At 38.1% G+C, this 57,671-nt stretch carries 45 protein-coding genes (1 of these 45 running past the window's edge); 17 read left to right on the forward strand and 28 right to left on the reverse strand.

All coding sequences use genetic code 11. The features are described from left to right. The first annotated feature begins 205 nt into the window (after positions 1-205). Positions 206-475, forward strand: coding sequence for a cupin domain-containing protein (locus ND2E_RS0121720; protein ID WP_081962077.1), 270 nt, complete (start codon positions 206-208; stop codon positions 473-475). 777 nt (positions 476-1,252) lie between these two features. Beyond that, a complete protein-coding gene (locus ND2E_RS05885; RefSeq protein ID WP_033094885.1) occupies positions 1,253-2,494 on the forward strand; it encodes a tyrosine-type recombinase/integrase in 1,242 nt (413 codons plus the stop codon). Between the two features lie 471 nt (positions 2,495-2,965). Here the strand turns inward: ND2E_RS05885 and ND2E_RS05880 are convergent, their stop codons facing one another. Both ND2E_RS05880 and ND2E_RS05875 read right to left on the reverse strand, forming a co-directional pair. Beyond that, complete coding sequence (locus ND2E_RS05880) at positions 2,966-3,565, reverse strand: PEP-CTERM sorting domain-containing protein (protein ID WP_033094886.1); 600 nt, start codon at positions 3,563-3,565, stop codon at positions 2,966-2,968. Positions 3,566-3,599: 34 nt separating this feature from the next. Continuing rightward, complete coding sequence (locus tag ND2E_RS05875) at positions 3,600-7,541, reverse strand: ExeM/NucH family extracellular endonuclease (RefSeq protein ID WP_033094887.1); 3,942 nt, start codon at positions 7,539-7,541, stop codon at positions 3,600-3,602. 488 nt (positions 7,542-8,029) lie between these two features. Between ND2E_RS05875 and ND2E_RS05870 the strand changes: the two genes are divergently transcribed. From ND2E_RS05870 to ND2E_RS05860, 3 genes are read left to right on the forward strand one after another with little or no spacing between them, the layout of a single operon-like run. Continuing rightward, positions 8,030-8,683 carry an ABC transporter ATP-binding protein gene (locus tag ND2E_RS05870; protein ID WP_033094888.1) on the forward strand — a complete coding sequence of 218 codons (654 nt, stop codon included), beginning with the start codon at positions 8,030-8,032 and terminating at the stop codon, positions 8,681-8,683. Beyond that, on the forward strand, positions 8,667-11,069 hold the full coding sequence (locus ND2E_RS05865) for an ABC transporter permease (RefSeq protein WP_033094889.1): 2,403 nt from the start codon (positions 8,667-8,669) through the stop codon (positions 11,067-11,069). The genes ND2E_RS05870 and ND2E_RS05865 overlap by 17 nt, the downstream gene beginning before the upstream one ends. Before the next feature lie 7 nt (positions 11,070-11,076). Then, complete coding sequence (locus ND2E_RS05860; protein ID WP_052056783.1) at positions 11,077-12,210, forward strand: lipocalin-like domain-containing protein; 1,134 nt, start codon at positions 11,077-11,079, stop codon at positions 12,208-12,210. Positions 12,211-12,325: 115 nt separating this feature from the next. Here the strand turns inward: ND2E_RS05860 and ND2E_RS05855 are convergent, their stop codons facing one another. Continuing rightward, positions 12,326-13,072 (reverse strand): hypothetical protein, encoded by a 747-nt coding sequence (locus ND2E_RS05855; protein ID WP_150113776.1) that lies wholly within the window; start codon positions 13,070-13,072, stop codon positions 12,326-12,328. Positions 13,073-13,636: 564 nt separating this feature from the next. On the opposite strand from ND2E_RS05855, the gene ppa reads away from it, so the two are divergent. Together ppa and ND2E_RS05845 are read left to right on the forward strand one after the other, a co-directional pair. Beyond that, the gene (gene ppa, locus ND2E_RS05850; RefSeq protein ID WP_033094891.1) at positions 13,637-14,167 is read left to right on the forward strand and encodes an inorganic diphosphatase; all 531 of its coding nucleotides are present in this window, start codon (positions 13,637-13,639) and stop codon (positions 14,165-14,167) included. A 19-nt stretch (positions 14,168-14,186) separates the two neighbouring features. Next, positions 14,187-14,558 carry a thiol-disulfide oxidoreductase DCC family protein gene (locus ND2E_RS05845; protein ID WP_033094892.1) on the forward strand — a complete coding sequence of 124 codons (372 nt, stop codon included), beginning with the start codon at positions 14,187-14,189 and terminating at the stop codon, positions 14,556-14,558. Positions 14,559-14,561: 3 nt separating this feature from the next. Here ND2E_RS05845 and ND2E_RS05840 read toward each other — a convergent pair whose 3' ends face one another. From ND2E_RS05840 to ND2E_RS05830, 3 genes are all read right to left on the reverse strand, one after another. Beyond that, positions 14,562-15,899 carry an MFS transporter gene (locus ND2E_RS05840; RefSeq protein ID WP_033094893.1) on the reverse strand — a complete coding sequence of 446 codons (1,338 nt, stop codon included), beginning with the start codon at positions 15,897-15,899 and terminating at the stop codon, positions 14,562-14,564. Further along, positions 15,892-16,383 carry a hypothetical protein gene (locus ND2E_RS05835; protein WP_033094894.1) on the reverse strand — a complete coding sequence of 164 codons (492 nt, stop codon included), beginning with the start codon at positions 16,381-16,383 and terminating at the stop codon, positions 15,892-15,894. Before ND2E_RS05835 ends, ND2E_RS05840 begins: the two co-directional genes overlap by 8 nt. A 103-nt stretch (positions 16,384-16,486) precedes the next feature. After that, complete coding sequence (locus ND2E_RS05830) at positions 16,487-16,858, reverse strand: DoxX family protein (protein WP_033094895.1); 372 nt, start codon at positions 16,856-16,858, stop codon at positions 16,487-16,489. Between the two features lie 478 nt (positions 16,859-17,336). On the opposite strand from ND2E_RS05830, the gene ND2E_RS05825 reads away from it, so the two are divergent. Next, positions 17,337-18,707 (forward strand): tryptophanase, encoded by a 1,371-nt coding sequence (locus ND2E_RS05825; protein WP_033094896.1) that lies wholly within the window; start codon positions 17,337-17,339, stop codon positions 18,705-18,707. Positions 18,708-18,866: 159 nt separating this feature from the next. Here the strand turns inward: ND2E_RS05825 and ND2E_RS05820 are convergent, their stop codons facing one another. Next, on the reverse strand, positions 18,867-19,310 hold the full coding sequence (locus tag ND2E_RS05820; RefSeq protein WP_033094897.1) for a CBS domain-containing protein: 444 nt from the start codon (positions 19,308-19,310) through the stop codon (positions 18,867-18,869). Positions 19,311-19,648: 338 nt separating this feature from the next. On the opposite strand from ND2E_RS05820, the gene ND2E_RS22470 reads away from it, so the two are divergent. Together ND2E_RS22470 and ND2E_RS05815 are read left to right on the forward strand one after the other, a co-directional pair. After that, positions 19,649-20,446, forward strand: coding sequence for a CHAP domain-containing protein (locus ND2E_RS22470; RefSeq protein ID WP_052056786.1), 798 nt, complete (start codon positions 19,649-19,651; stop codon positions 20,444-20,446). Positions 20,447-20,494: 48 nt separating this feature from the next. Further along, positions 20,495-21,592 (forward strand): phospholipase effector Tle1 domain-containing protein, encoded by a 1,098-nt coding sequence (locus ND2E_RS05815; protein ID WP_052056788.1) that lies wholly within the window; start codon positions 20,495-20,497, stop codon positions 21,590-21,592. Between the two features lie 130 nt (positions 21,593-21,722). Here the strand turns inward: ND2E_RS05815 and ND2E_RS05810 are convergent, their stop codons facing one another. Genes ND2E_RS05810 through ND2E_RS23560 form a run of 4 tightly spaced genes read right to left on the reverse strand, consistent with a single transcriptional unit; the run spans position 21,723 to position 24,419 of the window. After that, entirely contained in the window at positions 21,723-22,826 is a 1,104-nt protein-coding gene (locus ND2E_RS05810; protein ID WP_033094898.1) for a tetratricopeptide repeat protein, read from the reverse strand. Then, complete coding sequence (locus tag ND2E_RS05805; RefSeq protein WP_150113777.1) at positions 22,823-23,494, reverse strand: hypothetical protein; 672 nt, start codon at positions 23,492-23,494, stop codon at positions 22,823-22,825. The genes ND2E_RS05810 and ND2E_RS05805 overlap by 4 nt, the downstream gene beginning before the upstream one ends. After that, positions 23,479-24,009, reverse strand: a complete 531-nt coding sequence (locus ND2E_RS05800) for a hypothetical protein (protein WP_033094900.1) — start codon at positions 24,007-24,009, stop codon at positions 23,479-23,481. Before ND2E_RS05800 ends, ND2E_RS05805 begins: the two co-directional genes overlap by 16 nt. Next, complete coding sequence (locus ND2E_RS23560; protein WP_150113778.1) at positions 24,009-24,419, reverse strand: peptidoglycan-binding domain-containing protein; 411 nt, start codon at positions 24,417-24,419, stop codon at positions 24,009-24,011. The genes ND2E_RS05800 and ND2E_RS23560 overlap by 1 nt, the downstream gene beginning before the upstream one ends. 445 nt (positions 24,420-24,864) lie before the next feature. Between ND2E_RS23560 and ND2E_RS05790 the strand changes: the two genes are divergently transcribed. The 4 genes from ND2E_RS05790 to ND2E_RS05780 all read left to right on the forward strand — a co-directional run bounded on the left by ND2E_RS05790 (position 24,865) and on the right by ND2E_RS05780 (position 29,390). Continuing rightward, positions 24,865-25,713: a peptidyl-prolyl cis-trans isomerase gene (locus tag ND2E_RS05790; protein ID WP_033094902.1), complete on the forward strand. Its 849-nt coding sequence runs from the start codon at positions 24,865-24,867 to the stop codon at positions 25,711-25,713. Continuing rightward, the gene (locus tag ND2E_RS22205) at positions 25,703-26,617 is read left to right on the forward strand and encodes a HupE/UreJ family protein (RefSeq protein ID WP_052056791.1); all 915 of its coding nucleotides are present in this window, start codon (positions 25,703-25,705) and stop codon (positions 26,615-26,617) included. The genes ND2E_RS05790 and ND2E_RS22205 overlap by 11 nt, the downstream gene beginning before the upstream one ends. A gap of 101 nt (positions 26,618-26,718) precedes the next feature. Next, on the forward strand, positions 26,719-28,101 hold the full coding sequence (locus ND2E_RS22475; RefSeq protein ID WP_052056793.1) for a DUF3604 domain-containing protein: 1,383 nt from the start codon (positions 26,719-26,721) through the stop codon (positions 28,099-28,101). A 17-nt stretch (positions 28,102-28,118) separates the two neighbouring features. Continuing rightward, positions 28,119-29,390 (forward strand): alanine racemase, encoded by a 1,272-nt coding sequence (locus tag ND2E_RS05780; RefSeq protein ID WP_033094903.1) that lies wholly within the window; start codon positions 28,119-28,121, stop codon positions 29,388-29,390. Positions 29,391-29,736: 346 nt separating this feature from the next. Here ND2E_RS05780 and ND2E_RS05775 read toward each other — a convergent pair whose 3' ends face one another. The 9 genes from ND2E_RS05775 to ND2E_RS05735 form a co-directional block, all read right to left on the reverse strand. Continuing rightward, a complete protein-coding gene (locus ND2E_RS05775) occupies positions 29,737-31,926 on the reverse strand; it encodes a family 16 glycosylhydrolase (protein ID WP_052056795.1) in 2,190 nt (729 codons plus the stop codon). 11 nt (positions 31,927-31,937) lie between these two features. Next, positions 31,938-32,771 carry a glycosyltransferase family 32 protein gene (locus ND2E_RS05770; RefSeq protein WP_052056797.1) on the reverse strand — a complete coding sequence of 278 codons (834 nt, stop codon included), beginning with the start codon at positions 32,769-32,771 and terminating at the stop codon, positions 31,938-31,940. A 149-nt stretch (positions 32,772-32,920) separates the two neighbouring features. Next, the gene (locus ND2E_RS05765; RefSeq protein WP_033094904.1) at positions 32,921-33,952 is read right to left on the reverse strand and encodes a helicase UvrD; all 1,032 of its coding nucleotides are present in this window, start codon (positions 33,950-33,952) and stop codon (positions 32,921-32,923) included. Further along, positions 33,937-35,502 carry an ATP-dependent nuclease gene (locus ND2E_RS05760; RefSeq protein WP_033094905.1) on the reverse strand — a complete coding sequence of 522 codons (1,566 nt, stop codon included), beginning with the start codon at positions 35,500-35,502 and terminating at the stop codon, positions 33,937-33,939. The genes ND2E_RS05765 and ND2E_RS05760 overlap by 16 nt, the downstream gene beginning before the upstream one ends. 104 nt (positions 35,503-35,606) lie before the next feature. Beyond that, entirely contained in the window at positions 35,607-36,560 is a 954-nt protein-coding gene (locus ND2E_RS05755) for a tyrosine-type recombinase/integrase (protein ID WP_033094906.1), read from the reverse strand. Continuing rightward, positions 36,541-37,029: a hypothetical protein gene (locus ND2E_RS05750; protein ID WP_150113779.1), complete on the reverse strand. Its 489-nt coding sequence runs from the start codon at positions 37,027-37,029 to the stop codon at positions 36,541-36,543. Before ND2E_RS05750 ends, ND2E_RS05755 begins: the two co-directional genes overlap by 20 nt. Further along, positions 37,016-37,777 carry an IS21-like element helper ATPase IstB gene (istB, locus tag ND2E_RS05745; RefSeq protein ID WP_033094908.1) on the reverse strand — a complete coding sequence of 254 codons (762 nt, stop codon included), beginning with the start codon at positions 37,775-37,777 and terminating at the stop codon, positions 37,016-37,018. The genes ND2E_RS05750 and istB overlap by 14 nt, the downstream gene beginning before the upstream one ends. Continuing rightward, positions 37,770-39,314: an IS21 family transposase gene (gene istA, locus ND2E_RS05740; RefSeq protein WP_033094909.1), complete on the reverse strand. Its 1,545-nt coding sequence runs from the start codon at positions 39,312-39,314 to the stop codon at positions 37,770-37,772. The genes istB and istA overlap by 8 nt, the downstream gene beginning before the upstream one ends. A 175-nt stretch (positions 39,315-39,489) precedes the next feature. Then, the gene (locus ND2E_RS05735; RefSeq protein WP_052056801.1) at positions 39,490-39,774 is read right to left on the reverse strand and encodes a hypothetical protein; all 285 of its coding nucleotides are present in this window, start codon (positions 39,772-39,774) and stop codon (positions 39,490-39,492) included. 334 nt (positions 39,775-40,108) lie between these two features. On the opposite strand from ND2E_RS05735, the gene ND2E_RS0121735 reads away from it, so the two are divergent. Then, entirely contained in the window at positions 40,109-40,924 is an 816-nt protein-coding gene (locus ND2E_RS0121735) for a hypothetical protein (RefSeq protein ID WP_150113780.1), read from the forward strand. A gap of 135 nt (positions 40,925-41,059) precedes the next feature. On the opposite strand, the gene ND2E_RS05730 is transcribed toward ND2E_RS0121735, so the two are convergent. The 8 genes from ND2E_RS05730 to ND2E_RS05695 form a co-directional block, all read right to left on the reverse strand. Next, positions 41,060-41,398, reverse strand: coding sequence for a HipA N-terminal domain-containing protein (locus ND2E_RS05730; protein WP_033094911.1), 339 nt, complete (start codon positions 41,396-41,398; stop codon positions 41,060-41,062). 1,072 nt (positions 41,399-42,470) lie between these two features. Next, entirely contained in the window at positions 42,471-48,098 is a 5,628-nt protein-coding gene (locus tag ND2E_RS05725) for a calcium-binding protein (RefSeq protein ID WP_033094912.1), read from the reverse strand. Then, positions 48,085-49,656 (reverse strand): hypothetical protein, encoded by a 1,572-nt coding sequence (locus ND2E_RS23505; protein ID WP_033094913.1) that lies wholly within the window; start codon positions 49,654-49,656, stop codon positions 48,085-48,087. Before ND2E_RS23505 ends, ND2E_RS05725 begins: the two co-directional genes overlap by 14 nt. A 22-nt stretch (positions 49,657-49,678) precedes the next feature. Continuing rightward, entirely contained in the window at positions 49,679-50,254 is a 576-nt protein-coding gene (locus ND2E_RS05715; protein ID WP_033094914.1) for a hypothetical protein, read from the reverse strand. 89 nt (positions 50,255-50,343) lie between these two features. Beyond that, entirely contained in the window at positions 50,344-51,783 is a 1,440-nt protein-coding gene (locus ND2E_RS05710; RefSeq protein ID WP_052056802.1) for an HlyD family type I secretion periplasmic adaptor subunit, read from the reverse strand. Next, positions 51,773-54,079 (reverse strand): type I secretion system permease/ATPase, encoded by a 2,307-nt coding sequence (locus tag ND2E_RS05705; RefSeq protein WP_081962078.1) that lies wholly within the window; start codon positions 54,077-54,079, stop codon positions 51,773-51,775. Before ND2E_RS05705 ends, ND2E_RS05710 begins: the two co-directional genes overlap by 11 nt. Positions 54,080-54,251: 172 nt before the next feature. Beyond that, a complete protein-coding gene (locus tag ND2E_RS23625) occupies positions 54,252-55,097 on the reverse strand; it encodes an acyltransferase family protein (protein ID WP_395858444.1) in 846 nt (281 codons plus the stop codon). A gap of 43 nt (positions 55,098-55,140) precedes the next feature. Next, entirely contained in the window at positions 55,141-56,046 is a 906-nt protein-coding gene (locus ND2E_RS05695) for a LysR family transcriptional regulator (protein ID WP_033094916.1), read from the reverse strand. A gap of 98 nt (positions 56,047-56,144) precedes the next feature. On the opposite strand from ND2E_RS05695, the gene ND2E_RS05690 reads away from it, so the two are divergent. Together ND2E_RS05690 and ND2E_RS05685 are read left to right on the forward strand one after the other, a co-directional pair. After that, positions 56,145-56,753 carry a short chain dehydrogenase gene (locus tag ND2E_RS05690; protein WP_033094917.1) on the forward strand — a complete coding sequence of 203 codons (609 nt, stop codon included), beginning with the start codon at positions 56,145-56,147 and terminating at the stop codon, positions 56,751-56,753. A 46-nt stretch (positions 56,754-56,799) separates the two neighbouring features. Continuing rightward, positions 56,800-57,671, forward strand: partial view of an MBL fold metallo-hydrolase gene (locus ND2E_RS05685; protein WP_052056804.1) — the 5' portion only. Its footprint extends 34 nt past the window's final position; 872 of the gene's 906 nt are visible here — the first part of the coding sequence; it begins with the start codon at positions 56,800-56,802; the stop codon falls past the right edge of the window.

Below are 57,671 nucleotides of genomic sequence, written 5' to 3' on the forward strand. Positions count from 1 at the left end.
ATGCGAAAAAAACTAAATTCCTTGACTGATGCCGATCACTCAAGTTAGATTTTACTGAGGTCTACTGGCAGACAAAAAAGTGATCGGCTTGAATGGTATTGAGCGATCGGCATCATAGTATTACGCAATTAGAAACTTTCTTACTACTGAAACAATCATCGATGAAAATAGTCATGGAGGACATGGTACAATCGAAATTCAAAAAATGTATCGACGTGCAGATTTTCAAGGTGCATGGGATTTTGCTTTACGAGTAAAAATGCCGCCAAACTCATCTATGGGATTACATGAGCATGGAGAAGATGAAGAAATGTATATAATTCTAAATGGTGAAGGTCTGATGACTATTGGAGGCGAGAATAAACGAGTACGTAAAGGAGACATGATCCTAAATAAACCCCATGGTACTCACGGTTTATTAAATGATAGCGACCAAGAGCTTGAGCTATTAATTATACAGGCAAGCCTCAAATAACAGATTCATATTTAGTCATGTGCAAACGAGCAAACTTAGATAGGGCGTTTAAATCAAAATTAGGCATAGATATCAGTAATGTTAATTACGGTGATTCACATCAGAAGACAAGTAAACCTAATGATTTACTTGCGTTTTTATTAAAGTAAAGAGTAGCGGTACCAGAAAGTATGACTATACTATTGCAACTCATGTACGTTGGCATTCGAGTATATTAAAAAGTTTCAACGTTTGGGATAATCATATTATGTAGGTATTGGTGGATAATTACTGAGGAGAAATGACAATTCAAAGGTTTTGAAAATATGGCTATGTATTTAGTAACAGTAAAATGGCATGAAACAAAATCTATTAAACTTGTTTTTTGAAACAAGATTATTTGGTAATCAAAGCTCAGTGTGCAAACCAACAATACATGAATGGTCTCATTCAATTTAGTAATTAAAAACAAAGTTTAAATAGACTAATAATTTATATTAATGACGTAACGCTACGTAAAATCTGTGAGGAAATATACACAAAAATATATTTCATGCTCGTAGCGTCACATGAATATGGATAAAGCCCGATAAAATTATTTGGGTGTGTTCACGAGTGAAAACTGGATCAATCCAGATAATAAGTTGGTTTAACATTTTTCAGAATCTGAATAACGACAGGGACAACCACCCTTTAATAAAACATACTCGCTATGTCCGATACTCTTCAGTATTGGACATAGTGCATATAATGATTTAAACTGACTTCATCTGCCTTATCTGCTTGGTTTTACAAATAATGTTATTAACTAAACCCGTTCCTTTATATCCACCATACATAGATTTATGTGATTTCGATTTTGATGACTATCCTGAGTTAGATAAAATATTCTCAACTAATGAAACCTGGTGGCTTGAACAATTTAACTGGGGAAAGATTTTCCTAACCTATATTGGTAGAAATAAATCTGCACATACTTATGAACGATTTAGAAACGACGTTGAACGTTTTCTTTTATGGTCATTCATCATAAAGCAAAAACCTATCGACCAATTACGTAAATCAGATTTACTAGAATACGCTGACTTTTGTTGGCAGCCACCAGTTGACTGGATCGGCACATCTAATCAAGAACGTTTTAAAATAACCAATGGTTATTCTGCAGCTAATGAACTTTGGTTTCCATACAAGATTCAAGCGCCTAAAAGTTTAAAATCTCAATACGTTGTTGATAAGAAAAAATATCGTCCATCACAGCAAACACTTTCATCAATGTTTACCGCTATTATTGTTTTCTATAATTACCTGATGGCTGAAGATTTTTGTATTGGTAATCCTGCCCAAATTGCTAAAAAAGATTGTCGGCACTTTATCATTGATTCACAAGTTAAAGAAATCAAACGTTTAACTGCTAGCCAATGGCAATTCGTTTTAGATACTGCTGTTGAAATGGCTGATGAAAATCCACTATTTGAACGCAACCTATTTGTTATTGCCTCATTAAAAACCTTATTCCTTAGGATTTCAGAATTATCTGAACGACCCAATTGGTCGCCAACTATGGGACATTTTTGGCAGGATGATGATGAAAACTGGTGGCTAAAAATATTTGGAAAAAGCCGTAAATTACGCGACATTACTGTACCGATCGACTTTTTACCTTTTTTAGAACGCTATCGTGCATCTCGTGGTTTATTAGGTTTACCATCAAGCAATGAAAATTCAATTCTAGTTGAAAAAGTACGTGGTCAAGGTGGTATGACATCGAGGCATTTACGCCGTATTGTGCAAAGTGTTTTCGATCAGGCACATGATAATATGCGCAGATTGGAAGGTGAAAATAAAGCGCTCAAATTGAAAGAAGCTTCTGCCCATTGGCTTAGGCATACAGGTGCTAGTATGGAAATTGAACGTGGGCGCCCTCTTAAAGATATTTCTGAAGATCTCGGTCACGCCAGTATGGCAACCACAGATACTGTTTATGTTCAGAGTGAAAACAAGAAACGTGCAGAAAGTGGTAAACGCAGAAAAGTAGATTAGCAAACCACGATTAATACAGAGATACCAGGTGAAATTGCTTTTCAATTTTATTGTTAACATTACTTATAAAACAGTATGCTATGTAATTTATTACCTGTAATCACTAACAAACCTTAATAGAATTTACGTAGCGTCAGGTTGTTTTTTAGTCTTGTATCGCTTTAACCCTTTATAATAAAGGATTGTAGCTACAATCAGCTTAATTTAAACCTTTCGTTTTTATGGCTTAAATAAGGCTGTTTTGAGTAAATAAGCAACGATTACGACAAAATTTATGCAATAAAAATGGTGATCAGCGCCCTGCTATTGTTTTTATATTTACCCGTTATTAGCTATATTTAATTAATTGTATTGATGAGTTTTTGAATTAACACTTATTAAAAAGCCCTAACATTACCGTTAGGGCTTGCACGAATAAGTTAATCTGATAGTAATTTAATTTTTATACGAGTGTAGATTAACCTTAAATACTTAGTTTAATTTTCTTTGTCGAGTTAATACGGCTATTGCAATCAACATTAATAGTATTGTCATTGGCTCAGGTACATCGACAGGAACTGCTGAATTTACGATAAAAGAAGCATTTGTGCTGCTAACGTCGACGAAAGAACTACCAAAGTCATCACCAAAAATGACGTTAGTTAAGTCCAACATACTTGTTCCAGCGTTAGTAACGTCAAAGTTTACACTTGCTAAAACAAATTGGCTTAATCCATCTTGAACAGGCAAAAGCTCATCCCACCAAGCATAACTAACTTCTGATAAGGTCACACTGTCAGTCATAAAATCAAAAACACTTTGATCACTACCGCCAAAACCAACATTCAGCTTATTGCCAAAACTACTAGAGTCGTAATCGATTACTGAGTTGTCCCACGAGAGCGTAAAGTCAAATGTTGCTAATAACTTTTGAAAACCCAATACATCTTCTTCAATATCGCTGATAATAAAATCTGCAGTGAGTACGTCACCTACTTGATAACTTTCTTGGTTTAATTCAACTGACAGTAATGTCGCATGACTATTGATTGAAACTAAAAGCATGGTGACTAACATTATTATTTTTTTCATGATTATTCCTTTTAAAACCTTTTGGGTAAATTAATTATTCTGTCGCACAACGTGAACGAGTACATAAAGACATTAATGCTCTAACATCTAGGCTGTTAACAACACTATCGTTATTAAAGTCGTGTTGTATATCACCTGTTTCACCACGACGAATCATCATTGAAAGCTGGTTAACATCATTTCGGTCAATATCTGCATCACCATCAAAATCACCTACAAGCTCAACTTCACTCTGTAGATTCAGTACAACAATGACGGGATCATGATCTGATGCACGATACGCATCTTCAGCAAAGTACGTTGTTAATTGTTCTGATGATTTATACTCTATGTTGTAATCTAATATGCGTGGCTCATCGGCATTGATATGCCAAACGGTTGCATCAACAACTTGGCTCGCTAAGTTATTACTAGCAAGTGCATGATCTAAGTAACCAATTTCACCACCAAAACTATATGAATAACCAGCGCTGCCTTGATAATCAGCAATTAAGTTATGATAATCATTGTGAGTAATTGCATTAATCGGATCTTCTTTACCGTAAGCATTCAAGTCACCAATAATTAAAAAATCAGCATCGCTAGAGCCCGTTGGATTTGTGTTTAACCAAGCGGTTAAACCATTTGCCGCTTGGGTTCTCAGCTCATTCCAACACCCTTGACCGTCTCCTTGATCAAGGTTATTGCCAGAGGCACTGCCACAACTGCCTTTCGATTTGAAGTGATTTACTGCAATGGTTAGCTCTTCATTTGTTGCAATTTCTTTAAAGGTTTGCACTAACGGCTGACGGTTGCCAAAATCAAAAGGGCTTTGATTTGTCGTAACCGCATTGCCTACAAGTGAGACGGTAGCTGGCTTGTATATTATGCCTACTGTGATTGCGTCGCTTCCAACACCTGCTTGCTCCAAGCTGACATATGCATATGTTCCCTCACCTATTTGGGCATTTAACTGGCTAACAAGATCTGCAATTGCTGAACTATTGTCAAAACCATCGTTTTCTAACTCCATCAGACCAACAATATCTGCATTGATTTCTTTAAGCGCAGAGACAATTTTACTGCTTTGGCGGGTAAATTCTTCTAACGTATCTGCGCCTCGCGCAGTCGGAAAACCTTGACCTGCACCATCACCATTGAAGTAATTCAGAACATTAAAACTTGCTACTTTTAACGAGCCACTTTCATCGAGTTCAGCTTGTGTTGTTCTCGTATTTGTTGAACTAAAGAGTGGTGTCGTTGTTGGCAATACGCGGTACTGATTGAAACTATAATCAATTACACCAGTTAAACCTGTAACAGAATCGCCTAAACGTAAGGTATTTTCATGGCTCAACCCTGGTGCCGGAAATGGCACATTATCAGGATTTTGCGCATTATTCATATCATCTAATGTTATTCTGTTTCGGCTATTTTTATTCGCTAAATCAATCGCTTGTTCACTACCTGCGTTATAGATGTTGGTAGGTAAAATCAAACGACCATTCGATAAGGTCAACTGGCCGTAGCGTGCTAAATTATAGGTATCACTGACTTTCAAGCTATCATTAAATCTCACTGACATGCCTTCAATAGTTTCCCAATAATCAGTTGTAGAAACAGGTAAAGATACCATGGTAGTTTCAATTTGTTCGCCAACACCACAATCAACAAAGTCTGTTGTTGCTGTCAACTGAGTACGACCATAACTCTCTTTTACTGTGCCGTTTATTCTCACTTTATTGCCCACTGTCGGGAAATTAGCAATGTCGTTAAAATAAACAAAAATTGCTTCCGAGGTTAGCAAATCAGTATCGGTGTGCTCTGCTTCTTCTTGGACAAAGTAGCCTTTTAAGCTTGGCACTGTTGCTGTAACCGTACCTTCAATAACTTTGATTTCTCCAACAAAAGGTGAATCATTGTTGCTACCTTGAAGAGTATTGATTGCATCAGCCTCCTCATCACACATGCCAATGACAGGATTTTCTCCTGTACCAGGATCAGTCGGCGATGTATCAGCTAAATGAGCGCCTAAATTCTCAAAGGTATCTTTAGGGTTTGATTGCCATTGGTCGGCTTTAACAAATTCATCTGTTCTATCTGTATCACCTGATGTAACTGATGCTAAGCGCACTAATGAGGTATCTTTACCCCAATTTTGTCTCACGCCATAGGTACCAATATTATCAATTATCGTATCGCCATGAACTAGCTCGACATAATCATCACCATTGAAGTTAACAGCGCTAACAAAATGGTCAATATAAGGGACTAATGCACTGTCATCGGCAATTTGAGCTGAGCCTAATACCACCACATCTTTTGCCAGTATTTCACCTGTTAGTGTGTAAGTGCCCGTCGGCGATGTACTTCCATTTGAGTAAAGCTTGAATTGATAATCTGCCAACGAAATAGCACTATTGGTTGGGTTATAGATCTCTATCGCTTTGTTAAAGCTTGAGCCTTCAACATATTCAGAGAAAAATAGATCATCACCTAGTGCTGGGGGATCTACAGGGTCTACTGGATCAATGGGGTCAACCGGATCTACGTCTGAACAAGATGCGCTATAGAGTGTTGAAATCCACTCTGGGTGGTCAATAAATGGGTTACGGTTTCCTTGAAATTCATAAATTTTATTATTTCTATGTTGCTCAAATTCATCAACAGGATCAGCTTCACTCCATGCTAATAAGGTACACAACTTACCTAATTTAGCTTCTCCGCCTGAGGTTAAGTTATCAACTACTTGAAGGTCTGGTGTTACCGAGTCCAAACCGGCATAACGGGTATCCATGTATAAAACGATACGAGCGACATCACCTTTTACCGCATCTCTTGGTTCAAATGAATTACCGTCTACCCGATTTTCAGGGGACTCTGGTAAAGGTGCATCACTATTATCAAAATCTAAGTTACCTCTTGAAGAGTTAACGGATATATCCGTTGGCCTTAGGTGGTGTATGTCTGAATAAGCCATGGCACTTGAGCTTGGGAACCCGTGGCTTTTCGCCCAAACATGCTCACGATTCCAGTTATCAGGGTTGGTAGATTGTGAGCCACTGCCGTTTGACGTTTTCGCTTTGGAAATACCACGATAAAATAAAATGACATTATCAGGATTTAACGGGTCTTCATCGGTGACGGTTAATGCCGTCCATGCTTCTGAATAGGTTAATTGTTTATGATTAGCTGAAATGACCTCATTGATATTCGTTCGAATAACGTCAGTACTTTGCGCTGACTCAATTGCGTTAAATACAGCCGCATAATAAGTAGTATCATCAAATTCTGCAGCATTTTCTATTGGGCTTAAATCGGGGCAATTATAACATGCATCAATAATTGGGCCTTGGCTGTTATCGCCTCCGCCATCTTCAACACCCGCTGTTACCAACACATTATCCAAACTAATATATTCAGACCCTGAGTTGTTTGCCATTGATACTTTGATTTGCAGCGAGCTTCCTTGTGCAATGCTTTGAGTAATAGTGGCCGAAGTAAAGTCATCATTCATGGTATGACTGCTGTTGCCTTTACCTTGCCAGTTTTCGACTCTAACAAAAGGTGCGTTATCTACCGAATACCACAAGTCAAAGAAGTCAGCTGATTCAAGCGTGCCACTTTCTTCAGCTAACACTGAGATAGTAATATTCGTTTTACCTTCAATATTTATTGATTCTGACAACCAGTCTACATAACCATCAACATCTCTTGCTTCAATTTTACTATTATTAACTTTAAACCAATCACTGTTTGCGGTTAATTGTGCATTACTCACATCAATAGACCAGCGATTGATCCCAGTCATATCAATTGTTTCAAAAACAGCCCCTTTATTACTTAATGCGGGGTTATTAAAATCTTCAGACCATAGTGTTTCAGCACTCAAAGCACTGTGGCTAACAAAACTAGACGCAACACACAGTGCAATCGAGCTTAATTTTAGTTTGTTTTGGCCAAAAAATAGACTTGGCACTACCTTACGAGTATTCATTTCATTTCTCCAAATTAATAATGAATTTGCGTTAAAAAAGTACTTCTATTGGTTAAAACTTCAACTTGATTCTGAACGATGAATGTTACAGTTTTGTTATTTAACGGTAAGATTGTTGTTATTCTTGACCAAATAGTCAACCAATAAGTGTTTATTAAATAAACATTATTAAGAAAACAATCTTAATGGTTAGTAATAGCAAGGGGTGGCGCTTGATTTTTTTTGTCCCGCGGTAATAAAACGATTTTAATCGTTGAGTTAGTTTCTTCGTTTAGCTGATTTAGTGAGTGTTTGGATAGAGATTGTTCTATACAATGGTTTTATTCGGTGCGCTGTTACAATCGAACATGAGTGAGTGGAACTAATCTATAGAATAATTGCTTAATACTCGTACTTAACATCAGTATTGTTTAACGGAAAACTCTGTATTCTTAATAGTTTTACAAAGTTTGTTGCGCTAAAATACTATAGGCTAACAAGGAGTTACCGTGATAGAAGTAAAAGATTTGTCTTTCAGTCGTAATGATGGTGATAACAAACAAAGCATTTTAAATAAGCTTAATTTGTTTGTGCCTGCTTGCCAACAGCTTGCATTACTTGGTGATAGTGGCTCTGGTAAAACTACCTTTTTACATATTCTTGCAGGTCTACTTCAAGCTGATAGCGGCTCAGTCAGTGTTAATAACCAAGAGTTATCGCTTCTTAATGAGCAAGATCTCGCACTTTATCGTCGTAAAATTGGGCTGATTTTTCAGCACTATCAATTACTTGATTGCCTAAGTGTGAAACAAAATATTTTATTTCAACATAAACTTAACTTCCCAACAGAAGTGGCGAGTGAATTTGACGCTCTAATTGAGGAATTAGGGCTACAAAACAAGCTTAATGCCTTGCCTCATCAGCTTTCTGGTGGTGAACAACAACGCGTTGGCATTGCACGAGCCTTGCTTAATAAGCCTCGAATTATATTTGCTGATGAGCCAACGGGCAATTTAGATCAACAGCGTTCTCACCAAGTGGTTAAGCTTCTTACCCAGTTATGCCGTGAAAGAGAAATCAATCTCGTAATGGTGACTCATAGTCATCAATTAACTGATTACTTTGATCATGTGAACGTGCTAAGAGATGGCCGTTTTGACTAACGAAATCAAAGTTATTTTAACCACTCATCTCGCATTTTATCGCCGACATCCTTGGTTAATGGCATTGTTTATTCTAGGGTTCAGCCTAGGAAGTGCTCTATTAACGGCTATTTCTGGGCTTAATCAAGAGGCTAAAACACGTTATCAGCACTCTTCTGCATTAATCAATAATCCTGTCTCACATTTAATTAAACCACTCACAGGAACACAGTATATTGATGGTAAGTTATGGATAGAGTTACGACAGCATGGTGTGTTACATGCACAACCCGTTTTACGCGGTAGATTAAAAACTGAGGAAGGCAAATCATTAGCAATTCAAGGTGTTGACACTCTGCTATGGTTGAATAATACGCAATACAAACAAGCCAATGAAAACGATAATGATAAACCCAAGCACTTTTCTTTGTCTGCTGTGTTAGTTGACTCGCAATTTTCCGAACGAGTTTACAAAAAATCGGGTAAGCAAACCCAATTTGTCCTGCATAACCGTCAACATCAACCAAAGATAAGTTTAATGGATGGCATTGGTTTGTGGGCTATTACCGATATTGCCCATGCGGACTACTTGTTAGATGCTAAGGGACAGCTCAGTTTTATCGAGTTATCCCATGTTACTCAAGCGCAATTAGAGTTGATAAAGCAATTGATTGCTGAGAAAGCACAGCTTGTTGACGCGCAACAACAGTCGTTTGATGTCTTGTCACAAGCGTTCTTCTTTAATCTTACTGCACTGGCCATGCTTGGCTATATTGTCGCGGCCTTTTTGAGTTTCAACGCGATAAAACTCAGCCTGTCGGCACGAAAGAAATTGCTTAGACAAATGCAGTTATTGGGCTGCACTAAACGAAATATTCAACTTAGCCTGAGTATTGAACTGGTTATCGTCAGCCTTTGTACTGCGCTGCTAGGAACCTTAGGCGGTTACTTCATTGCTAATGGCCTGGTGCTTGATGTAAATCGCACCTTGATTGGTTTGTACCAACTCGATAAAGCGCTTGTTATTCATTGGCAATGGTCAAATGTTTTATTAGGTTTTTCGCTCAATATAGCTGCCTTAGCTGTAATACTTTTGACGCAAGCTAAAGAAGTGGCTAATAAAGGTAAAATTATGTTTTACGCCTTATTGTCGTGTACCTCAATAGGCTTAATTTGGCTTCTTAATTATGCGACGAATGAATACCAGGCATTATTACTGTGTTTTACCTTGCTTATGTTGTTTATATTGCTTGTGCCTAAAGCACTATCAGGTTTGGTGTCAGTACCTTTTACTTTGAACAATCCGTTAACTCAGTGGTTACATGGCGATTCTCGATTTCACCTAAAAGATTTGCATATTGCCATTATTGCTATTTTAGTTGCCCTTGGCAGTGCTATAGGCATGCAAATTATGGTTAAAAGCTTTAGTACCACATTAAATGCTCACCTAGAAAAACAATTGAGTGCGGATATTTATTTGCGCGCAGATAAGTTTGATCACACGTTAAGGCAAACACTGAAACATTTGCCTGAAGTTAAACAACTCAGTATCTATTTGAAAAGTGAAGGCAAGGTAAACAAAGTACCGGCAAAGCTTTCAAGTTTTGGCGATAGCTTTGATCATTATCAACAAATATCGCTTACCTCAGGTTTACCCATCAGTTCAGACAATTTTTTTGATAAGGGCTGCTTGGCAAATGAACAAAGTAAAATTAAATTTGGTTTTTCTTTAGGTGACCTAGCAGTATTTACGCAAAATTCAACGGCGTTTACTTGTCGTATAACGGGCTTTTTTTATGATTATGGAAATCCAAGTATTTCATTGCTGACGCTAGAAAGTCGACAAAGCGCAGTAATGTTGAATACGGAATATGTCGGGTATTCAATCCAGCTCAAAACTAGCGCAAGCGTCGAAGTATTTAGTGAACGATTAATAAACGAGTTTAATCAAGACAGTACACATATTTTACCTAACAAACGATTTAAGCTAATAGCCAATGCCTTATTTGATGATACCTTTGTTGTTACCAAAGCGCTTAATGGTTTTATTCTCGCCATTGCCTTATTAAGTCTGTGTACAAGTTTGTTAAGTTTAAGCGTTAATCAATTAAAGCAGTTAATTATATTGCGCAATTTAGGGGTGACACAGCAGCAATTATTAACCATGAAGCTGTTACAAACTGGAAGTATTGTATTGTTTACCGCCTTATTTGCTATTCCGCTGGGTTTTGCCTTAGGCTTTGCCTTATTAAAGTTTGTTATGCCTATCGCTTTTGGCTGGACCATTCATTTTAGTTTAGATTTAACCAGTTTACTTTTAATGTGCTTAACACTGGTCGGTGTCTCCGTGTTTTGTGCTTATTTACCGATACGTAAGCTCACAAATTTAGAAGCAAAGGAGCTATGATCTCGTGATGAAGCAACAAAAAGTGCAAAGGTTAATAGTCAGCCGATTCGTTTTAATGTGTTTAGCTTTTGTACTCGCTGCTTGTCAGCCTGTGGAACAAAAACAGACATCATCTACCTTGCAAATAGCCAATGGTGAGCCAGTAATAAGAGGTACGGCATTAGTGTTTCCAAAAGATCACGGTATTCATGCTGAACAAGGCATTGAATGGTGGTATTTAACGGCAAATTTGAAAAGTGATACAGGTGAAACTTTCGGTGTGCAATGGACACTCTTTCGCACCTTAATGCCGAGTAACATTGAATCAACATGGTGGGATAACAACCTTTATTTCGCCCACTTTGCGATGCAACACCAACAAAAGCATGCTGCCTTTGAACGCTTTTCTCGAGCTGGCCAAACTAAAGTAACTAGCGCGCCGTTTAGTGCTGCCATTGATAATTGGCAACTGAGCAGTATCACTAATGATTTTTTACCATTGAAGCTAACTGCAGCTCATGAAAATTACCAAGTCGGGTTAACACTAAGCGACAGCCCTATGGTATTACATGGTGAAAAGGGCTATAGCCAAAAAACTGAAAGTGGCCATGCATCTTATTACTTTAGCTACCCATTTTTACAGGTAAAAGGTAGCATAACGTTTGCCGGAAAAAGCCATAACGTATCAGGAAATGCCTGGTATGACAGAGAATGGTCGGCCAGTTTACTCGATAAAAATCAACTGGGTTGGGATTGGTTCAGCCTAGTTGATTCTGACGCTGGAGAGTCAGAGCAAAAAGGATTAATGCTGTTCTGCATTCGGGGGCTTGAACAAAAAGCCGATCAAGGTAACCAAGATAATAATGGGCTCAGTAATGGCCACGGTTATGATTATTGTCGAGGCACTCGCATAGCGGCCGATGGAGAAGCTACGGATATTTCAACGGGTAGTATTAAGCTGTCTGTCGTTAACAACGTGACAATAGATAATCAAGATTACCCTAGCAAATGGCAGGTTGACTTACCGAACACCCCAACCATTTTTATAGAAAGTATTACTAAGGATTCGCGTAATAAATTAACGATACCTTATTGGGAAGGCCGAGTTAAGGCCACAGGAGGCTTTATTGGTACAGGTTATGCCGAGATAACTGGCTACTAAATAACGGGCTAAAAAATAACAAATATTTGAAATAGCCTCAGGGCAATATTAACATCGATCGTAAAGCCGATACTTTTAGTCTTTCCTGTGATGTTTCGGCTTTAATTTAGATGAGCTAAGCAACGGGACCTACCGGCGAATTAGCTGGGGCAAATACTGCATTGCTTTGGTTTTTCCTAGGTTTTAATAGACGTACCTCTTTCCAAAATTTAACTAACACTGTTTGTATTCCTGCACCGCTGTAGCCTGATGGTTGCAGCAAGATTTCTTCAGAGACATCTGCGCTTAGCGCACCTGCTTGAGGGACCATGGAAGTATTAAAATAGTAATCATCATCGTCAGTCGCATCTGCATCCCATACATGATAATGAATTCGTGGAGCATTAGTATTAGCATCTTCATCGCCAAGATCGAAAATATGCTCAAGCTGACTACCATTTAACTTGAATCCGTTAGCCGGTAAAAAACTGACATCATTAGCCCAATTAATAAGAGTGTCACCGCCCACTTTCATGCGAATGTTCAACTCAGTAACTGACTCCCAAAATGGTTCAAGATCGTCATTCAGAATAACCCGTGAGGCATAATGGTTCACTTTGTATTTCGGCGCAATATTCACCCATTGTTGGCGGAAGTCTACATTACCGTTAAATTCATCCACCCGCGCAATGACTAACCTTGGAAAGGGCTCCACTTCTTCTGGAAGATCGTATTCATGCTCAAATTGATACGTGCCTGGTTCAAGAGGGTTGTCACCGAGTGACAGTTGGTCAATCACCAAAAAGCCTGGCAACAGACGTAGTGTGTCGGCCTGCCCATCTCCCCAATCAATACGAATAAGCCGTGTGGGGGCATCGACCACAATGGTCGCGCACGCTATGATACTGTCGGTCGTGACGGAAAAGTCAATTATTCTAGGGATTGATGTCGGTTGTTTTATTGGATCCAAAGCAACCAGATTTGGGGCAATAGCAATGGGTTCGCAAAGAGATTTTTTCATGTGAATTCCATTTAATAATGTTGTATATGAAATATAGAACACATACCTAATTTATCAACTAGATATGATTGTGGGGTTTAAAGCTATTTAGCTGAACGAAAGAACGGCGCTATGTAGGAGATATAGGACTTTAAAGGTTCTTTTTATAGCTTTATTCGGAAAAGCTAAAAGTGCAATAAGCAAATAAATCTTGCCAGCGACTGGTAAAGCGAAATAAACAAACTAAGTAAATTTCACTGCTGATATCGGCTTCGAGCGGATGTTAGCCACAAGTACTCTCGAATGTTATCTATGCATACAGAGTACTATAAATTTTATGGCGATAAGTGCCCTATTGCTCCATATTTGATCGTTAGGGTTTGTGGTTTTTTCAGTATACGCAAACCGTGAACTATACTTAATTAAAATGGAATGGGAGTTCAGTTAATGAGCCTAAGCGACGTACCAGCTGGGATATCTATACCCGATGATTTTAATGTAATTATCGAAATCCCTGCCAATGCTGATCCAATAAAGTATGAGATAGACAAAGACAGCGGTGCTATTTTTGTTGACCGCTTCATTGCTGCGCCCATGTTTTATCCCTGCAATTATGGCTATGTAAATAATACGCTATCACTTGACGGTGACCCGTTCGATGTCCTAGTACAGACTCCCTATCCGCTAATGACTGGTAGCGTTATTCGTTGTCGTCCTGTGGGCATATTGAAAATGACCGATGAGTCTGGTGAAGATGCAAAAATAATCGCTTTTCCACACAGTAGTCTGAGTTGCGAATATGACAAAATTGAAAATATTGGTGATATTCCTAACTTATTAAAAGCGCAAATAGTGTCATTTTTTCAGCATTATAAAAGTCTTGAACATGGAAAGTGGGTCAAAATAGATCGTTGGGGTGATATTGATGAGGCAAGAACAGAGATCTTATCCAGCGTTGAACGAGCTAAATTAAAATAGCAAGTCCGAGGGCTACGATATGGAGACTAATCGAGTTAGCATCACAGTGTTTTATGATGGAGCCTGCCCTAAATGTGTAAAAGATAGGCGCTTTTATGAACGTTTAGCTGGGCAAGGCGGTAAACAAATCAGATGGTTCGACATTACTGGTCAAGATGAACATTTAAAAGGTCTATCTATCGATCCAGTCAAGGCGCTTTCTGAACTTCACCTCCAGCTTTCCGATGGTAAAATTTTATATGAATTAGATGCATACATCGTCTTAATGGACCGAGTGTGGTTACTAAAAGTACTAGCTTGGCTCATTTCTCTGCCAGTAATTCGTCCCTATTTGGCAAAACTTTATCACCATAGAGTACAGAAACGATTAAAAGCATCTGGACGAATATAGCCACTATTTACTTTGGTTTAAGTGTATCCCCTGCTTTTCCGCTTTATATTCTGAATGCATAAATGCCCAAACAGATATGATGCCAACGGCAGAAATCAAGATAAGCATATTCATAAAACTAGACCAACCACCTGCGCTATCTGCCAGTCTTCCCCCTATGAAGGCAAATGCTGCACTGGCGGCAAAGCCAAAGGCATCTATTAAACACACCAAGGTCGCACTATGAGGGCCGCCATATTCAATGGAAAATATCGACATGGGCAAGTAATAGGCCGGGGAAATTGAAAAAGCGAACAAAAAAATTGCGCCCAGTGCAATTGGGTAATTCAATTCAACGCTAAAATTAAACAAAGGTAAATACTGCAAAGTAAGCACGCTCAATAAACTAAGGATCAGCGCTATGGTTAATACTGTCCTGATCCCTCGTTTTGAAAAGCGGTCGTAAAATGCAATTGAAGCCAAAAGCCCTGCCAAAGAACCAACGGGAAAGACAGTAGAGGCCATTGCAGCCTGTGATGGCGTGAGTTGATAGCTTTCCATAAGATAAACCGCAACAAAGTCCAAAAAGGCCATCATGCAAGTGAGTACCATCAACATGATAACCACTAGCCAAACCCTAGGGCTTTTTGCAAATGCTACCAACCCATCAAACGTGCCGGTTCCTTTGAGTGGGTGATTATATTTGTTATACAGCGCTTGTTTTGATGCATTAACCAGCTCAGTGTTTTCTGTATTGTTTTCATCCTCTTTAAAGAAATTAGGGGGTGCAGGTGTTTCTTTTAAGTAAAAATAGCAGCCGACAAAAATGACCAACGCAAAAATAGCTGCGATGAACGCTACTATTCGCCAATGCATGAAGCTCATCAGCCAACCAAAAAACAAGGTAGCCAACACCACACTTAACCTCGAACTGGTAGCAAGAATACTCCATACCTGCCCATAATGTTGAGGGTGATACCACTCACCAATCAGCTTAGTCATACCTGGCCAGCCCGAAGACTTGCTGCAATAAAGTAGAAATGAAAAGCTGGTAAAAGCGATTACATTGGGCGAAAGCCCAAAGGCAATGATAAATATCGCGGTAAAAAAAATGCCAGTTAATAAAGTGAAACGTCCGCCAAACTTATCGGCAAGAGGACCCCAAATGATTTTTCCAACCAGCGCACCTAGGGTGCCATAAGCCGCAAAGTCACCAACATTTGTTTTTGTTAACTCCAAGGTCTCATCTGCAAGCATGGCAGGACTGAGAATAGTGACCATTTGACGACAAATCATCATGGCGGCATACCCCAGATACATGGAAATAATGATAGTCATTTGCTGCGGAGGGCGATTAGGCATTATTATCTGGAACCTGAAATACTTTTTGTGCGGTATGCTTTGATTTCTTTGAATCTGTGTAGGAGAAGCCTGCCACCACTCGGATTACTGAATGTCGCTTATCAATTGATATAACTTTTGTTATGACCTGATTCACGTTTGGTCGTACCCAAAAATACCAACCTATCGGCACTACTGAACTGCGTTCAAATATTTTGTCTTTGAAGATAACATTTTGGTTTTTTTCGTTACAAATAATTCGACTATCATCCATCAATCCGTGAACAGATAACTCTAGATGCTTAATTATATGCTGGACGAAGCCCCTATTCTTAAATACAAATCTTATCTCGGCAATTACGTTATCACTATCACTGTTAGATCGAAAAAACTCACAATCTACGTAAAACTCCACTCTAGGCTTAAATTTTTGAGTCCAATAAAACCAGATAGCGGCCGATAGTAAACCTAATAAGGTAATTATTTCCTTAATTGAGAGTTCCATGATGCCTTCCTATGCCTAAAGCCTTGCTCAGCGGCAGCTTAAAGTGACCTGTTTTTACGTTAGAAAAACAGTGGTGCTTTAAACTGTCTACAGGCGCTAATGGTTAGGCTTTATCTATAGCCCAAATTCCAGCACCACGTGAGGCGATAAGCAAAAAACCAAAACAAAACATTATTGCCAGTTCTCCTCCGTTTGCAATTGGGAAGAATTCTTTTGAACCATGCGCCATCCAGTAAGCTGCAGCCATAGTACCGCTAGCAATGAATGCTGCTGGGCGCGTAAACAAACCAACCATAATAAGAATACCTGCGACTAATTCAATTGCACCCGCCGTATATAACATAGGGTTGAGTGGCCAAGGGAATTCTACGGGGAAGTTGAAAAACTTTTGTGTGCCATGCCATAAAAATAAAAATCCAATGACTATCCTGAAAAGGGCATATATTTGCTCTTGAAAACTGTCTAGAAATTTCATGTCGTTTCTCCGCTATGATTCATGCGTTTTAATTTATCATTACTGAACTAAGGCAAACCTAACCTGACCAGTCCATTACCTATATCTTTACACTAGGTTAGCCAGAAAATTTTCGCCACTTTTATTTGTGACGCGCAAAATGAAACTCTTTACATGACGTAAAATGCAGAAAGCTTTGGTGTTTTATAAGCCAAATCAGCACAAAGTTTTTTACAGTTCTAGCGTAACTCATAGTGCAAAATTTCAATGTTGACAAATACAAAAATTTGTTTGCATAATTAATTTTATGGAAAAAAATAAACTGCATAATCACAAACTTTCTGGCAAATGGTATAACCAAGATTTTCGCTTGGCTTATGCTCGTTTCTGTTACTAATCTCCCCTCTTTAGTTGAATTCAAAATTATTGTCTATGCTGACATTAAGGCAGTGTAGAGAGTAATACCTATTTCCCTATACAAAATAATGTAGAGAATATAATGAAAACTATTATCGAACCTTTTCGAATTAAATCAGTAGAACCGTTAAGAATGACTAGCGTCAGTGAACGAGAACTTTATTTGAAAAAAGCCAATTATAATTTGTTTGCTTTAAAATCTGATGATGTGCTTATCGACTTATTAACAGACTCAGGTACTTCAGCCATGAGTACTAAACAATGGGCTGGCATTCAAATGGGTGATGAAAGTTATGCTGGATCGCCCTCCTTTTATCGCTTTGAACATGCCTTAAAAGAACTAGCACCTTTTAAGCATATTATTCCCACACATCAAGGACGTGCCGCTGAAAAAATTCTTTTTTCCATTTTATCTGATAACAAGCATGATCAAATAATTCCTAACAATACCCATTTTGATACCACCCGTGCAAATATTGAATCAACAGGCAACCAAGCTTTAGATTTAGTACAACAACAAGGTCTAGATCCTCAGCTAGACTTACCTTTTAAAGGAGATATCGATTTAATTCGCTTACGTGATTTACTCGAAGCGAAAGGCGAGCACGTGCCTATTGTCATGTTAACCATCACTAATAATTCAGGTGGTGGACAACCAGTTTCAATGGAAAATATTCGTCAAACTAAAGCGCTGTGCCAAGAATTCGATAAACCATTGTTTCTCGATGCTTGCCGTTTTGCTGAAAATGCCTATTTCATCAAGTTAAGAGAAGTGGGTTACCAAGACAAAACGCCAAAAGAAATTGTGCAAGAAATTTTCAGTTACGCTGATGGCATGATCATGAGCGCCAAAAAAGATGCATTAGTCAATATGGGTGGCTGGTTAGCACTCAATGATGATGATTTAGCGATGAAAGCGCGAAATATTTTAATTTTAACAGAAGGCTTTCCAACCTATGGTGGCCTGTCTGGACGTGACTTGGAAGCCATGGCTGTAGGACTTGAAGAAATTGTTGAAGAAGATTACTTAAATTATCGTATTACTTCTACAGCTTATTTTGGTAAAGCCTTAGATAAACTGGGTATTCCCATTGTGAAGCCCGTTGGCGGGCATGCAGTGTATATTGATGCGCGGACCATGTTACCTCATATAGATCCCCATAATTACCCAGGGCAAGCTCTAGCTATTGAAATGTATCGCTTAGGCGGTATTCGAAGCTGTGAAATTGGTACGGTAATGTTTGGTCAACAACCTGATGGCAGTGAAAAACTTGCAACTGTTGACTTAGTACGCATGGCGATGCCAAGACGTGTTTATACGCAATCTCATATTGATTATTGCATAGAGTGCCTTGCTGAAATTCATGCTAATAAAAACACGCTTCGCGGTGTAGATATTAGTTGGCAACCTCCAATGCTCAGGCACTTTACCTGCCACTTTACGCCAAAATAAATGACTTGAACAAGCTGCTAGTTTTAATTTGATACATTATCTCGTGCAGCTTGCACCTCATGCTTTTAACTCTACCTTTGACACAAGTCATCCAATATGACTTTTCAAGGTTAAGACTCAAGTGTAATGTACAACTTTGACCGCACATTTTACTGATTTTTAACCTGTTTCTCTTGAACTTAACACTTCAATCAAATTGATCGCTACGTTGACAAAGTCACTATCTGTTACCAGACCGATTAATTTGTCGCCCGACAAAATAGGTAAACAACCAATTTTGTACTTTTGAATAGTTAATGCTGCATTATGCACAGATACATGAGCATTGATGGTCACCACATCACGGCGATAAAAATCATCGATCTTAACGTATTGATCACGTTCTAATCGACTATTGACATTCTCGTTGGTATCAAACAAAGTTGATTCTTCTACAGATAGAACATCTCGTTGGCTAACCAACCCCATTAGCACTTGTTTATCATCAACGATTGGAATATGGCGAATATTATTTTCCACCATCATAATACGAGCATCTGATAAGGTGTTTTCGATCCCCAAAGTTAAAATATCATCCGTCATAATCGAGCGTACCGAGGTCATTATTTCCCCCAAAAACTATATCAACTAACGTTAATTATGGCTTTGATATCGAACTCTCGCCATTCAATAAGGTAATTAAATGGATTTAAATATTCCTAAAACACCACAGTTAGCTAATAGCAAAAGCTCGTTTGGATAAACATAGAATAATAGTTATCGGTCTAGATACTCATAATAAACAAACTCAAGTGACTGTTTTAACATATGAACGTGACAATAGGCCCACTCAATTACCCCCCCTGTTGGTCAATATACCTTCGTTCTAGCTTGAAGAATTCAAATATTGGTTCTACGCTTTATTTGGCTTGCCCATGACATGAAACCGCAAGGAGGAATTCATGCCAAATACGCTGAAACGACTTATACCTGATCCTGATGTCATTAAGCTTCAACAATTACTGAGCTCAAACGGCTATTTCGAAGAAGTCAAACCTCCTCACGGCCTATTTGATGGAATTACGTTTGAAAATGTTGTTCTATTTCAACTTCAACACATCTCTAAAGATGGTAATCCATTAAAACCAGACGGGGTTATTGGTGCGAAAACTTGGTGGGCATTAAAAAACCCTTCAGGCGAAAAACAACGGAATCACTTAGCTGCTAGCATCCCTACAGGTTTAACCACGAAGCGCCACCAGTTAATAGAATTAATTATTGAAGAGCACAATAAGCCGGTATTTGAAGTGCCTGATGGCTCTAACCGAAGCCCTGATATAGACGGCTATTGGGGCAATACGGGTGTTATAGGTTTAGCTTGGTGTTGTGCCTTTGTTTCATGGGTCTTAAAAGAGGTCACTGATACCTATCCAATAGAAGGAAAACACCATTTAGGTGTTCAGAAGATGTGGCGAACGGCTCAACGACTAAACATGGCAACACAAACCCCTAAACCTGGAGACATATTTGTCCAGCTATTTTCAGGGGGTAAAGGTCATACGGGATTTGTTATTGCGGTCACCGAAGATGGGAAAACAATATTCACAGGCGAAGGGAATTGTGGAAATAGGTTAAAAATAGGTAAGCGTCCCAATAACTCTGAATTACATTTTATTGACTGCCTACAAGATAACCAAACTCCTGACTTTGAGCGTATGGCTTTTGATGTAAACAGTACTATTGGTCATACAACGAGATAACTTGAATTAGCAACATAACATAAGTACCAAAATGTAAAGGGTTTTAAGATGGCAACTAAAAATATTATGATTTGTTTTGATGGCACTTGTAATCATCCTAAAGACGCTAAACAAGAACGAAAGTGGTTTGGCCATGGAGAAATCGAAGATAACGGCATTACTAATGTTTTGAAACTCCATGTACTCTTCGGTGGCAACCTTGATAACACTGCTTTTCTAGCCGCTGATAAGTCAAAAGGACAACTAACACAACACAGCTTTTATTATTCTGGTGTTGGTACCTATGGCAACAAACTTCAAAAAATATTTAATGCCGGCTTTTCTCCTGAAAAACTCGATGTAAGCCGGATCATTAAAAATGCGAAGAAAGATCTCATAAAGCATTATCAGGACGGAGATAGTCTATATATTTTTGGCTTCAGCCGTGGCGCAGCAATCGCTAGACGATTTGCTTGTCTTATTGATGAGTATATTAGTACTAATGATGATACTCCGATTAAGTTTCTGGGAGTTTTCGATACCGTAGCATCCATTGGTGTACCCAACTTAGATGATAATGATAAACCAATATCGGACGTTGTGTTTGAGGACAATTGTATATCCCCTAAAATAGAAAAGGCTTTACATCTGCTTGCTCTTGATGAAAAAAGAACAGCTTTCTTACCAACCCTGATGCAAAAGGAAGATAAGGTTACCGAAATCTGGTTTCCAGGGGCGCATGCCGATGTTGGTGGCGGCTTTTGGTATGACGGATTATCAGATATTGCTCTTGATTTTATGATTAACTGGATTAGGTCAAACCAACAAGAAGTTAATTTGTTGACCGTCAATGATATCGATTTTTCTAATCTAATCGCATCCGATGGTTCTTATGCCATTGATGATGAAGACGTAACCATTTTGCCAAATCACAAAGGTAAGACCCATTCGCAAGATCGTTGGTGGCCAATTGAAAAAGCCACATTAAGTACTCGTAGTGTTAGAGTCGAAACCGGAGACAAATCGCTACCACTACTACATAATTCTGTAATCCATCGATTTAAAGATGTAGATGGCTATAGGCCTAAGGCCCTTAAAGGGATTAATCATAAAGTATATGAAGTAGCAGGTGAATTTAGGGGGTTAAATGGTCACAGAAAGTTATAAGGATAGACTTTACCACTTCACAGACCACGGGACTGACATGAAGTGCCGATTTTACTGATAGTAGTAAAGGTTGACGAAAAGCCAGATCACTTAATAGGTAGTAGGTGTATACCTAATCTTAATGTCTTCCCTAACTTTCATTTGCACTACAGGCAATAAAGTTTTCCATATCTTTTAGCCACACATCATCTGTTTCAAACAAAAAACGCTTTTCATTCAGTACTTGCTTCACTGTATCCGATGAGTTTCCTAACGCGAGCATACCTGTTAATTGATATCGTATAGCTCCTACATCATAAGGAGCTAATTCTACGGCCTGACTTAAATCAGCTAATCCATTATTGCCGCGTCTAAATTGCACCATACCGCGTAATAGATACGCATCCACTTTTAAAGGTATGCGAGTGACGGGGTTGTTTAACACTCGGCTAAAACTGCTATGAGCTTCTTGCCAATCACCTCGCAAAACTTGAAAAAGCCCACCAGCCATATCGGTAAACTCAGAGTTTTGCTTCGAAATTTTAGGTAGTGAAACGTAGCCTTCATTGCCTTTACTGCGCAATTTGGTCGGTGCGTTGGGTAAGTAGCGATTGAACTCTAGAAACTGCAAATCGTCGCCTGTATAGCCAATGACCTCTGTACTTTGAATTGACGAGGTGATGGGCAGCCCTTTCACTTTACGAAACCGAGCAACTACGTCTTCGTCTAAAACTATGCCCGCCATATTGTAACGACGTCTGGGCAACTGTGTATAGAGCTTCTGCTGCCCACATACTAATGGCCAAACCTCGAGGTTTTTTTGACGATAATCGCACGGTTGTTTAGCGTTGAAATCGCAAGCTTTGTCAGACGATTGATAACTCGGAAGCAATACATCGACTTCAACGACCACTTCACGACCAAATTGTTGTGTATTGCCGAGAACAATCATTTGAGCCAGTAATTTAGATGATTGTGCAATGCTAAGCACCTGCTTGTATTGACTCATGTTGTAAGCCGCATAGTCCCACTTAAACATTCCTCGGCCAAAATCTAAGTTTTGAGGATTGTGTGGCCAAGGTTTTTTTCGAGTCGTTTGCGCTAGTTGCAGCGACAGTACAGTACTTACATTTTGGCCTAATGTTTCTTGGCCGGTAAAAGCTGGAAAATAAACAGTAATTTGATCGGGGTTAACTTGCGCTTTTAAGGGCAATAAACAGCCACTAAGACAAAGAAAATATAACAGCACTCTCATCGGTTACACTCCTCTTTATGGGCTTGAATGCTTGCTACAATCATTGTTTCCAACTCAGCACCGAGTTCGGGTTGTTGTTCGGAAACAGATTTAGCCCGTTTTTGCGCTTCACTAAGTAATGCTATTATTGAGGTGAGTTGATTACATTGCACATCTGGCTGATTGGCAATGGCATATAAGATAGCAACTGAGTGACTATCAAATGTAGTATCAAAATACTTGCCGACTAAGGGTAATTGCAAATCGATCATCTTCTGTGCAAGCGGTGATTTGAGCTTTCCCCAATAGAGAGTTGTGTGAATATAGGGTACTTCACCACGATCAACTACGACGCCAGTAAGTAACGCCAGTGCGCCAGTATCTCGCCAATAGTTTTCTTTAAGCAGGGAATTGCCGATTAAGCTTGCTGGCAAGCGCAAATTTTCCTTTTCGTCGTTTACGGGTACAACCATAAGGACATTTAATGCAGGCCAGTCATCATTCAGTGCTAGTTCATCAGATAACCTTGGCATTTTTTGTTCTAACACATAGCGAAAGTCCTTAAACAAGGCTTCTCGATGTTCTGTTGTGGTTAACCCATATTGAAATAAATGCAAGTTTGCACGTGGCTCTGCCGTTGAGGGAAAAGCTGTTAAGACTAAAAATAAGCATATTAAGACTTTGGGCATGGACATATCACATCGCTAAAGGAAGATTTTTGGTTAAAAGAAATACTGTACAACCGAACTTGCACAATACATTTTGGTTGCTGACGAGCAGAGTATGTCGCCAAGCCTCCAGGGCTCTTGCTATCCTCTGTGGTTAATAAAATTGAGCGAGTCTCCCCTCCTCCGATAAGTTTATTTTCTGCACTAAGTTGCATTTGAAGCGGCTGAGGATTTTCATGATTAGTGGTAAATTCAGCACGAGTAAAAATAGCAGCGCTATTACCCAGATTACTGGCAAATAATTCAACTTGCTTAGACGCACAAGCGACCAAGGTAAATTGCAAATCAGACTCTTTGGTTTCTAATTTATCGTAGATAAATGTAAATGCGAGAGTAGAAATTGGCACTAATGCAATCAAACTGTTGAGCATACTACTGGACAACCATCGATAGCCAAGGCTTTGAAATTCACCACACTGAATACACTTTTGTGCTTTTTTCGGTATTGGATGACCGCAAACTCGACAGAGACTCATTATTGCTTAAATCCCAATTTTTTAAGCAAAGTTGAACTAATTTGTCCATCGACCTCCATCCCCGTATCTTGCTGAAAATTCCGAATCGCCCTACGCGTATTTGGACCAATGATGCCGTCAGCTGTACCTGCGTCGAAACCCATTGTATTGAGTTTTTTCTGTACTGCTCGGATCAAATTTTCTGGCCATTGGGTGCGATCTGAAGGACGGTGTAAAAGATCTCCGCCAAAGGATGCAGACGCATAAATTGTAGAAATTGAAAGAGCGACTATACCTTTCAAAAGACAGCGTTTTGAACGAAAAGTTGTTAATGACAAAGCGTTTTCCCTAAAGCTATGATTGAAGTGTGATGTTTGTGCAATTACTAAGTGTTGTAACTGAACAAACAATGACGTAGTAAGTATAGTCAAGAAAAACAATTGTTCGAATAATACGTAGATATAATAAAAAACAAAGCCTAAATAGCAATAACGCGGGAGTCGCAGTTAAAAATCCTTATTACCTTGGCAGTTTTATATCCGCTCTAAGCTCGGTGGTTAACGCACGTTTTTAAGAAAAGCTTCTCCAGCTCCCCAGAAATCTATACCTGACAGGTTATTTACTTCTTTCCGAGCTAGATAAATACCATTTTGTAAAAGTTTATAACGTACTCGCAACGCCCCATAGTGAGATAGAATTATGCATCAGCCGATATATTTATCATGTTACGAACTAAAGCAGAGAATCACTTCAATAAACTCTTCACTTCTTTCTGTTTGTGTTTTTGTAGACACGCTATAACAAAGTTTATTAAAGTAGCTAAAAACAAAGAATATTTTCTTTAAATAACTGACTTAAAACTATAATTTGGAACAAATGAGTTATATCAAACCAACCTCTTTTTTACGTGAGCCTTTTCTACATTTTATTGTGCTTGGTATTATCCTTTTTATGGCATTCAATTGGTTAAACCCAGGTTCTAATAATGCTAATAAAATCGAGATAAAGGAGAATAAAATAAAAGGGTTAAGTCTTCAATTTCAAGCAAAATGGAAAAGGCAACCTAGCACCCAAGAATTAACAGGATTGATTGATAATTACATCACCACAGAGGTGTATGCCAAAGAGGCAATAGCGCTTGGATTGGATCAAAATGACCCCTTAATAAAAAAACGATTAAGACAAAAACTGGAATATATGTCTGAAAATGCTATGTCGCTATTCAAACCTAATATTGATGTTTTAAAGCAGTATTTTGAACAGAATAAAAGTGCTTATACGCGAGAGCCTGTCTATAGTTTTACCCAAATATATATCAATCCGGATAAACATAAAGATAATATTGCAGGGCATCTTCTGGCTGTAAAAAAACAACTCTTGCAAAAGTTAAGGGTTACCCCAGATGCTTCTTTACTTCCTCAAGAATTTCTACAATTATCGGCCTATCAAATTGATAGAAAGTTAGGTACGGGTTTTTCAGAGCAACTTATTTCGCTTGAACTTGGCCAGTGGTCTGAACCAGTCCCCTCAGGCGTAGGTATGCATTTTATTAGGCTAACTGAACGTACAAGTGAGAAAGTGCCTGAGTTTGACCTAGTAAGAGAAGAGGTTTTACGCGATTATTCATTTCAAAAACGCAAGACAACACTCGAACAACAAAAAGCACTATTACTGAGTAAATATGACGTCGAAATAGCCCCATTAAAGCCTGAAGATGCGAAATAAAGTGGCTATTTATAAGATCCCTTTATTGTGCTTATGCCATTTTATTATTTCATTTGGAATTAGTGCTGACGAGCTAAGGCCCGCTTTATTAGAAATACGATCTATAAGCCCAAATACCTATAACGTCTTATTAAAACCCCCTGTTTTTAGTCAAAATGAAGAGCCATCTCTCGTCGTAGGGTTTGATCCAAGCATAAATGTTCTTTCGCAGCCTGAAAAATCTTATGTGGATGGCTCTGTTATCTCCTATTGGAATATTTATCACCCAAAAGACATTAAGGGTAAATTATTTACTATTAATGGTTTAGAAAGTACAAATTTAGAGGTGTTTTACCGAGTAAATATTCAAGGAAAAAAACAAGTTGTAGGGCGTCTGACGCCTGATAATCCATCCTTTAGTATTGAACAGTCTATTGGTAAATTAGCAACAATAAAAACCTATACGTTACTAGGTTTTGAACATATTCTAAATGGCATTGACCACTTACTTTTTGTTGCGTGTATTGTCTTAATAGCAAGTAATGTTACTAAGTTATTTTGGGCAATTACAGGATTTACTCTAGCACATTCCCTAACACTGTTATTAAGCGCTTTAAATATTGTCAAGCTACCTATCCCGCCAATTGAAGCGATTATTGCATTAAGTATTATTTTTTTAGCGTCAGAAATAGCAAAGCACAACCCAGCCAGTTTAACTTATCGATACCCTGTTGCGGTCTCCTCTAGCTTTGGTTTACTCCACGGCTTTGGTTTCGCGTCTGCCTTAATGGAAATTGGTTTACCTGAAACTGAAATTCCATTGGCATTGTTATTTTTTAATATCGGTGTTGAAATAGGCCAACTGGCTTTTGTATTTGCCTTAATGTTAACAATACATATAGTCACTTCGTTTATGAAAAAATAAAAACAAATGGCATATTCCAATCAGTTATTTTATTGGTAGTGTTGCCACCATGTGGCTCATTGAAAGAGTTATTTTATTTTAAATAATAGTAAAGGGACATTATGAAACCTATTCGAAGTAAATCTGCGATCACCGCTTTTTTAATGGCTGCACTAACAGGAAATTCAACCTTCGCTTTTGCTGAAATAAAAGTTGAGCCTGAAGCAGCAGCTAGCACTAACAAAGCATATCCTAACAACGTCTATTTTGGTGATACCCATCATCATACTTCGAACTCAGCCGATGCCTTTATGAATGGTAATCGTATGGGGCCAGAAGAAGCTTATCGCTTTGCCATGGGTGAGAAGATAACCTCAAATTCAGGTGTGCCTGTTATGTTATCGCGTCCGTTAGACTTTCTTGTTATTGCGGATCATGCCGAAGGGTTAGGCATCATGTATGAAGTGTATGAAGAGAATCCCACCTTTATGAAAGATAAAACTCTTCAACGTTGGAGCAAAGCAATGAAAGCGGGTGGGAAGGCAGCAGTTGATGCCACTAATGAAGTCATAGCGGCACAAGCCCAAGGCACTTTACCCACTCCTCTTACAGACCCAAAAACAACAAGTTCTGTGATGAAGACGGTATGGGAAAAAAATACCGCCATTGCAGAGCAATACAATGACCCCGGTAACTTTACTGCAATGATAGGCTATGAGTGGAGCTCAGTCCCTGGTGGTAATAATATGCACCGTAATGTTTTATACCGCGGTAACAAAAAAATGGCAGATCAAATGGTGCCATTTAATTCATGGCAAAGCCAAGATCCTGAAAAGTTATGGGATTGGATGGAAAGTTATGAAAAGAAAACCGGTGATAAGGTTTTAGCTATTACCTTGGATGAGGTCAGCGAAAATGAGTTGTTAGCGCCAAAATATAGTAGTGGTGATGCTTATGAGACCTTTAAAACGCTATCAAAAGTGGTTGATGCCGTACCATTTTTACGAAGCTTTATTGTTAATACTGGCGCAAGAACTGTGGAAAAAGAAGAGCGCACGGGGAAAAGCTTTAATATATTCGGCAACCTGCGTGATATTCGTTTCAACGAGATGGAATACTCAGTGCCTGCTGAACTTGGCATGGCGTGTTTACGTGAAATACTTGACGCTATAAAAAAACAGAATATTGATGTAATTTTCCCTTTAGAAGTACGTTATATAAAAGCTGATGATATTTGGCTAAGCCCATTTTATCAACGTGATAGCTGTGCAATTAGCTGTCATAACTTTCATGATAAAGACTATAAAAAATATTTTTCCATTATTGAGCCAATTTTTTGGAAATATAGCGGACGACCTCATTGGGGTAAAATTCATACCTTAACGGCAAAAGATCAACGTGCTAGCTATCCTATGTTTGATGAGTTTTTAAGGGTGCGTCAAGCTATAGATCCCAAAGCAATCTTTACCAATAGTCATATTAATACCGTACTTGGTTTAAGCTAATTCCTAGAGGAAAGATAATGAATAGACGTCAATTTATCCTAGCAGGATTTTCCGCTACCATAGTAGGGGCTATTTCACTTAAACCAAGTGACCATGGCGGCGCTTACAATAATTATTTTTCAGCGTTAAATAGCAATTTAAAAAGTCAGGGGGGGTTCCTGCCAAGTATGTTAGTGGATCTTGATTTACTTGATAAAAATATTGAAACACTAAAGAAACAGCTAAACCCTAGTGTAAACTATCGCATTGTAGCAAAGTCCTTACCTAGCCCAGATTTATTAAGCTACATTATGGATAAAGCAGAAACAAATAAGCTGATGGTTTTCCATCAACCTTTTTTAACTACACTGGCCAAGGATTACCCGAAAACAGATATTCTTATGGGTAAACCAATGCCAGTTAAAGCTGCAGAAGTCTTTTACCAAAAACTACCTGACAGCTCTCAATTTAATCCAAGTACTCAATTGCAGTGGCTAATTGATAGTGAAAAAAGACTTGTTCAATATCTTGACTTAGCACGACAGCAAAATACTTTATTGCAAGTGAACATTGAAATTGATGTCGGTCTACACCGAGGCGGCTTGCAAAGAGTAGAAGAGCTAGACAAACTATTACTAATTATCGATGCAAACAAACGCTACTTACATTTTTCAGGCTTTATGGGCTATGACCCACATATAGTCAAAATTCCAAGTATTATTAAGTCACCAGAACAAGCGTTTACGGAATCCCAAGCAATTTATCAGGCCTTTATTGAACGTTTATATCAGCAGGGTCCCCAATATAAAAAGCAATCTCTTTGCTTTAATGGTGCAGGTAGCCCAAGTTTAGCGCTACATAAAAACAGAACAGTCGCTAACGAGTTATCCGCAGGTTCATGTTTAGTTAAACCAGTAGATTTTGATATACCATCCTTGAGTCAATATAAACCAGCAGCATTCATTGCCACCCCAGTATTAAAAAAAATGGCAGGTACACAATTACCCGCACTTGAGTTTGCCAAAAATGCTTTTCCGTTGTGGGATAAAAATATGCAACAAACCTTCTTCATTTATGGTGGGAAGTGGTTAGCAAAATTTGAATCACCTAAAGGACTGCAAGGTAATAGTTTATTTGGTACAAGCACCAATCAAGCTATTGTGAATGGTTCAAATAACGTAGGTATTGATATTAATGACCATGTGTTCTTACGGCCAACACAAAGTGAATCTGTTTTTTTACAGTTTGGTAATATATTAACCCTAAGAAATAAAGTAATCGAACAGAAGTGGACAATACTTGCGGGATAATAGTAGATTTATTCTTATTAGTGCCCTCTCTATTTATTCACCTAAACGTTATCTTAAATGCACAAACAGTGACCATCAATTTTATGGCGCAATGTGCCCCTTTGCGCCATAGAAGCATCAAATTCATGTCCGCTATATGATCATAAATTTGACCTTTATATTCGGGGTGGTTTTATGTCTACAATGCGTACCGAGAAGACGTTAGCTGTTGTAATTTACATGTGATTTTTAATATTTTAGAAAGAAGAAATATAGGTGAACTGGATCATACTATCGTGCCTGCATATAAATTAGTACGAACTACGATCCAGCAATAAAGTACACCCAATATAGCTATACTATTTTTCTATACGTTTTCTAACTCCAAGTCATTTTCCTTTAAACCTTGTTTATCAATTGCAATGGTTTTTTTATTAATGCACTTTCTAGCTTTAATAGAAATGCCTATTAGCTCCATAACTGCTGGTAGTTTAGAATTATCTATTTTGCCAGCTAATTCACGAGATCTTGTGGGCCATAAGTTGACATGAAACTGCATTGGTAAATGTGGTATTGGTGTTGGTCCCCAGTTTGAACGCTTATGGACTAAGTTATCATCTACAAACCACTTTATTTCGTTCTCAGACCATTCTATTGAATATCTGTGAAATTCTTTAGTTGCATCGAAACCCAACTCTATTTCGAATGGAGTACCTCTATACCCGTAATCAAACCTTGCACCATTTACACCAGGGTTATAATAGACATTAGTTAACATTTTGGTTGGCTTGTTACCAACAAACTCTATATCAATCTCCTGTCGTGGGGAATCTCTGTGTAAGAATACCCCCGTAACTAATCCAGAAACTTTTGGTGGTTTTAGCTCTGCTTCAAATTTTCCATATAAAAAGCTTTCATGCGATGTGATTGCTGAAGAGCTATATTGTCTAACCTCCATATTCTCTTTTCGGGCGACAAAATTGGCTTTAGTTCTGCTATTAATCTGCAAGTTGGCTGGCGAGAATAAACACTCGTTGCCGGGAAACGTATCGTCTCGGTAGTACCAAAATCTAGTGTTATCCAATTGAGAATCATTGATAGGTTTATTAGTCGTGAGTTGTCGCGATTGAATATATTCAAATTGTTTATTTTTCCTATCAATTACCCATGGTGACTCATCTCCATCTAACCATCTATAATGTCCAACAGAGCTGTCTGAAACCTCTACTTTTCTTTTGGGTATTCCCTCTATCTTAGGATAAGGACTTACAGGAGGAACAACATTTAAAAATTCGCATATATCTTTCCATTGATAACAATTTTGTTCGTCAAGTAAAAGAAGCCTCGTTCCCCAAGCTGTTTTTAACTCATTCAAGCCTTTTTGAGAGAAGTTACTTTGAAATACTATCATTTGAGCATTTGGATATAGCTTGGCGAGCTGTTTCCACTCATTTTCTAGGCAGGCTACATTTACATATGCATCAAAAATTCGCTCTTTCGTAACATTCAAGAGGCTAATTCTTTCTTCGTCAGGAAGCTCATATATATCACTACAGCATCGATATCCAAGCATTGATAAAGACATTGCCAAAGAGGTCAATTCGCTACCTTCTATTCCTGTGGCAAATATTGGTTTATTTAACTCAGCAGATTTGAAGTAACTAGGCGCACCATCGTTTAGAACACCAATCTTTGATAAAATCGGCAATATAGAGTAGAAATTACTAGAAACTTCATCACTCCTTTGAGGAATAATTGACTTGTTATTCATAATGGCATTCAGGATATTGAATTTGTGATTAATCCACAGATCCACAGGGCCAACAATGGGTAACATACTTAATAGTTTATTCGCGCCTTGTTTGGAAAGTACATACCCAGACATATACCAGATGCCTCTGAAAAGCTTGAAAGTACTTGGGGTAAATTTAACTTTTTCGGCCCCCATATCTACCTCTTGAAATGACAAAAACAATATATCAAAATTGTTGTCAGGGGATGATTTTTGACTCAGCTCGCTCCAACTCTTTTCCATTAAAGCCGCAAAATTAGGATGAAGACTTACATCGTCTTCCAACACTAAACTATATTCTTCATCTCCATTTGCTATTCTTTTCCAAACTTTGATATGAGAACAAGCAACTGCGACTTCTTGCTTACTCATTTTGATTTTCATATCTAAATTCAATTGTTGTGGCAATGCCTGACAGGGATCTACAAATAGCTGTTCTTGAAGCGTATATTCAGATTTAACCTCTGCTGTTATTTGATTATTAGTCTCACTTAATGCGTCAACAGCAGTAATTCTGTGTAATAAAGTTGTTAAAGGTTTTTTTTGGCGCTCTGTTACTCTTGATAACTCCTTTTTAATATGTGTTAGTCTTCCTTGTTGGCGATCTAAATTGATCACATATATCTTCTCAATCGACCTTAAACCCTCCTTTACTTTTCCTGCACTAAATGCGGCGCATCGTTTTTTTGTTAAAGCACGAAGAAAATTATTTCTAAGCTTCCACCATATTTGAACGAACTTTGTTCTTTTATTATTATGATTCATCCTGAATATCCTTATATTATTGCTTCATCAAATATCTTTCGATTAGATAAACGCCAATTCCTTGCATCATTTCGGTAAGACAACGACCAAATATTATTGGAATGAGTTTCCCAATCAGAGAGGATTTCTATCGTTGTTTTATTTTGACTGGCTACATATAAAGCAACAACGCTCGCAGTTAAGTTTCCGGGACCTGCCGTAGATTGAATTTCCGGTAAGCTTCTAAAATCAATCAAATTTAGGATATTAGTTGCTCTCTCCAGTGCATACTGAATAATAGGGTTATTTTTACCCGATATTAGAGGATTGTTATTGAAGTAATAAATCCTTGATTTCTTATACGAATATCCTACGAATTGTTCTGAAGAAACCATAGCATCGGAATCAATGTCATAGCAAAGCGGGTGTAGTTTTAACTCGGAATCCTCAAAATACTTTTCTATACTATTACCTGTATAAACTTCATCTGAATCAACATACATACCACCAGAACAATATATGTAGCAGAGTCTAAAATAGTCACTTTTCATTGCAGGATGATAGCAATTCAAAAAAGCTCTAAGATGTTTTTCAGACAAATTAGTTGCAATATATTCCTGTGCAGATTCTTGAGAAAATACTTTGTAGTTAAACCCTAATGACTCTAGGCATCTCCATGAGTCCATGCAATCCAAAACATCACTAGGTATTTCCTTTTTATCCCAAAACTGAATAATAGTCTTAGGCGTCTTATCAATACCTCTTATGTTTTCAGGGTTATTTAGCAAATCAAATACTACCTGCGAGCGTTGAGCGTCATTTTCAGATTTTTCAATTGCTTCGGTTGGAAGGGTTAAATGGAGCATCAATATCCTTATATTTTACTTTTCCCCAATATTAACGTTTAAATAACACTGTGATAAAGCAATTTCTTCGTTAAAATAACCCACTACCACCTTCAGAAAAAGGGTGAGTTGCTTCATAAACTTCAATCCATAAGACTTTATCGTAAATACTAACTTTTCATATGCTTAACAAGTTTTTCAGGAATAAAATAAATATTCTGCTTAGCTCTTGTACATGCAACATACAGTTTATTCTTAGTCTGAGGTTTAAGCTCTCTAAGATTCCCATTCTGAAAGTGTTTTAATGTATTTGGATTCAAAATTATGCAAATATTTTCGAAACAATCTAGCCCTTTAGTAGCTCCCCAATTTTCTGTATACCCTTTGTACTTTCTACTGTCTTGGTAAAAAAGTTTGGCTGTATCTGGGCAATTCATCATTTCGATAGCTTGATTCTTACATTCTATAAACTCAATATTGCTCTGGTCAGTTCGATGAGAGTCAATTGATATAGATAAATTTTCACTAACAAAACCACAAACGATTGGGCTACAACGGTGACTCCTAGACAGTAACTCTTCATCGACTACATAACCAACTTTCGTAAATTTTGCTTTGTATTTGTCGTAGCAATCATGGAGCGACTTATTAATATTTCCATCCCTAGACGTATCAAATGTATGTTGATAGAAGTCTCCCACAAATAATTGGTTTATATTTGCTGGAAAAATGCTTAATAAAAAGTTGAAATCGTGCCCTGCAAAATCTTGAACTTCATCAATACAAATGCTGTCAAAATACTTTTCTATACGCTGAATGACTTCATCAATAATGCCTAGTTGTTCGATTAGTTTTGCTATTCGATTGGAGTACAACCTGTTGTGGCTATCGACATAGAACCTACTATCATTTCGTTTCATTTTTAAGGTATTAAATGGAGGGACATGCCAATTAATACCTTTAGTTTTAAGCTCGTGACCATATAGAGGTCTAAAACAAAATGAATACAAGAATTGAAAGTATGAGTACACTTTAATTCCCGAAGGAATTTCACCAAACTTTTGCATTATCCTATGCTTTAGGTTAGATAAGTTATTGTCCGTATAAGTTAATATTAAAGTTTTAGACTCAATTGTTAACCCATTGATTATGTGACTTGTTTTACCTGAGCCAGCTACAGCAAAAACTACTCGTTTATCCATTGGAAAGCTCTTTTTATATAGTCAGGTGTGGCAACTTGGCCAGCTTTTCTATCTAATAATTCAAATGCACAGTCAGCCTTATTTTTCAGCATATAATCTTGCACGGTCAATGCTCTCCGGTCAGCGAGCCAAAGCTCATTACAAACCTCTTGATTTAAGCCATATAGACAAATCTCAAATGTACTATTAGCATTAACACCATCATAAAAAACACCTATATTGTCGGCAACATAGTCAACATAATTATCAATGCAGTTCGCTTGATAGTCTCCATCATTGTCACGTATAACAGCGGTCCTTATTCCCAAAACTTTTGCTATATCTAAATACCTCTTAAAACTTGTACCACCAACTGAGATAACATGAATATCATCAGCTTCTAAAGTAGAGCTAGTTACCAATGAATAGAGTGAGTCCAAAAGGATGTATTCAGCATCGCCTTCTACCAATATGACTTTTGCTGACAATATGAATTCTAAAACATTATTATCGGGTGCTTTCATGAAGAATTTAGCGGTATCCTCTGGCAAGTTTCTCATCGTAAGAGGTTCAGAAGAAGAACTATTAAGCAGTATTGAATTACGTAAATTTAATCTCGTGCTTATTAAACTATTATGTGTAGCAACAAAAATTTGTTTCGCATGTGATTCTGATATCCTATGAACCAATCTTTTCATATTCGTATGACTAAGATGGTTCTCAGGCTCCTCTAACAATAATACGTCTAGTGGCTTATCTGCATCATGCTCCCTTAATGCAAACTCTGTTTTAATAAAGCACTGCCTGCCTTTACCTTTATTTTCGATAGGAACGTCATCTTCAACAATGTTTAGATCTGTTTCTAAATTTGATTTAGTACCAGACCTAATCGAGAACTGGTATTCATCAAGTTTGTCATTAATCGATTTAAGGTTTGTTTCTTTAAAAGTCACTTTTTGTTGGCGATACTCATTTTTCAACTTTATCCTCTCTGTTTGCTCAACAAAGTTGTCATATACCGCTTTTATGTACTCTTTGGTTGCATAATCATTATTTATTTGTGAACTATCTAAGGTTAAATACTTTAAGAATTTTCGGTAGCCCGAATATGCTTGACCAGAAAAAGTTGAAAAATTAACAACGTAATATTCAAAAGGAAAGTTACTTTCTCCTTGAGCTAAAACTTCTGATATTTCATGAGTTAATTCTTCATTTGGCTCGCACGTTAAAACCAGCCCGTCACAAGCGACACCTTCAGAATTAACCTTGCCATTTAGATGAGGATTATCTTGCTCATTTAAGTACAGCTCTATACGTAAGGTGGGAAGGTTTTCAATACTTTTCTCTGAAACCAAAAATTCATTAATAATTTGCTTATTAAATAGATTATCAATCCCTATTGACTCTATTTTTGATTTACTACCACTTAGTACAAGTGCAATTGCGGTGAGTAAACTACTTTTTCCTGCTTCATTGTCACCAATCAATAAATTAATTTCTTCAGTAAATTGAACTTCAAAGTTTATGAATCTCTTAAAGTTAAATAGCTTAATTTTTTCAATGATTTTCATAGCATCCCTGTTTCTATTTATTCCATGTAGGCGGTATAAGAAGTATCAACTCATTGTGCTAAATAGCTAACTAATTGGCAAGAAGAAGGTTTAAAACTTACTAATTAAAACAACCCGCTACCACCTTCAGCCGAAGGGTGAGTAGCCTCATAAACTTCAGACAGTTTTTTACGGCTAACATGAGTATAAAGTTGCGTGGTAAGAATGCTGGCATGTCCTAACATTTCTTGGATATGACGTAAATCAGCACCATTATCTAACATGGTGGTTGCGGTATTATGGCGGAATAAGTGGCAAGCGCCTGTGCGGTCAAACCCTGCTATTTTGACATATTGAGAGGCCATATCTGATAGTTTACCTGGTACATAGCGTTTACCATTGTTAGCCAAAAATAATGCCTTCCCTGAACCAATGAATGCAAACATGGGTCGTATCTTACCGATGTAGAACGCTAGCCATTCACAACCTCGTTGGCTAATTGGCACCAAACGCTCTTTCTTGCCTTTACCATGTACACGAACCATTTTCCCGGTAAAGTCGATATCATCACCATTGAGCTTAACCAGCTCGCCACGGCGAATACCGGTGGCAAAGAATGTTTCGAGTATAGCTCTATCTCTTAGCCCCTTAATGCCAAACAATAACGGCTGCTCTAAGATAATTTCTATTTCTTCAACACTGTATAGGGCTTTCGGTATCTGATGCCCCTTACTTGGCAGCTCTATGTCAGCTAGCGTATTTTTAGCTAGTAATCCCTTTCTGTGCATATACTTCACAAAAGTTTTTACATAGGTAAGCAAATTACGCTTTTGGGCAGGGCTTAGTGGATCATTATCTAGCGCTTTACGGTATGAGTTCAAATAATTGGCATAATCATCCATCAAATCCAAATCAATTTGGTCAATGAGTGTAATATTCCGATCTAAACACCAAAGAAAGAATTTCTTTAGACCACCACGTTTATTACGCACAGTATCTGAGCCTTGCGACTTAGCAAGGCAAAGCTCAAGATAGTATTGTACACATCGCCAGATGCGCTTAGTGGTAGGCTTTTGCATTTATCAGCTCTTTAGCATATGACATACCTGTATCAACAAAAGCTTTGGGCTCAGGCTTATGCCAATAAATTATTAGTTTATCCCCTTTGCGAGTACGACCGATACGATACCCTGTTGCAGAGATTATATTGTCTCGCTCATCCACAGATGAAAAAACAATACACCCACGAAACAGTTCATGACCGCTGGCACGAATTAACCCGCAACGTTGTAAACTACCACGAATAGCAGCCCTTTCTGGGGACTTAGCTTTGGGTAAGTACGTTCCCATAGTCCTATCACAGAAACCAACAAATGCATCTACACAGTGGTCATCAAGCACTTGACAATGAGACTGTACAAATTGCTGGGCTATTTGACTATTTAGATAGCGTTGTTGGTAATAGGTGAATGTTTGTTTTATATGTACCTCATCCAGATTTATTTGCCCTAATACTGCTAGATATTGATGCTGATTAATGTTCATCATAATCTCCCTCATCTGTTATTCGCTTTAATTTACGAATTGACTCGCCTTTTAACTCTATTTTATGAGCGTTATGAACAACCCTATCAAGTACTGAGTCCGCAATTGTTGAGTCTTGGAAGCTCTCATGCCATGTCGATACAGGGTATTGCGAGGTGATTAACAAAGAGCTATTTAAATCTCGAGACTCTATTAACTCGAAAAACAAATGTCGCTCACCTTTTCCCATGAGTGCATTACCCCAATCATCAAGAATAAGTAATGGTGCACGGTTCATTTTCCTCAAGAACTGCTTCAGTTTCTCTTCTTTTTGCGCAGCTACCAGATCTAAAAACAAGGTAGACAAACGATAGAATAGAACAGGTATATGCTGCTTAATTGCCTCTTGAGCAATAGCACATGCCAATGTCGTTTTCCCCATACCAGTAGGGCCTATAATTAACAAGTGGTGATGTGCTTTTATCCAATCCGACGTGGCAAGCTGTGATACTTGGCTAGGCTTTAATGATGGATATAACTCATAATTAATATCGCTAATGAAAGTATTGGGATAGCGCAGCTTTGCTTGCTTAAGTAGAGTTTTGATGCGCTTTTCTGAATTAAACACAAGCTGACTATCTAGAATTTCACCAAATCTCGTTTCAAAGTCAAGCTTATGATAAGTCGTTGTACCACATTGGTGCTCAAATGCTTGTAACGCGCCATTAAGTTTTAACTGTTCAAGTTTTGAAGTGATAAGTTTCTTATCCATGATGACGCTCCTCGAAGTAATCTTTACCTCGAATATTACTGTGGCCAACACTATTAGACTCAGAGGTTGTGTCAAATGCTTTGGCTCGAATCACTAGCGCTAAATCAGTAGGTGTTGTTATGTTATGTGTAAGTGCATAATGGCATGCAGAAGAAAAAACTTCTTCGCCACAAGTGTCACATAGTTTTTGAAGTGCTGAACATCGCTTCCCTACAGCTCTCGACTGAGGGTTCTTAGTAAACTCATATTGTTGCTCTACGAACCTTTCGGCGTCACTACTGATACCGTGCGCCCATGATAAGAAGACATCTTTGTTCTTGCGCGATTCGGCAAGGTGACTCGATTTCATGTGCTCGACCAATCGCGTTTCTCCTCTTTCTACTTCATTAATAATATGACGCGCAACTTCTTTGTTCTGATAACGCACTATTAGCTCATTGTCTGTTGCTTGAACTAACACCCTATTATTGCGTAAATAGTACGGAACAGAATAATAATGTCCATCATGCAATATCATATAATCCACAGGTACAGTGACAACTCGTTGTACATTCATTGCTTTATAAGGCTGGGCAGGAAGCTGATTTAGCGCCTTCTTCTCATCTCTATCAAATAAGTCATTCCGGCTAAAAGTGAACTTTTGAAAAAGTAATTTATTTAGTTTATCGACTTCCTGGATAAGGTACGCATTAACTTCAAAAGCACTAAAAAATGTCACGTCATTTTTCATTGGAACGAGAACCCGTTGGGTGATAAATTTCACTGCGGCTTCAGCATTGCCATTATCGGTTGGTGTGGCTACACGAGATGTATCACATATACACCCATAGTGGCTGGCAAACGCTTTGGCATTGTCATTGAGGTTTGCAAGTCTTCCTGATTTTGTAACCATAGCTTTAGCATTATCAAATTGAACCACCTCTGGCACGCCACCGTAATACCCTATGGCTTTAGTTAATGCATACACCCAGCTTTTTGAGGTCATATCTGAAGTTGCGAAGGCAAAGAGTTTTTTCGAATAACCCAAACATGCAACAAAAATGCTTAGAGCTATTTCTTTACCACGTGCCTGGTAATGAACTTTCATACCAGCGTAATCAATAAACATCACTTCACCTGGAAGATATTGTTGTTTCATCACGGCTCTTCGGTTTCGATTATCATCACGCACCAATTCAAAGTAACGTGTTTTACCGTATGCTTTATCTCCATATTTAGCTTTGTATTCTAAAAACTGAACTGTGCAACTTTTTCTATATTTTGTTTTCTTTAGTCTTTCTTTATGATGTGCCTCAAAGTCAGGGAGGATTTTGTCATACTGCTGTGCATATTTTTTGGGGTAGATAGCTTGGAACAGCTCATCATCATTAAGTTTTTCTATTTCTTTATAAGTTATAGGTAATTGGAGAACTTTCTTTCTCAAGCGTCCTATAATTTGGTGTGAGCTATTATTCAACCTAGCAATTTGCCGGTTAGAATAAATGCCAAAACAACATAGCAGTCTCAAGTTTTCTCGTAATGTATTTACAGCTTTCATAAATCACCTCTGTTTAGTTAAAACAAAGGCGCACGAGGCACCTTGACAAACTAGCGGTCTAGTACCAAACTTACTCTGTCGGCTTCTCATTCGACAAAGAACACAAGTCTCAGTATTAGGTTCCAGCCTTACTGAGATTTTGTGTTTGTGCACCTCAATAAAATTATCTATTCATTTATTCCTCCTTGATCGATACGCATGTTTGATCGCAACGTTGTAGTGCAATCCAAGTTGCTACATCTTTTGTTAAAGCGAACTTTCCTCGTCTTTTAGAAATACTAAAGACTGTTATTGGAATGGTTTGTTTGTAAATTGCTTGCCTGAAAGAATCACTCGTTTGATACCCCAGTGCTTGATAAAGGGGGATCCCAGTCATCATTGGCCCATGTAGAGTTAATAGCTCATGGAACAGATCATTTGTAAGTTTTTCAATTAAACTATTTGAGCTTAATTCACTCATATGCATTAACCAATCACAAAGGGACATATATCAACAGTAGTGAATGATTTTAGAGTTAGCTAATGACTAGTGGGATAGGCAAGCTAGAATAAAAGTTACATTTGATGTATTGGTTTTGACCAATTTAATGGGGTGTTACATTGATTAAAGTAAAATTTAGAACCAATATTAAGGTTTATACCTAATTAAAGTTACATTCAATGTTCAGGAAAGGCACTGGTGTGGCGTTTTTAATTACATTTTGAGATATTAATGACTCTCTAATGGAAATTTATTCTAAAAAAAAGTAGGGAGGCCATATAGGTCACTCAACTATAGACTGGCAACAATAGCGGTGATTTGTGGAATTCACACGCTGACAGGTATCTCAACGCCATCAGAATTCGAAAAGCAGTTTTTTGGTGAAAAAACATCAAGTCGACTCTGGACTAGTATATTTAACAAAAACAACCTAAGCCCTTCACTGTTAGAACATATCAACTCACTTTCCCCGATACTCTTTGATATTTATGTTCACCCACTTTGGCACATGGTATCACCAAACAAACCGACTAACAGTGTATGGTCAACAATGTACAAAAGGTTACCTAGAAAACTAGTAAAAATCCTCATCGTACTGAGAGAAGGGATACAAAAAAATCATTCATCTTTAGACACCACGCATGAGTTAATACGAGAGTTACTTTTTCTCGATGCAATAGATTCATTAGCTTGCTTTGCTGGCCTATTAAATGAAATCAAGTATCAACAAAACGTCTTTACTCCTTCATTATTAGCTGGCTTTTATAATGCGCTCTTTTCTACATTAATGGAGCCGCCATTTTGTGGTTGCCGACACTTCATTCTAAGCTACCTACAGCAAGTGTTCTTTCAAAAACACACGTTATTAAGATATCATTGGAAAATTGACAAACAAGATATTGATGTTTTTTTGTCTGGTTTTGATATTAAAGAGGACGGTATTCCTGACATAGAGTTTTATTTTTACAAGCACGTATTAATCAATTCAGTTGTAAAAGCCATGAAAGAAAATAATTATCTACTCATTGGCGATATACCATCTAATCCATCAAGAAAAATCCATCGCCTTACAAATGAACTGAGGTGGCTATCCGAAAGGATCATATTCCAGATAGATGGTTGCAAATAAAGCAATAAATTCAAGAGAAGCTTTATACTTACTAATGTGGACTTTTTGAACTTTTTTCACATTCCTAAATTGACAGAATTAGAGCTGTTCAAAATTAGTTAATGATAGTAAGAGGTCAACTCATTGGATTAACAACTAAGGTTCATCATTAATTATGGATAAGGCGCCTATTAGCTCTTTACCATTTGCTAATAACAAACCAAAAATATCGTCTTCATTTATTCCACCTTTTTCACATTGTATTTTTTTTAGCCAGCCTTCACTTGCTAAGTTCAAAAAAAAGGGTGGTAGTTCATCAAACTTATAAGGTGTTTCTGTTAATGGGAAATGAAAACCAATTGGTGAACCAGCACTTATATAATCCGCTAAGTACTGAAACACATAGTTTTCAGAGTTTCCATTTTTATATTCTGTTAATGAGCCTGCTAAAACGCCATTAACAAGTATATTAGCTCTTCGTTTTATATGTGACATGCACTTCTCCATAACGTTTGAACCTATATTTTATTATTGAACAATATTTTATCCAGTTACTTAAACCTAAAGCAATGGCTTCATATTTTATTTTTCTAATTGGCAATTTGTCCTTATGTGACTAAAATGCAATACGCCTCCAAGACCCCTTCATTTGATCAACTATATTAAATCCGCAATAGGTGGTTAATTAATTTTAAGTAACTTTCTCACATGAGAGTAAACTGCTATTAGTCTTCTCTGGTCCATCTACTGGCACCAATGGCGCATTAACTTTGGCAATCATGGTCCATTTCACTGGAATATACAGGTGTAAATTCCGCCCCCTAAGAACCAGATGTACCAACCAAAGGGGCCACAGTAGTCAGTTGAGTTGGACCACGATTACCAGTACGTGGACCACATAGCTCGACAGGTTAGACTGTACTGACCTCACTTTTTTAATATAGTAGTTCGATTAAATTGACGTTAGTCGCCATCAACTTTTGAGTTTAACTTAAAGCTCACAGGATGGTGAGCTGAAAAACGTGCTCTACATTAATTATGTTTATAGGTGGAAAATAACGTATGACTGTTCCACCCAATTGCATCGACATTTACCATTCAATTACATACAGCGTTGCCATATAACAAATGACAAACATTCTATAAAGCAGTCATTAGAATGATTATCCGAAAGGACCGCTTGGATACGATAGCGGACATTAAAATCAATAGATTTTTGAGCTGTTTTTAGTGTTCATGAGACGTTGAGTTACCTTTATCTTGATAGTCCGCTCCGCCACAATTGCGGTCATTCGCCTTTGTTTAAATTCAGATAAAATAGAGTATTAGTTCTATCTCGGTTTCGCCCCCAAAGTGAGATAGAAATCTAAAATAAGGTTTCCTTGCAATCCATCATTAACTAATATTAATAGTCAACGAAAGAAGTCTGAAATGAGACTTCACGATACTAATAGTCCTCATCAGAAAGCGACTAAAAATATGAGATAGAATACCGAGCAAAGAAAGTAGAAACAAAGCGCATCAAGTATGCTGTAGGCACCCGTGGATGCCTACTCTTATAAGTTATTTACATAATACTTTCGATAACAGGTAAAACAATTGAGTTACTTGTTTTTGACAACTCCAATCCTGAGTCGTCAGACGCATCATCAAAGCTTGAGTATGACTGAATTAATAGGTTCAAATTTGAGTCAGTTGATGAACTTTCAGCAGTCGATAATCCTATATTTGCAAAGATATCTGTCGTTTCCCACACTGTACCATCAGAAAACTCAAACTGCTCAATACGGAGACTATTTGGAGAATAACCATTTACTAACGTAATGACTTGCTCATCAGATAATGTAATCAACAAATCACTATGATTCACACTAACACTGATATTATCTGCGGTTATACCCACGCCAAAACGCAAAATATCTGAACCACTGTAATCATTAATCGTATCGTTACCGTCACCTAAATTATACAGGTAAGCATCATCACCTTTACCGCCATAAACTCTATCATCACCTAAGCCCATATCATAAGTTGTACCATTGCGGAGGTATTGATTGTTAACATAACCATCTCCGTCGGAGCCAGCAATCACCATATTCGCCAGAATATCTACCCCGTCCCAGATTGTGCCATCAGCAAATTCAAACTGCTCAATACGACTATTATTTGAGTGATTCCAATTGGCTATGGTAATTACTTGACCATCAGACAACGTGATTAACATATCGGTATTTTCTGCACTCACACTGATATTATCCACCGTTATACCCGCACCAAAACGTAAAATATCTGAACCACTGTAATCATTAATCGTATCGTTACCGTCACCTAAATTATACAGGTAAGCATCATCTCCTTTCCCCCCATAAACAGAGTCATTACCTACACTCGTCTCATAGGTCGTGCTGTGAAGTAGGTATTGGTTATTGATAGAGTCATCACCGTCTGTACCAGTAACCACCATATTCCCGAGAATATCTGCCGCTGCCCAAGTGGTACCATCAGCAAATTCAAACTGCTCTATGCGACTACTATAAGAGTGATACCAACTGGTAATGGTAATCACTTGTCCATCAGACAAGGTAATTAACATATCCTTTTCATTAGCACTCACACTAATATTATCTGCTGTTATACCTGCGCCAAAGCGTATGATGTCTGAGCCACCATAATCATTAATCGTGTCGTTACCGTCACCTAAGTTATAAAGGTAAGCATCATCTCCTTTCCCCCCATAAATAGAGTCATTACCTAGACCCGTATTATAGGTAGTACTGTGAAGTAGGTATTGGTTATTGATCGTGTCATCACCGTCGGAACCAGCAATCACCATATTCGCCAGGATATCTGCCGCGTTCCAGGTTGTGCCATCAGCAAATTCAAACTGCTCAATGCGACTAGAGTATGAAGAGTACCAATTAGTGATGGTTACCGTCTCCCCTGAAGCAAAGCTAATCAGCATATCTCTTTCATTTGCTTGAACTAGAATGTTTTCGGGAGTGATACCTACGCCAAGTAATAATGTGTCTGAGCCTGATGAGTCACTGATTACATCATTACCATCACCTATATCAAATAGGTAGCTATCATCACCTGTGCCACCACTGACAATATCATTGCCTAAACCAGTATCATAATTGGTACCATAACTTAAATATTGATAGTTAATACTATCGTCATCATCGGTACCCATAACTACCGTATTAGCCAGTATTTCAGTCGTGTCCCAACTTGTACCATCCAAAAAGTTCAATTGATTAAATGATAATTGGGTTAAATTGTTATCGACAAAAATGATTGAACCCTCACCTGAATTCGATATGGTAAAGTCCCCATCATAAGATAAAGTCATGCCCATTCTCGTTCTTCCGGATTGGAGCCTACCATTTGCATAAAGCCTGAGTACCTCTGCTCGTGAAAGCTCTCGAATCCAGCCCCATCCTCCACTAACAGTATTATCTTGACCATCATTATCTCTAACCCTAAGTGAACCAGGGCCATCAAAATCGTAGTCATCTGAAGCAATTCCACCCTGTACGGTATCTGTACCTCCCCCTGTTTTATAGATATAGCCTTCTGTTGAATATGAATCATCAAAATGATCATCCCCCTCAGTTCCAGTTCTCACTTGACGAACTGTATCAGCCTTGGGCTCTGTTAAGAGTATGCTAGCCTGATATATGTCATCCCAATTGACAGAACTATCATCAAAATCAAAGAACAACTTTTCTATTTGGTTTTCTGTGTTAACTAACGCGTTCTGGATAGTTATTTTGTCTCCAGTTAAAGTGCCGTTATCATCCAGTATTTTAATAATGACATCTTGTCCGAGAAAGTCTTGACTAATACGAATATTATCTGGTCTTATACCACTGAACTCTATTTCATCTACGCCACTAATATCATTAATAATATCTTTACCGTCACCCAAAGAAAAATAATAGTAATCGTTACCCCCACCACCATTTAAGGTGTCATTACCCGAGCGGCCCTCTAACTCGTCACTGTCACCATAACCGTTTAAAATGTCATCCCCAAAGGTGCCTATTAATCCATCACTACCTTCAGTACCTTCTACATTACTATAAGGCTCTATAGCGGGTCTAAATAACTCATTGAAATTTAAATCATGATAATCAGTTGAACCCCATGAGTCTTGATTTCCATCTTGAATGCGAATCCCTTTGACACCAAGCCCAATATATTGATCTACAAGTCGAACAGATGATGCTTGTCTAGCACCATAACGGTCTGCCATAAAAATGACCATATCATTGCCATCACGCTCAGCCCAAATAAATTCATCATTCACTCCTTTGAGGCACAAATCTCCCCTTTTATCTTCAATTCCACCGATTATGTTCGATGTATCCTTTATCGTGTCGTGACCACTACCTGCATTAATATAATAATAATTCCAACCTGAAGTTCCAATAAATAAGTCGTCCTGTATCGTACCATATAGTACGCTTTCAGCGCCGTCATCATAAATGGTATTTTCATACGTATAAGTTTCTTCTTCGGCGTCAGGGTTCTCAACTTCAGGGTCTACGATTTCAATATCAATATTTTCACTATCATAAGTCTGTGTTGTAACATCCCATAACACTTCTTCGCCATTAGCAAACACTAATTTTTCTATGGTATTATTTGCGTATGTTCTTCGAATAGTTATGCTATTTTCAGATTGAGAATCATCCGACAACAAACTTATGTAGATTTCATCGGCTGAATAAACGATATGTAAATCACTGGCGGTGATACCTTCACCAAATTGAATACTATCTTCACCTTTCGAATCAATTATTTCATCACGTCCGTCAATACTATTAAAAAGGTAAACATCACCACCACTACCTCCTAACAATACATCATTGCCTCCCCCTCCATTTAATGTATCATTTCCCTCTTGACCAAATAGAAAGTCATCCCCCTCATAACCACTTAGCTGGTCATCTGAAGCATAACCATAAATCGTATCTTCACCGTCACTGCCTTGCATCAATTTTTCATATATATCTTGATAATTAAGTGTAACGCCGTCGGCAAAGGTAAAGTTTTCAAAACCAATATTATGGGGATAGTCAACAGAACTGACATTACGTAGGGTAACCTGATCTGTAGAATTCATGAAAGAGAAAACTATATCATCGCTATAGTGATACCCTTCCGTTATATCTCTGTTCACCTTGAGTTCAGTAGAATTAAAATTGATAAAACTTATCGTGTCATCACCATTCCTTTCAACGTAAGTATCTTGACCATCACCAACCGAAAATACATAGTTGTCATTACCTAAACCACCATAAATAACATCGTTACCTAGCCCACCAATTAAGGAATCGTTAGAATCACTACCAATAATAACATCATCTGTATCAGTGCTTCCTAATGCATTAGCCTGAATCATTTCAGCATCCCAGACAACCCCATCTGAAAACACAAACGATTCAAAGCCTAATACGCCTAAGTCGTTATCACTCTCAGGTTGGATGATGTTAATTTGGTCACTACTACCGATAATATTGACATCTAACTCTCCATTATTTTTATATTTCACAACAACTTCTGAGGAACTGATATCCGTAAAATGAATGCTATCATTGGTGCCACTAACTTCCTGATAAATGTCTTGACCATCACCTTTAGAAAAAACATAAGTATCATCCCCCAAGCCACCAGTAAGAGAATCCTTACCTAAACCGCCAGTAAGAGAGTCATCCCCATCGCCGCCATCTAAATAATCATCATCAGCCCCACCATTTAAAGAATCATTACCGTCACCGCCATAAATATTATCTTCGCCTAAACCACCAGCAAGGGAGTCACTACCTTCATTACCATATAAGTCATCATCACCTTCATCGCCATATAGAGTGTCATTGTCGGAACCACCATAAACACTATCATTGCCTAAACCTGCAACAAGGTAGTCATTTCCTTCATTACCATAAATAATGTCATTACCTTCATTGCCATAAATAAAGTCATTACCTGCTCCAGCAATTAAGGTATTCGCTCGAAAGTTACCAATGAGGAGATCGTCTGATTCACCTACATTAGTGAAATCAAGGGAATCAATCCCTAAATCCTCGCGTAAAGTTAAAGCACGATCAACTACTTTCCCTTGGGTATATTCAAAATTAAGAGTATGTTCATCCTTTGCATGTGCTTCGTATGAAAGTTGTTCTGGTATTCCCATCTCTTTATAAATACCATTTGCAAATGTAACGTTATCACCTTTTAAGCCAGTCGACACTGTGTCATAGTATCCAGTCATTAAGTGTGCTAATTCATGGATAATGCCAAACTCTAATGTGCTACTTACCGCTTTACCTGTGGTGCTAATATAGGTGTAATCTTCAAGAAACGATAAATCTAGGTAAATTCCGTTCGGTGACTCTGAAGACGTACCTACTACTGTATTATCAGCAGAATTCGATGTATGCCAATCAATACCATCAACAGAGGCATACATGTCACCTTCTACATAATTGATGTTAATATCGTTATCAAGTTTAATTGCGAAGTTGTTCATCATCGCTCTTGCTGTTGGCGATTCATTATAAGAATTTATAATGATATCTCTAATCGTTTGCTGTTCGGACGGTGCAAATTCTTCGTCCATTACTATTTTATCAAGTACAGCTTCAATAGAATAGATACCTGTATCTACCCGACCGCCTACAAGATTAATACCGAGCATGCCGTTATAGAAGTTAGGGATATTAAAACCATAGGAAATTAAGGTTTTACTACCGTCTAGCTCATAAGCAACAGTATAATTACTCGTTCTGCCGTCATAATGTATTTGTGTATAACCATCGGCTTCTATATCACCTTCTGGCCTATCAGTAATGGTTTGCTCTCCCCAAAAAGTGCCTAAGCCTGCGATATAACCTACATCACTAAAATCGTCTACGCGGGTGATTATCTGCCCCATACCGTCTGAATCTTTAATCTCCGTTTCATTAGAGTATGTGCCAATAAAATACGTGTCGAAGCCTTCTCCGCCGTCCATGATTTCAGTACCTAGGCGAGTTCCAGATGTAGGGCTAGTTACATGAATTCCTCCCTTACCAACAAAAAGATAATCATCTCCTGTTCCGCCATAAAGAATATCAATGCCATCGCCACCGACTAAAGTATCGTTGCCTGCACCTCCATATAATCGATCATCATTACCCCCCCCCAACTATAGATTTATCACCCGAATCATTACCTTCCGTGCCAAATTTAATTTGAGCGTACGTTTCGGTTCCAGTACCATCTATTTTTAAGACTAAATCTTGAGCGTTGTTTACTCCAGAAGACATATCGGTATATTCAAAATTCCCTTCGATATCTGCACCTAGCTTTTTGCCATATTCAAGATTTTCTTCATTATATTGAATCAACCATTGCAGCATATCAGCTCGGTCAGCTAAATACTCATCAGTGTAGTTTTCAATATCCAACATACCATTGTCACTATGGCTTTGGTACAGCGCATCGGTAGTACCTTGTGTTGTTCCGCGTACCACAAAAGGTTGTAGGTTTATCAAGGCATAAAGGGCTGCTTTATCACCCGTTGCTGCTTGGTCTGCAATTGCACTGGTAATTTCAGATATCTGGTAGGTTTTATCACCTAAACTATCAGTGATTTTTTTAATGGTACTGTAAACTTCATCGTGATCACTATTAGTGACTGCTACTTCGCCTTGGCCAAACAGTCTAGCTAAGTAATTCATCACCCCTTCGAGCTCGGTAAATTCATCACTTGACGCTAAGGGCAGTAATTTATTAGCTTTAGCTAAAGTAAAAGAGTTATCTAAGGTATACAGTAAATTCATTACCGCTAAAGAATCAACCAGCCTATCCATATCATGACTTTCAAGATCTGTAAGGGTATCTTCTACTTCAATAAAAACATCAACTAATCCACCACCTAAGTGCAAGCCGCCAAGCGACGAGACTGGATCTAAAGGCGATTTGATATCAATAACATTCACATTAGGCTCGGCCACCTTATCTGGAACTATATCGAGCACCTCAGCAATTGCACTAGCAAGTTCATCAAACTGATCACCAACAATGCCGGCGCTATTAAAAGTGGATGTTTGATTAATTACAGAAGGAAACAATAAACTAAAAGTAGAGGCTAAATGACCGCCAAGAGAATGACCTGAAACATTAAGATCTTCAGTATTCGAAATATTGCCAAGGCCAACCGCACCTATCTCCTTTTGCTTAAAGACTAAATAAACATCTGCTGTCGGTTCTTGGGTATCATCTTCAAATTCATGGTATCTAAATACCGAACCTGAGGGCGGTATTGTCCCTGGCTCTAAACTTTGTTCTTCAAAGGTAAACTGTGGTGCAGTCTCAGTAGAGGCTGTTGTGAGGCGATGGTAAAAATTGATCAAATCAGCAACTTGGTCGTACGACATACCCCAAGAGAAGTTCTGAGCATTAGCACCAGTAAAGTCCACATCAAAAATACCATCACTACCGCGGTTAGCAAGGTGATATTCTTGGGTTTCTATATTTTTAAATAAGGTGGCAGAAAAACCTGTGTCTGGTTCTGGCATCTCTGATTGTTGTACAACGATGTACTTTGAAGCAAAATATTCCGCTTGCGCTTGGGTGATATTATTATCTTCGTCATTTAATAGTGCAGCTACCAATTCATTACCTTTCAGATCTCCTTTTGAAAACAGAGCATAAGCCGCCTGTGCCAGCAAAGCTTCATCAAACAGTGTTTTAATATCCATATTATTATTCCTTTAAATATTGTTATTTCTTGAAAAATGTATTTTCAACAAGGTCAAAGTGATGCTTAGTTGAAAGGTGATTCCCTTTATTATCCCTACCTGTTTGGCAATAAACGCCTTGAACAGGGAAGATCTTGCTCGTCTTCCCTCGTTTGTTTAATAGGCTCACTGCTTTACTTAATACCTTGCCATCTGACTTTCTCACTAGGGTACTTTCAACAGAGTAAATAGGCCCAACTGATGAAAGCTCTGTTCTTTTCAGGTAGTTAATAGTATAACTGTCCATAAAACTCTCTTTATCGATTAGCAGTTTTTTATTATCGATATAAAAGCTATTTTCAATTCGATCCAATTCTCTTATATCAGTAGGTATTGACCTAAAAAACTCCTCTCCTAAGGCTACCCGCTCATAAATAAACTGGCCTACCCGCCCTTCTTCATTGCAATATTGCTCAAACAAGCTATCAGAACGCATTTTTTCGATGTTACTACATGCCGCTAAACTGCTCACCAACCCCAAAGTAACAGCAACGAAAATTGACTTTTTGTTACGGTTATAATTACTTTTGTTATAAACAAACCAACTGAAAAACCTCATAAACTCTCCTTAAAACTAGTCCAAACTAGCTAATCGCTTTTAGCTATCATCTCTAATTGTTTACGTTCAATGAAATCTATTAACACTAATTAACGCTCTCGCGCCCCTTCACTAACCCCACGCATTAATGGCGCTAATAAAAACTCCATTAATCTACGTGTACCGGTTTTAATTTCTACTGTCACTGACATACCGGGTTTGAGTTTAACCCACTTACCATCAACGTTTATTTCTTCGGTTTTCATCGAAGCTTTTAACGGAAAGAGCAAGCCCATTTGTTCATGTTCAATAGCATCAGCTGAGATATCGGTGACCGCTCCATCGATTACGCCGTACTTGGTAAAGGGAAAACTGTCTATTTTTATTTCAGCTATTTGGCCTGTATGGACAAAACCGATGTCTTTATTAAGTAAGCCTGCTTCAATTTCTAACCCTTGCCCCTTAGGAACTATGCGTAATAATTCTTGTGCTGGGGTAACAATGCCGCCGATAGTGGCAATGGCTAATTCTTCAACCACACCATCAACTGGCGTTGTTAATACCCGCAGCGCCGTTAATCGCTTGGCTTTGGACAGTTCTTGTTTGGTGCTTTCACTTTGACGGGTCAATTGATTGATTTCTTGTAAGGTATTACGGCGTATTTCAGCGCGGTAGGCAGTTAAGTTTTGCTGCGCTGATAGTATACTGGCACTGATTTGTTCAGCTTTAGCCCCTTCAAGGTTGAGCATTTCTTCTTGGTTAATACGCTCTTGCTCAAGCTCTAAATATTGATTGCGGGACACCATAGATTCAGACAACAGTGACTGTAAGCTTGCTACTTGCTCAGTGATTAAGGGCAAGGTTTTGGTTAAACGAACCACATTTATTTTTATCGCTTTTTTCTCTGCCGATAACTTAACAATCTCACTTAAGAAGCTGTCAATTTTAGATTGGTATTCTTGCAGGCTACTGTCGAGTAATAAACGCTGGTTTAATTGAAGTATCGCAAGTGGACTCATTTCGTTTGTTGAGTTTACATCGTTAATTAAGCTGCTGTGTATTTTCGAGTTGCTATTACTATTTAAACTGTTGTCATCGTAGTTGTGCGGCTTTTTATTTTCAACGCGTTGAATAAAGTGTCGCAATCGTAATAAATCAGCAGTTTGGCCTTGCCATTCATTATGGAGTCTATCGGCATCGGCTTGGCTTGCGGTATTATCAAGGGCAATGAGTTTATCCCCTGCTTTTACATGCTGCCCTTCTTTGACAAAGATAGTTTTAACCACGCCAGTCTCTAAAGGCTGAATGACTTTAACGCGTCCGCTGGGAACAATTTTACCTTGAGAGGTAGCAATAATATCTATCTCTGCCCATGATGCCCAAGCAATAAGCAAGACAATAAGCATACTAATCGCCCAGAGCAGTGAACGACTCCACTTGGGCGGCGGCGCTGCTTGAATTTCAAGGGCGGCCGGTAAAAACGCTAATTTTTCAGGCGCTAATTGACTGTGCGCTTGTGAAGACTGGGTGTCATGAGAGCTACTTGTCATGGTCAGTCTCCTTGTTAACACTATTTGCCTGTGCAGCTATTTGCGATTGTTGCACGGTTCGCCTTCTTTGCTGCTCTTGCTTTTGTCGCTGTTGATGATGTTGTTGATTTACCGGCTGTGGTGCTTGGGGGGCTGGATTTTCTGCAACGCCAATACCGTGGTGACTTTGAATAGAATGCAGATGCGCGTAAATACCGCCATGTTTAATGAGTTGCTGATGACCCCCTTGCTCAACTAAACGGCCTTTATCTACCACCATAATACGATTAGCATCTTTTACCGCCGATAAGCGATGGGCAATAATAAACACAGTACGGCCTTGGCTAATGCGCCGCATGTTGGCTTGTATAATACTTTCTGATTCATAATCAAGTGCACTGGTTGCTTCATCAAATATGAGTATTTTTGGATTGGTGACTAAGGCTCTAGCAATGGCAATACGTTGACGTTGACCACCGGAGAGTGATGAGCCTTGCTCACCAACAACCGTGTCGTAACCTTCGGGTAACTCTAGAATAAACTCATGTGCGCCACTTAACTGTGCCGCTTTAACCACTTGCTCCATCGACATGCCTGTATCAACCAAGGCAATGTTGTCACGGACAGTGCGGTTAAACAAAAAGTTCTCTTGTAATACTACGCCCACCTGTCGTCTAAGCCATGCAGGCTCAACCATGGCTAAATCAACCCCGTCAATTAATACGCGCCCTGATTCAGGTACATACAATCGTTGTACTAGTTTAGTTAAGGTACTTTTGCCTGAGCCTGAACGACCGACAATACCGATAACTTCACCAGGGCGACAAGCAAAGCTAATGTCATTTAATACCGGCGCTCGATTGGGCGCATAACGAAACAATACTTTTTCAAAAATAACTTGGCCTTTAATATCAGGTAGCGTTGCTCGATTTGGATTATAACCTGGCTCAGAAGGCGCATTTAACACATCCCCTAACCGCTGCAATGAAATATTAGCCTGTTGAAAATCTTGCCATAAATTCACTAAGCGCATAATAGGGCCGCTAACTCTCTGTGCTAGCATATTAAAGGCAATAAATTGCCCTATGGTTAACTCTGCCGAAACTACGGCAATAGAGCCAAAATATAAGGTTAAAAGGCCACCAATCTTATTAATGTAGGCAGCTATTTGGCTGTAAATATTGTTCAGGTTGCCTGTTTTAAAGGAGACATTGACATAATCTGCTAATTTATCTTCCCAGCTATTACGTAATTGCGGCTCAACAGCCATCGCTTTAATGGTTTCAACACCGTTAACTGACTCCACTAAAAAGGAGTGATTCTCAGCGCTGCGTTGAAACTTTTCTTCAAGGCGTTTACGTAAGGTGGGTGTAACTAACAAAGATAAGGCTAAATAAAAGGGAATAGTGCCAATGATTATCCATGTCAGTAATGGCGCGTAATAAAACATCACCGCAAAGAAAACAAAACTAAACAGTACATCAAGCACCACAGTTAGTGATGAGCCGGTTAAAAATTCTCGTACCGAATCGAGCTCTTTAACTCTTGCAACCGTATCACCCACACGACGTGCGTTAAAATACGCTATTGGCAATGACAGCATGTGTTTATAAAGCTTACTGCCTAACTCAACATCAACTCTATTGGTGGTATGAGAGAAAACATACGTACGCAGCCCCGTTAATACCACTTCAAAGGTAATGACAATAAAAAAGCCAACCGCGAGTACGTCTAATGTGGTCATGCCTTTATGGACAAGCACTTTATCAATAACAACTTGGAAAAATATCGGTGAGGCAAGACCAACCAGTTGAATAAAAAAAGAGGCAACAAAGACATCACTAAAATACGTTTTGTATTTAATTAAAGCTGGAACAAACCATGAAAAGCCAAACTTGGCACTTTCGGTTAATACACCACTGAAAAAGGATGTTCGCTTAGAAAGTAATAATAATTCACCGTCCCAAAAAGCACTTAACTCTGCAAAGCTATGGGTAGTCGGTGCATTACTTGCAACGCTTGGGTCAATATCTTGAATCAGTACTTCGTCATTGGCTACTTTAGCAATAATGAAAAAATGACCATCTTTATGACGTGCAATAGCAGGTAACAAATGTTCGCTTAAATGCTCAGGTGTATCTTGAATAAATTTAGCTTTAAAACCTAGACTTTTTGCCGCACGAATAAGGTTAATATCAGTCAATGACTCATCGTCATGCTGAAATTCTCTAATTAAGGCGCTGGGCTCTGCGGGTATTTGGTGAAAACGCGCTATCAATGATAAACATTGAATAGCCGAAGTAAAGTGGCTTGACATCTATTTCCCTGAGTCATAAGTACATCCTAGTAAGACCAGTAAGATAACCACTTGAATCACTAATGTAAAGAATATTTACATTAGTGATTCATCAGTGACTTGTTATATATCAAGAGCTAATTATTTTAAATCTGATTGAGCAAACTGACCAACGCCAAAATATATAAAACACTTATGTTTTTGGCCTTAAATGAGGGCTATCAACATCTAAGCTCAACTTTCCAAATGTATATTTATAGATATAGGTAAAGAAGTTTTTAAATAAGTATTTTCTATGCTCAGTCAATAGGCCGAATGCATAAGTAGATAAGGAAATTGAAGTAATTAACAATAAAATATCTAAAGGGCTGCTCGAGTTATGAGTATAAAGATTTTCCCAGATAGACATAACTAATGCATGTACTAAATATAAGGTAAATGTATAAGTAGAAATAGATCTTATAACTTTTTTATAATTCAACAAAAAGTAGAATTTTGATTGCATTGCGCATAAAAAATTCATCACAACGATAAATGTTAATACATAGTCATTTAAGTAACGATCGGCACTTCCTAAATTCAAAAAACTGAATGGCCACATTTCAATACCGTAAGCTCGAAAAGATAAGTCAAAATCATAATATTTATATAAAGTAAGTAGCAAAATACTTAAGAGCCACCCTAAGCGCGCTGAAATAACATTTAACGAGACTCTTGCTTGGTATTTGTATAACGCTACACCAGAATACCACACAGGTAACAGTAGCCATAACTTGTGCCCCAATATAGAAAAAACAATTGCAGCAATTATGACTCTCTTAAGTCCTGAAAAGAAATAAATACTAGCAAAGAAAATGTAATACCATACTTCATAACTTAAAGACCAATAAGGGGCTAACCAAGCCGGTGTTTCTGATATATTCCAAATTTCTCCGATAAACAGGCTATGAAAAGGGATATATAAATAAGCTTTGGATACTTGATAGTATTCAATTCCAGTGAAAGATGAAAATAAATAGACAATAAAAAATGAAAAGATTTAACCAGTCATAAGACTGGCTCAAAGTAGTTTTTAAATTGCGCTACCCTTTGCTGATTAGGTATAAGTTATTTGATTCCAGCCAATTTTTTACTGCAAGGTTAAATGTAACCAGCTTTCTCGGTGTAATTCTTCGTTGGGCATATATTAAACTTAGTTTATGAATTTTTACTGCCCAGTCAGGTAAAAGGTGAATTAGCTTTTTAGTTTTTATCAGTTCTTCTACTTGATAATAAGGTAAACAGGCGATGCCTAACCCTTGCTCAGCTAGCTGTAAAATCGAGCTATAAGTATTTGAACTAAGGTTTCCGCTTACTTCAATTTGATAATGCTCGTCATTTTTTACCAGTATAAGTTGATTCCAGCGTTCGTCTTGCCCATTTAAAACAAACCTACAGCGATGTAAATCATGAATTGATTTAACTTCATTGTGTTGTGCAAAGTCTTTGCTGCAAACCAGAACATTTCTTATAAAGCCCAGCTCTTTACCGACGACATCATCAGGTAGTTCATCATAAGCTCGAAACGCAATATCAAAATCCCCTGATACTATTTCTCTTTTGATAGGGCCAAAATCTAAAATAAGATTTATTTGCGGATGTTGCTGAATAAAAGAAGGGATAACATGGCGGCAGAGCGCTCGGCCAAATTCAAATGGCGCAGTAACCTTTAAATTCCCAGCGAATTCTTGCGTAATATCTCTTACCCGAATTTCGGCCTCTGAAGCTAATAACTGAATTTGTTTCGCTTTCGACAATAACTCTTCTCCCACCTCAGTTAGTGCAATCCGCCGAGTTGTTCGATGAAACAATTTAGCATTTAACGTTGTTTCAAGGTGACTAACATGACGTGATACCAACCCTTTCGATACCGATAACCCTTCCGCTGCTTTGGTAAAACTACCTTCTTCAGCAACGGTTAAAAATGTCTGTAAGTAGGAGAGATTCATTTATTAACTCTATTTAGTAAACAATACGTTCATTTTGTGCTGTTTTTTGCTAGATAGCAATTAGATATGATTTAAACACTGAATTTACAGGAGTGATAATGAAAATATTAGTCATAGGTGCATCAGGCACCATAGGAAAGCAAATAGTCTCGGCATTAACTGATAAACATGAAATTATTCAAGCAAATTATAATAGCGGCGATGTGAAAATTGATATTTCAGATACCACATCAATTCAGTCAATGTTTGACACTGTTGGCATGGTCGATGCCATTGTCTGCGCTACAGGAGAAGTTGCATTTAATGTTTTTTCTGAGTTATCTCGCGACGAATGGGATTTAGGTATCAATAGTCGACTGATGGGGCAAGTGAACTTAAGCCAAATTGGCAATCAATATCTTAATGATGGCGGAAGTATAACCTTAACCAGTGGCATTATTGCGGATTATCCAATTGCTTACGGCACCAGTGCAGCAACTTTAAATGGAGCAATAGAACATTTTGTTAAAGCCGTTGCTGTTGAGTTGCCAAAAAGCATTCGTATTAATGTTGTCAGTCCAACAGTGGTGACGGAATCTTTAGATATTTATGGTGATTACTTCCCGGGTTTCAATTCAATTAGTGCCAAAGATGTCGCTCAATATTATCTCCGCTCAGTATTGGGTGTTGAAACAGGCCAAGTATTCAAGGCCTTTGCAGGTAACTAGGTAAATCAGATTATTTAATAACTATTCAAATTTAAAGGTGAAAAAAATGAAAAATATTATTATGCCCCTTATCGCGGCGACTATGCTGCTTTTAGTTGGAGTCCCTTCGATTGCTCACGCTTCTGGCGCGGTTAATGTTGATATTTTTGAAGGTGAAACGGCAACGGTAAACTCTTACCTATTCTCAAATGGCGAGTCATTAGTTGTGATGGATGTTCAACGATCGACTGCAGAAGCGAAAAAGCTTGCTGAAATGATAAAAAATAAGGGCTTGCCATTAACACATATTTTAGTTTCTCACGGTCATCCAGATCACTATACCGGTATGAGTTGGTTGCTAAAGCAGTTTCCAAAGGCAAAAATTGTTGTCGCTAATGAAGACATTAAAAAAGATATCCTTGCTTTTTCAACCTGGATGGAAAGTGTTGGTTGGTTAGATGCAGAGCCACTACTTAAACCAAAATCTGAAAAACAACCAAACGGATTTGATTATCTAAACAATATTAATGTACTGCCCAGCAATAAGTTAAGCATGATTGGAGGTGGTGAGTTAACGCTTTCCACACACTATTCTCCTGCTGAGGCTGAGCATGTTACAACCGTGTATGTTGATGACATAAATGGCCTTTTTACCTCTGATTTAGCATACAATAAAGTGCACTTATGGATGGGACAAGGAGTAACCAAAAAGCATGTGGCTAACTGGCGTGCAATGTTAAGGACCTTTAGGTCTGAATACACTCAGCTCAATCCTAAAGTCTATCCAGGTCATGGTAAACCTTCAGATATAACGTTATTTGACACTTTAGTGACATATATCGATGACTTTAATCACATCACTGCAACAGCTAACTCTAAAGAGATGGCAATGAAGAAAATGAAGGCGTTATACCCTGATTATAAAGAAGCAGGATTTTT

The organism is Colwellia psychrerythraea (genome assembly GCF_000764225.1).
Classification (GTDB): Bacteria; Pseudomonadota; Gammaproteobacteria; order Enterobacterales; family Alteromonadaceae; genus Colwellia; species Colwellia psychrerythraea_D.

Bases quoted from the DNA above. Each gene is read 5' to 3' on its own strand.
- ND2E_RS05760 (WP_033094905.1), bottom strand. From the start codon at position 35,502: ATGAAAATCATTGAAAAAATTAAGCTATTTAACTTTAAGAGATTCATA.
- ND2E_RS05865 (WP_033094889.1), top strand. From the start codon at position 8,667: ATGGCCGTTTTGACTAACGAAATCAAAGTTATTTTAACCACTCATCTC.
- ND2E_RS05840 (WP_033094893.1), bottom strand. From the start codon at position 15,899: ATGCCTAATCGCCCTCCGCAGCAAATGACTATCATTATTTCCATGTAT.
- ND2E_RS05860 (WP_052056783.1), top strand. From the start codon at position 11,077: ATGAAGCAACAAAAAGTGCAAAGGTTAATAGTCAGCCGATTCGTTTTA.
- ND2E_RS05710 (WP_052056802.1), bottom strand. From the start codon at position 51,783: ATGACAAGTAGCTCTCATGACACCCAGTCTTCACAAGCGCACAGTCAA.
- ND2E_RS05885 (WP_033094885.1), top strand. From the start codon at position 1,253: ATGTTATTAACTAAACCCGTTCCTTTATATCCACCATACATAGATTTA.
- ND2E_RS22470 (WP_052056786.1), top strand. From the start codon at position 19,649: ATGCCAAATACGCTGAAACGACTTATACCTGATCCTGATGTCATTAAG.
- ND2E_RS05765 (WP_033094904.1), bottom strand. From the start codon at position 33,952: ATGGATAAACGAGTAGTTTTTGCTGTAGCTGGCTCAGGTAAAACAAGT.
- ND2E_RS05880 (WP_033094886.1), bottom strand. From the start codon at position 3,565: ATGAAAAAAATAATAATGTTAGTCACCATGCTTTTAGTTTCAATCAAT.
- istB (WP_033094908.1), bottom strand. From the start codon at position 37,777: ATGGATAAGAAACTTATCACTTCAAAACTTGAACAGTTAAAACTTAAT.
- ND2E_RS05755 (WP_033094906.1), bottom strand. From the start codon at position 36,560: ATGCAAAAGCCTACCACTAAGCGCATCTGGCGATGTGTACAATACTAT.
- ND2E_RS05810 (WP_033094898.1), bottom strand. From the start codon at position 22,826: ATGAGAGTGCTGTTATATTTTCTTTGTCTTAGTGGCTGTTTATTGCCC.
- ND2E_RS05815 (WP_052056788.1), top strand. From the start codon at position 20,495: ATGGCAACTAAAAATATTATGATTTGTTTTGATGGCACTTGTAATCAT.
- ND2E_RS05705 (WP_081962078.1), bottom strand. From the start codon at position 54,079: ATGTCAAGCCACTTTACTTCGGCTATTCAATGTTTATCATTGATAGCG.
- ND2E_RS22205 (WP_052056791.1), top strand. From the start codon at position 25,703: ATGCGAAATAAAGTGGCTATTTATAAGATCCCTTTATTGTGCTTATGC.
- ND2E_RS05695 (WP_033094916.1), bottom strand. From the start codon at position 56,046: ATGAATCTCTCCTACTTACAGACATTTTTAACCGTTGCTGAAGAAGGT.
- ND2E_RS05830 (WP_033094895.1), bottom strand. From the start codon at position 16,858: ATGAAATTTCTAGACAGTTTTCAAGAGCAAATATATGCCCTTTTCAGG.
- ND2E_RS05835 (WP_033094894.1), bottom strand. From the start codon at position 16,383: ATGGAACTCTCAATTAAGGAAATAATTACCTTATTAGGTTTACTATCG.
- ND2E_RS23505 (WP_033094913.1), bottom strand. From the start codon at position 49,656: ATGGATATTAAAACACTGTTTGATGAAGCTTTGCTGGCACAGGCGGCT.
- ND2E_RS05750 (WP_150113779.1), bottom strand. From the start codon at position 37,029: ATGATGAACATTAATCAGCATCAATATCTAGCAGTATTAGGGCAAATA.
- ND2E_RS0121720 (WP_081962077.1), top strand. From the start codon at position 206: ATGTATCGACGTGCAGATTTTCAAGGTGCATGGGATTTTGCTTTACGA.
- ND2E_RS05730 (WP_033094911.1), bottom strand. From the start codon at position 41,398: ATGTCACATATAAAACGAAGAGCTAATATACTTGTTAATGGCGTTTTA.
- ND2E_RS05735 (WP_052056801.1), bottom strand. From the start codon at position 39,774: ATGAGTGAATTAAGCTCAAATAGTTTAATTGAAAAACTTACAAATGAT.
- ND2E_RS05800 (WP_033094900.1), bottom strand. From the start codon at position 24,009: ATGAGTCTCTGTCGAGTTTGCGGTCATCCAATACCGAAAAAAGCACAA.
- ND2E_RS05805 (WP_150113777.1), bottom strand. From the start codon at position 23,494: ATGCCCAAAGTCTTAATATGCTTATTTTTAGTCTTAACAGCTTTTCCC.
- istA (WP_033094909.1), bottom strand. From the start codon at position 39,314: ATGAAAGCTGTAAATACATTACGAGAAAACTTGAGACTGCTATGTTGT.
- ND2E_RS05770 (WP_052056797.1), bottom strand. From the start codon at position 32,771: ATGCTCCATTTAACCCTTCCAACCGAAGCAATTGAAAAATCTGAAAAT.
- ND2E_RS05775 (WP_052056795.1), bottom strand. From the start codon at position 31,926: ATGAATCATAATAATAAAAGAACAAAGTTCGTTCAAATATGGTGGAAG.
- ND2E_RS05845 (WP_033094892.1), top strand. From the start codon at position 14,187: ATGGAGACTAATCGAGTTAGCATCACAGTGTTTTATGATGGAGCCTGC.
- ND2E_RS05690 (WP_033094917.1), top strand. From the start codon at position 56,145: ATGAAAATATTAGTCATAGGTGCATCAGGCACCATAGGAAAGCAAATA.
- ND2E_RS05875 (WP_033094887.1), bottom strand. From the start codon at position 7,541: ATGAATACTCGTAAGGTAGTGCCAAGTCTATTTTTTGGCCAAAACAAA.
- ND2E_RS05820 (WP_033094897.1), bottom strand. From the start codon at position 19,310: ATGACCTCGGTACGCTCGATTATGACGGATGATATTTTAACTTTGGGG.
- ND2E_RS05790 (WP_033094902.1), top strand. From the start codon at position 24,865: ATGAGTTATATCAAACCAACCTCTTTTTTACGTGAGCCTTTTCTACAT.
- ND2E_RS05715 (WP_033094914.1), bottom strand. From the start codon at position 50,254: ATGAGGTTTTTCAGTTGGTTTGTTTATAACAAAAGTAATTATAACCGT.
- ND2E_RS05780 (WP_033094903.1), top strand. From the start codon at position 28,119: ATGAATAGACGTCAATTTATCCTAGCAGGATTTTCCGCTACCATAGTA.
- ND2E_RS05825 (WP_033094896.1), top strand. From the start codon at position 17,337: ATGAAAACTATTATCGAACCTTTTCGAATTAAATCAGTAGAACCGTTA.
- ppa (WP_033094891.1), top strand. From the start codon at position 13,637: ATGAGCCTAAGCGACGTACCAGCTGGGATATCTATACCCGATGATTTT.
- ND2E_RS22475 (WP_052056793.1), top strand. From the start codon at position 26,719: ATGAAACCTATTCGAAGTAAATCTGCGATCACCGCTTTTTTAATGGCT.